Below are 56,251 nucleotides of genomic sequence, written 5' to 3' on the forward strand. Positions count from 1 at the left end.
CTTGCGTTCGCATCGGGGGTAGCGGCAGCAATGGCCGCGCTGCAGGTACTCAGGCCGGGAGACCATATCGTTTCAAGCATGGATATCTACGGAGGAAGTTATCGGATCTTCAAAGAGGTGATGCAGCCATGGGGGGTTGAAACAACCTATGCGTCCGGCAAAACCACCGCCAGCTACGAGAGCTGCATACGCCCTGAAACGCGGATGATCTGGGTCGAAAGCCCCAGCAATCCGCTGATGCGCATTGCCGACCTGAGGGCGCTCGCTGCAATCTGCGGAGAACGGGGGATTCTCCTCGCCGTCGACAACACCTTCGCCAGCCCCTACTTCCAGCGCCCCCTCGACCTCGGAGCCGACATCGTGGTCCATAGCACCACCAAATACCTCGGCGGCCACAGCGATGTCATGGGCGGAGCCATCATTACCAACGACGGAAAGCTGCACACCGCCATCAGGAACTACCAGGCCACAGCCGGAGCCATTCCCGCACCATGGGAGTGCTGGCTTATCATGCGCGGTCTGAAAACCCTAAAAATCAGGATGAAGGAACACGAAGCCAACGCCCTCCACCTCGCACGGTTCCTCGAACAGCAACCTGCCGTCAGCCGGGTACTCTACCCCGGCCTCCCCTCACACCCGCAGCATGAGCTTGCCGCCAGCCAGATGGAGGGATTTGGAGGCATGATCACCATCGAACTGAAAGGAGGCATGCATGCCGTGGAGAAACTAATCAAAGGGTTGAAGCTGTTCATACTTGCAGACAGTCTCGGAGGGGTGGAATCCCTGATTGCCTCACCTTCCCGGATGACCCTCTGGGCCCTTTCCCCGGAAGAAAAAGCAGCCCGGGAATGCACTGAAGGGCTCGTCAGGCTCTCAATCGGCCTGGAAAACGCCCGAGACCTCGAAGATGACCTCAGTTCTGCTCTCGAAGGCTGCTAGAGCAGAATGATGGCGAGAAAAAGAGGACGAATGAAAATCATGAAGAAACCACCTAAATGCTTACTATTGAACTGAACGGAAAGCCCGAACCCGTAGTCGAAGGTTCAACGGTGGCCGACATGCTCGCCATCCTTGGTGCCGACGGCAGAAAGGTGGCGACGGTAGTCAACGAGCACATTGTCCGCCCTCCCGAACGAACGACCGCTGTCCTCCAGGATGGAGACAGGGTGGAAATTCTGGTATTTGCCGGAGGCGGATGAGGGTCAGCAAGAATGAAACAGCAGTAATGGACGTACTAGATGTAATGGACGCACTCCACATAGGATCCCACACCTTCAACTCCCGCCTGATCCTCGGAACAGGAAAATTCAGCAGCACCGATGTCATGCTCCGGGCCGTCCGGGCCTCGAAGGCGGAGCTGGTCACCGTAGCGCTCCGCCGCTTCAACCGCGAACAGCTCGAGGACGATCTCTTCGGCCCGCTCAGTCAGCTGGAGGGCATCACCCTCATGCCGAACACCTCCGGAGCCTCGACAGCCGCCGAAGCCGTCAAAGCCGCGCACATCAGCCGCGAGCTCTCCGGAAGCCCATTCATCAAGGTGGAGATCCATCCGAACCCGCAGCACCTGATGCCAGATCCGATAGAAACCTTTGAAGCCGCAAAGATCCTTGCTTCGGAAGGGTTCCTGGTCATGCCCTACATTTCGGCAGACCCGGTGCTGGCCAAGCGCCTTGAAGAGGTCGGTTGCGCGTCCGTCATGCCGCTCGGTGCCGCCATCGGCAGCGGCCGTGGACTCTCGACGGCAGGGATGCTCGAGATCATCATCCGGGAAAGCGCCATCCCCGTCATCGTCGACGCAGGTCTGCGCGCTCCATCCGAAGCAGCACGCGCCATGGAGATGGGCTGCAGCGCCGTTCTCGTCAACAGCGCAATCGCCGCTGCAGAAAACCCCGAGGAAATGGCCGCGGCCTTCCGCGACGGCACATCTGCCGGCCGCAGAGCCTACAGAGCCGGTCTCATGACTGAAAGCGGAGATGCCGTCCCGACAAGCCCCCTCACCTCATTCCTCGGGGAAAGACGATGAAGGAAGTCCCCGCATGGCTGGTGGATGAAGGGAGTACTGCGGAAATGCGCCGGATGCTCTCTTCCGATTCCCCGGTCGACATTGAAACCCTCGCCGCCCGTGCCCGCGCCATCACCCTGCGCCGATTCGGACGAACCATATCGCTCTATGCCCCGCTCTACCTGTCGAACCACTGCCCGAGCGGTTGCGCATACTGCGGGTTCGCATCCGACAGGACCACCCTGAGACGGCGGCTTGAAGAGGATGAGATCAGAAGGGAGATTGCCGCCATGAAAAAGCTTGGCATCCGGGACATCCTCCTCCTCACCGGCGAACGGACTGCGGTGGCCGGGTTCGACTACCTGCGCCGTGCCGTGGAGATCGCCGCAGAGGAAATGCCGCGCGTGTCGGTGGAAACCTTCCCGATGAGCGTAGAAGAATACAGGGAACTTGCCAGATGCGGCTGCACCGGCGTCACCATCTACCAGGAGACCTATGACCGGGGGCGTTACGAAGAGCTCCACCGATGGGGTCCCAAGAAAGATTTTCTCCACCGCCTCGAAACCCCTGAACGGGCGCTGGAAGGCGGCATCAAAACCGTCGGTATCGGAGCCCTGCTCGGGCTCTCCGAACCCGTCGAGGAAGCGCTCCGGCTCTACCGCCATGCGCGCCATCTTGCCAAAACCTGGTGGCGTGCAGGCATTTCGGCCTCATTCCCGCGCATGCGCCCTGAACAGGGCGGCTGGCAGCCCCCATTCAATGTAAGCGACCATCAGCTCGCCCGTATGATTCTGGCTTTCCGCATCGGTCTTCCAGACATGGATCTTGCGCTCTCGACCCGCGAACGGGCATCATTCCGCGACGGCATGGCCGGACTCGGCGTAACGCGCATGAGCATCGCCAGCAAAACAACTGTCGGCGGATACGATGAGGGGGAAACCGGCGAGCGGGGACAGTTTGACATTTCCGACGAGCGGAGCGCCGGGGAGTTCTGTCAGGCACTGCGAAATCGGGGAATTGAACCGGTCTTCAAGAACTGGGACGGGGCATACAACGGACCGGCAACACAAATCATCCCTACCGGAGGGCTTAAGGAAACCATCCCATGAACTTGAGCGCACAGGAACAGGAGCGATACAGCCGCCATCTCGCACTGCCGGAAATCGGCATGGAAGGTCAGCAACGACTGAGGGCGTCACGAGTGCTGATTGTCGGCGCAGGCGGCCTCGGATCCCCGGCAGCACTCTATCTTTCAGCGGCAGGAGTGGGAACAATCGGGCTCATTGACGGCGACACAGTGGACCTTACGAACCTCCAGCGCCAGATCCTTCATACAACGGCTTCGGTGGGGATAAAAAAGGTTGACTCCGCCAGAGAGTGCCTCATGGCTCTCAATCCCAACCAGAACCTCCACATCTACCCGTTCAGGCTGAGCAGCGAAAACGCCGGGGAAATAGTCAGGGGCTATGACTTCGTGGTGGATGCAACCGATTCGTTCGGCTCGAAATTCCTCATTTCGAGGGCCTGCCATGCAACCCGCAAACCTTATTCACATGCCGGCATCACCCGTTTTTTCGGTCAGGCAATGACAGTCATCCCGGGTAAAACAACCTGCTGCCACTGCATCTTCCATGAGGACGAAGCGCCGCCCGAAGCCGCCCCCGAGGGACCGCTCGGTGCCATGCCGGGAGTGATCGGCTCCATTCAGGCAATTGAAACCATAAAAGTGCTGCTCGCAATCGGCACGCCACTCTACGACACGCTCCTCACCTGCAACACCCTTACCATGGAATTCCGCAGGGTGACTGTCCGGCGCGATCCTCGCTGTCCGCTCTGCGGTACCCTGTAAGCCCTGCACCGGAAAACCGATCAGGGCTTCATGATACCCTGCAGATGTTGCAGGAACGCTGGAGCATCCATCACCCCTACAATCCGCCGATCCGGCAGTTCATGACCAAAGCGGTCAAAAAAAATGATTCCGGGAGGACCGAACAGGCTGAAGCGCTTCATGAGAGCCCGGTCTTCTAGTGTATTTGCAGTCACATTGACCTGCAGCAACGTAAAGTCCTGCAGACGGTTCATCACCGCCGGATCGTGGAAGGTGAAGCGGTCCATCTCCTTGCATGCAACACACCAGTCCGCATAAAAATCGAGCATGAGCGGCTGGTCGGCTGAGCGCAGCACCTCGTCGAGTTCGGCAACCGAGGTGATGCGCCTGAAAAGAGGTTTTGACTCCCGAATCCCCACGGAGGCCCTGGCCGGACGAATCTCCGAGAGAGGCTCGAGCGGGCGCTCTCCACCGGAAGCAGCGCCAAAGAGTTCCATCACCCCGATGACGATCAGCACCACACCCAGCGCTTTGGAAAAACGGCGGCCGATCGAGGGTTTTTCCGGCATGGCGCCGAACACGCCGAGGAACACCGCACAAAGGATGGCAAAGGCGCCCCAGACCACCATAATGACAGTTGGAGGCAGGACTGGTGTAACCATCCAGATGGCGACGGCAATCAACATGAGGCCGAACAGGTACTTGACGCTGATCATCCATGCACCGGCTTTCGGCAGAAGCGCCCCGGCGGAAAGTCCCACAAGAAGGAGCGGCAAGCTCATCCCCATAGCCATCGCAAAGAGCGCAAGCCCCCCCAGCACAACATTGCCGGTCTGACTGATATAGACCAGCGTCCCAGCAAGCGGAGCAGCAACACAGGGGCCGACAATCAAGGCGGAGAGGGAACCCATGACGAATACCCCGGCGAACCGCCCTCCCTTAAGGCAGTCCGACGCCCTGCCAAGCTTCGTCTGGAGCGACTGCGGCATCTGTAGTTGGTAGACGTCGAACATTGACAGGGACAACAGCACAAGAAGCGCTGCAAACGTGACAAGCACCCATGGTTTCTGGAGCGCGCCGGCAAGGCCTTCGCCAGCCAGTCCGGCGGCAACCCCAAGGGAAGTGTAGACGAAGGCCATGCCCAGGCAGTATGCGACCGCCATCAGGAAACCATGGCGACGGCTGACCGTTCCCTCTCCGACAATGATTGAAGACAGAATAGGAACCATCGGCAGCACACACGGAGTGAACGAGAGCAGAAGACCGAACACAAGGAACGCAAGGCCGATCTTCCAGAGACTTCCACCCTCAAGCGTCGCTTTGGCAAGGGACATGTCATCACTTCCGGAAGAAGCACCGCCAGCAATGGCAGGAGCCTGCTCCGAGGATGCAGCAGATTCCGATGGGTCCCCCGTTCCTCCATCGTCAACCGATTCAGCCAGTAGACCCGGCCGGCCTTGTTCAACAAGGTACATGCGGGTCAGGGGAGGATAGCAGAGCCCCGCATCGGCACACCCCTGATATGCAACATCAAGCCGGAACGGGGCGTCGGCAGATACAATCGGGACAACCACCTTAAGATGGTCATGGTAGATCTCGAGCGCTTCACCGGTCACCTCATCGGTAATCGTCGCCCCTTTCGGCAGAACGGGTTCCTGCAGCGTTGCCGATCCGCTCCCGACATTGACAGTTATCCTGTCACGGTAGAGCTTGCACCCGTTCGCGATATCCCAGTCCAGCACGACCATGTTTGAGTCCGTCAACGTGGCTTTGAGCTTGAAGGCCTGGTCCGGATCCAGGAAATCCGAGGCAAAAACCCGCTGTGGAAGCATGCTGGACAGCACGAGCAGGGCCATCGTGAGCCACCGGACATGGCGATGCTCGTTCTTGATTATTCTTTCTCTCTGCATGGTGCGACCTCCAGTTCGCAGTTCCTCTGATGAATGGTACCCGTTCTGTCGACGGCAAAGTATGCCATCCCTGACTCCTCAAGAAAAGCCAGCCCATCCTTCTCCTTCAGCATGGCGATGGTCGAGAGGCTTCCCGCAGCCGTCGCTGTCGGAGCCACAACAGAAACCGAACGCCAGTAGGTGACCGGGTACCCGGTCAGCGGACTGAGCACATGGCAGTAACGATGGCCATCAGCCTCGAAGTAACGCTCGTAATCACCGCTTGTGGCAAGCGCACCTGAAAAAAGCGGCACCGATGCGATGCTCCTTTCCCGCTGCCGTGGGTCGCGGATCCCAATCGACCATGCACTCCCGTCTGGTTTCGGACCCACTACCCGGATATCACCTGCGAGGTTGACATACCCATGGCGGATGCCGTCCTGATGCAGACACGCTGCAGCACGGTCGGAAGCGTACTCCTTGCCGAACCCGCCGAAGTCAATCTGCATCCCCTCGGGAAGGACGATGCTCCGCTCCTGCAGCTCGACCTTCGCCCAGCCGACCCGTCCCAGAGCAGCGGCGAGCTCATCAGTCCCGGGAACCGTCCCCTTCTTGAAATCCCAGACAGTCCGAAGGATACCTGATGTTATGTCAAAGAGACCCTCACTGCTTCCATACAGGACATCAGCGTAACGCAGGAGCGAGCCCGTCTCCCGATCACACGGCAGCGGGCCCTTTCCCGCCGCACCGTTGATGGCAGCAAGAACACCATCGGGCCTGTACCGGGAATACCGGCACTCAATGCGGGATACCTCTTCAATGGCCCGCGCTGAAACCCGCTGTGCCTCACGCCGGCTCTCTGCAGCTATAACCATTTCCCCGTCGCCCGCCATGGCAGTAAAACCGAACCTGAAAATATCCATGACTCACTATCTGATGATGTCAGGGGGTGCAGCTCATAACAGCCGTGACACCCCGATCTGAATGGTACGGGCGCTGAACGGATACAGTCCGGAATCCGGGTTGCCGCTGATCGACCAGCCGGAGTCCTGATGGTAATATTCATACTTTGCGTCAACCGTCCAGTCCTTGTCGATCTGCTTGCTCACCTTCAGCCCTGCCGTTATAGCGCCGAAAGCTGAGAGGCGTTGGTCATGGGTATAATAGATTCCGCTCGGCTGGGGCGGCTGATACGCAGGATTATCGGCCGGGTTGAGGCTTGCGATTTCTTCAGCCGTTGTCTTCACATAAAAATCAGCCTCAGTCTGTGAATAGAGCCTGAGGAGCGGTGTGACGGTCCAGCCGTCTCCGAGCGGCTGGACGTATTCGGCACCGAGCATATGCGCCCTGATGCCGAAGGTGTCTGAATAATAGCGGTACGAAAAATGTCCGCTCCCGTCTGTTTCGTCGAAATGGTGATTCCAACGAGCCATGAACGTTGTCATATTACGCTTTCGCGGCCTGTTGTCATTTATTTTGTATGGATCGGAATAGTACCCCGTCCCTCCGGAATACCCCAGATTGAGCTGAACAATGTCGTTCTTCGACACCACCTGCGTCACACCGATAAGCCCTCCGTCAATATTCTTCTTCTCGTGGAGGTTCGGCTGGTTATTGGGATTGATACTGTCCCGCGTCATGCTGGCCCCCATGGTGAGGGTGGTGTTATTGTCCTCTGTCGAGAGGCTCGCCTGCAGGGAATAATTCCGTGAGATATAATCCGACTCAGAGGAATAGCTGGTGCCCGCAGTTACCGATCCACGAGAGAAATAGCGGGTGAGCTGCAGGTCGGCGGCCTTGCGGGTATCCTCCATGGCTGAAAGACCGAAGGAATGGAATGAAGGCGAGGCACCCGACACCGCATCATAGGTCAAGGTGCCACCGACCGACCACTTGCCGGCAATCGGCGTCATGGCGTAGACGGAGTACGCGTTGATGTTGATACGGTCATCGTCCCCTCCGCTTCCCGCCGACCCTGACGCGCCGGAAAGTGCATCGTAGCTGACAACGTCATCTACTGCCTCGCCGGAAGACGTGGACGGCCCTGTCTGGCTGTCTTTATAATTGAGGTATTTGAAGCTCACGATGCCCCGCTCCGGCGCTGACTCGGCATGAGCGAACTGGACGGATGGCAGCGACGCAATGGCAGCGCCAACCAGAGCCGCACCGAGCACGTTCGGCTTGTTGTTCTGTATTGAAGTCTTGGTCATGATGATCGTTGATAGTTGGTTAATTGCATCCGCATCCGCCGCCGGCTACTCCTGCGCCACCCGATGCACCTTCCTTGCTGCTGTAGATATGCTCGATATACATATTGTCTAACCGGTCACCCTCGAACGTCATTTCGGGGCGCGCCAGCGTACCCTTTTGCCAGGGCTTCACGGAAGAACAGCCCGAAAGTACCGCAATGGTCAGCAGCACTGCATACTGCATGATCTTTTTCTTGTTGATGTTCATCATTTTCCTCCCTCCAGTGCTGCCTGTATCTGTTTTTCAAGCTGTTGGCGATCAGAAGCCTTGAAGCCTGTATGCCGTAGGACGATTTTGCCGTCCCGGCCAACAAGGAAACTGGTCGGCATCCCCTTGACGCCATAAATATCCGGGGTTTTCCCCGTCCCATCGAATGCGACAGTGAATGCGGCAGGATGTTCAGCAAGGAATTTCCAGGCGTCTGCACGGCGCGCATCAAGGTTGATTGCGATGACCCGGAGTCCTTTTGAACGGTATTTCTGCTGCATGCTGTTCATCCAGGAGAAGGACTCCCGGCATGGACCGCACCACGAAGCCCAGAAATCGACATATACAACCGAACCCGCTCTATCAGCAAGGCTGACCGGGCCTTGTGTCCCGGGAAGGGAAAAATCGACAGCCCGCTGCCCAGCATCAAGTGCAAGGGCATTGCCAGTAAAACTCATTGTCATTAGTGCGGCAAAAGCAAATCGCCGCAGGCGTTTACATTGACGGTTCATCATCGGAATGCAGTTTTTTTTTTGGAAAACAGCGTACAGGTACGCCTCCAGTAATTTCTCCATGTGTCTCATCTGAACCCGTAATAATAATTAACAATTGTTAATGCGCAAAACGAAAAGGATCAAGCAGCATCATTCATCTTATATTCAAGTGAAATCAAGGTGAGTGGGAACCATAAAGACCGGGAAAACGCTTTTCAAACGCAGCGAATCGGTTATATGACAATGAACATAGTGCCCTCGGGGATGTTAACAATTATTAATACGAATGTTTGGACATCGAGACCCGGGAACATAAATTAACCCTTCACCGACCAAAGCACGGCCCCGTCAGTCCCTTATAATCAGTGATAGACAAGTTGTGCATCATCAGCATGGGGCTCTTTTCTGACTTAAAAAATGACACTGCTTCATACTATGGCCCCTCACCCGCGAAAATGGTTTCATGCCCCCTGGGAATTCAGGGAGGCGGCACTTGCAGCGACACTGACCCTAGCGCTCGGATTCGCCGTTCAGTATAGCCTCGGAGGGGCGGGCATAACCATGCCGGCCTGGCCACTCAACGGCATCATTCTCGCCCTCATTGCGCTTGCCACCCTCACACTCGGCCTATCGTTCCGGAACCACCCCATGGTGCAGTGGCTCGGCGGCATCCCCCTCGGGCTCTCCCTCATTTTATCCCTCGCCATCCTCTCATTCATCGGCGGCATGGTACCGCAAGGTGCGGCGGGCAATCCGGCAGCGATGCAGCTCGGCCTTTACAGCATATTTTCAAGCTGGCCCTTTGCCCTGACCGTAGCCATTTTCTTCGTGAACCTCGGCCTCTCGCTCGTATGGAAAACCATTCCATTCAGCCCCAAAAACCTGCAGTTCATTTTGTTCCATGCAGGCTTCTGGATTGCACTCGCATGCGGTATTTTCGGCAGTTCGGATCTCCAGCGGCTGGTCGTTCCAGTCTATGAAGGCCGGAGCACCAGCCGGGGCCTGGTGTCGGGTGAAGGAAGAGATGTTGTCGAGCTACCGTTCTCGATCAAGCTCCATGACTTCTCGATAGAGGAATACCCGCCCCAGCTCATGTTCTATGATCCGGAGTCGGACCGCTTCATCATGGCCGGTTCCCAGGCGGTCACCGAGGTCCATAAAGGCACCAGAGTCTCATGGAAAGGCACCGACGTGGAGGTAACGGAGTTCATGACTTCTGCCATGCCGGGCCCTAGCGGCAATCCCGTTGCAGCACCTCCATCAGCAGGCATCCCATACGCGAAAGTCCGCATCACCGGCAGCGGAGCGCAGCCCGACACCTGGCTCAGCACCGGAGGGCCCGGCATGAGGCCCTATGTCGCGGGTATCGACTCCCAGATTCTCATCATGGTTCCGGGATCACCGAAGTCATACCGCTCGGCGGTCACCTTACAGGCCGAAGGGGGCCGAAGCCTCGAAGCAGAGCTAGAGGTGAACAAGCCGGTGAACTTCGAAGGCTGGAAAATCTACCAGATGGGGTACGACGAAGAATCAGGACGATTCTCGACGCTCAGCCTTCTTGAAGCAATACGCGATCCATGGCTCCCGGGGGTCTATCTCGGGTTTTTCATGATACTCGGAGGCAATGCGCTCTTTTTCTGGAACGGCATCAAACGATCGGGGGTTCAGGCATGATCATTGATTTCACAGCTGCGGCATACCTTTCAATCGCCTTCTGGGCATCCGGCAGCCTGTTAGGGCTTGCCGCAAGGGGCAGCGCCGTCATGAAAAGAGCGGCAACAGGGCTCAACCTCGGCGGCTCGCTCGTCATGATCGCCTTCATCGCCATGTACTGGTCGGCGCTCGAACGCCCACCCCTCCGTACCCTCGGTGAAACCCGCCTCTGGTATGCGGCGCTTATTCCGCTGGTTGGGCTCCTTGTCGAGCAGCGCTGGAACATCTCCTGGCTGAAATACTACTGTATGGCGCTCGCGGCATTCTTCCTCTCCATCAACCTCATGCACCCGGAGGTCTTCGACAAGGCCCTGATGCCTGCTCTGCAGAGCCCGTGGTTCATCCCTCACGTCGTCGTCTACCTGGTCGGCTATGTGCTGCTTGCAGCATCATCGGTGGCGGGATGGCACAACATCTTTCTCACCTGGAGAAAAAAGAACACCCTGCAGAATGACGCGATCGGCCACTATCTGGCACTGCTCGGGTTCGTCTTCCTTACCTTCGGGCTGGTGTTCGGTGCACTCTGGGCCAAAGACGCCTGGGGAAACTACTGGTCATGGGATCCGAAGGAGACCTGGGCATTCATCGCCTGGCTGATCTACCTCGGCTACCTGCATGCCTCAAGCTGGAAAGTCAGGCGACTGAACCTCCAGTGGTACCTGGCGCTGGCCTTTCTGGTGCTGCTTGTCAGCTGGTTCGGCGTCAACTACCTGCCGACGGCGGCCAACAGCGTACACACATACCAGCAGAGCTAGCAAAAGGTAAGGGGCTCAGTGAAGGCTTTTGTGCCACACATTCATGCTCTCGATTCCTCCGGAGATATTGGTGTTGTTGACCAGAGTGCCGCCGAACCGGTAGCCGGCACGGGCAAAGGTGATATTCATCCCAACCGATGCCGCACGGGCGATGGTAAAGGCCGTGAGCATCCCCTTCTTCCGCATCCCGTCCTCCATCGTCCGCAGCAGATGCAGTGCCAGACCGCGACCACGCCAGTCCGGAAGGGTCGCGAAGTCGGTCATCTCCACACTCTTTCCAACAAGATCCATTTCAGATGAAGCAAGCGCCACAAGGCGCCCTCCACGCTCTACCCCATAGTAGTCTACATGGGTGTTCATGGTCTCCAGCAACCACTTAGGATCATCGATCGGAAACGGATAGGAGGGGAAAACCTCCCGGTAAATGGCGCTCATGGCGGAAATGTCGTCGGGTGTGCATTGCCGGATCTGAAATTCTTCAGCAACAGCATCCACCGGCGAGTGAGGAAGCGCGTGGGCCATGACTGCGATCTTCCCGATGTCGTCTCCATCCTTTGCGACAGCCCGGTTTGAATCAAGAAACAGCGCAAGAAACAGCATCATGTCCCTGCCTCCATAAAAACCCGGAATTCGAGCCTCCTCCCGGTAACCACACTCCAGAAACGGATCGGAGAAGCCGATCGGCACTTTCGCAATAATCTTGCTGTACCCGTTCCGGCAGGCAAGCCCGACGAGTTCATCAGGTAACGTGAAAGGATCTGCATCAGCCAGGTCCATCAGATAGATCCGCCGGCTTAAGGAACCGTGGTGGATGAGTGCGCCCTTATATTGTTCAATGGTATCTGTCATGAAGCCTTTTCGGTATCGGGAACAATGAATGAAAACGGGAGTAACGAGCCTTGCGGGGAGGAACGCCAGAGGCCGGCAAAACCGGTTAAGATCCACCGGCATACTGATGGCTCCATCATGCATCCCCTTCAGTACATGCTGCGCTTCCCGTTACAGAAATCCTCAGCATCGCCGTTCCGCCAGAAATGGTGTCAACCGACACCAAGCGCCAGATCCTCGAACCAGCCCATCAGCCATTACTCCTCTTCTCCCCTTCGTCGTGAAAGGCGCTCGTTCGAGGACGGGATGAGCGAAATGGTGGCATCATGGTCCGAGAGCAGCTGCTGGATGCCGATGGCCTCCATGGCGTCGGCATCATCAAGATTGAGCTGCAGGTCGCAGCGATCGCAATTTCGGTCGCAGAAGGTAGGCAGATAGGAATCCGGCTCTTTATACGTGGTGATCACTCCTTCGTAGTTGCGCAGCACAACCTTGTTCGTCGACCATGAAATCAGGTAGTTCGGCATGACAGGGATCTTTCCTCCGCCGCCCGGCGCATCGATCACATAGGTCGGAACGGAAAAGCCGCTCGTATGGCCGATCAGGCTCTCAAGAATCTCGATCCCCTTGCCAACCGGTGTGCGGAAATGCGAAAGCCCTTCGGACAGGTCGCACTGGTAGAGGTAGTAGGGGCGTACGCGGTTGCGCACGAGTTTGTGTACGAGCGCTTTCATGATGCGCGGGCAATCGTTGATGCCGGAGAGCAGCACGGTCTGATTGCCGAGCGGCAGTCCGCCATCGGCAAGGAGAGCCAGAGCGTTTCTGGACGACTGGGTGATCTCGCGCGGGTGGTTGAAATGCGTGTTCACCCACACCGGCTGGTGCTTTTTCAGAACGGCAACCAGCGCCGGCGTGATGCGCTGCGGCAGCACCACGGGAGTCCGGGTGCCGATACGGATGACCTCGACGTGCTCTATGGCCTGAAGCTCCCCGAGTATCCAGTCGAGATAGTCGTCTGAGAGCAGGAACGGGTCGCCGCCGCTCAGCAGCACATCTCGAACCTGCGGAGTCCGGCGGATGTAGTCGATGCCCTCACTGATTGCCGAACGGCCGGGAATGGTATCCCGGTCACCCACCTTCCTCTTGCGGGTGCAGTGACGGCAGTACATCGGACAGGTGTTGCTCACCAGAAGCAAAACCCTGTCGGGGTAACGGTGGGTCACACAGGGAGCCGGGCTGTCTGCATCCTCGTGCAACGGATCAGCCATGTCGCCCGTCATGATCTCGAGTTCACGCGGGGAGGGCACGCTCTGCAGGAAAACAGGATCGTTCGCCATGTCCCGGGTGTTGATGAGCGAGAGGTAGTAGGGGGTGATGGACATCGGGAACTTCGCGACCGTCTGGCCGAAGGCCTTGCGCTGTTCATCCGAAAGGGTGATGCCGAGAAGGGATTCAAAAGCTGAAAGGGTGCGGACGCTGTGGCGCATCTGCCATTTCCAGTCTTGCCAGTCCGAAAGAGTGGCGTTATGGTCGATCCTCTGGATAATCTGTTGCTGGGCCAGTGATAAGGTCATGGTATGCAGGTGTGATTTCCGGGTCAAAATGCCTGGCAAGCTTTACAAGCAGCTCCGAAAGGAGCATCTGCTCATCTGCAGGCATTCGACCAAACGCACGCAGATAGGAATCGCGCATCAGTTCGGGCACCGAGTCGATAAGAGCCTGCCCGGCAGGAGTGATGCCGAGCAATACCTTCCGCTGATCCTCCAGCGAGCGTGAACGCGACACAAGCCCGCGAGCCTCAAGACGATCAAGAATGCCGTTCACCGTGCTGAGGCTGAGTTGCAGTTCGGCGGCAAGCAGCGAAAGGGTGTGCACACTCTCCTTTTGCAGGGTATGCAGGCAGAGCAGCTGTGGAGAGGTGATCTTCCACTCCCGGTGAAGCTTTCTGGAATGCACATCAAGAGCCCGTGTAATACGGCGCAGGGCATGGTACCCCCTTCCGTCGGACCCTTCCTCCGGCAACACGGCATGCTGCATCGTTCGGGGAAATCTGGTTATAAAAAACTTTCGCATACGATATTTTCGTACACGAAACAATTAGACACAACCTACACAATTCTGTCCAATAAAGCAATCCGGACCGGTTCATACTGCTGAAAGGGCTTTCAGGGCTTGACCCACTGGCGGAGGCGGTGGGAAGTGGCGGCGGCGGCCAGAACCTTCTGGACGACGAGGCCGTCGGCGAACCCTGCAGCATCGGGGATGCGCACGTCCCCATTGCGGATGGCCTTGACGGCCCGGTGGGCGAGGAAAGCGAAGCCGACGGCGAAAATGCCGTGGACGGCCAGAGACGAGTGACGGATCTTCTCCTGCAGCACGAGTTCGTCCCAGGGCAGGATGGGCTCTACCAGTTTCCAGCGGGGGGCGTCAATGAGGCTGCGCCCGCTCTTTGCGCCACCAGTCTCTATCTCCCATAGACGGCCTGCACCATCAAGGCGGATGGACTTCAGGCTGCCGGATACTTCGAACGAGAACCAGGTGTATGAGCCGACTGTTGTGACCTGCATGAGTGAGGGGCAGTTGAGGGCAATGGAAGATGGGCCGAAGCGCATCATCATCGAAAAACTGTCGTCGGAGGTCACCTGACGCATTTTCCCATCGCGATCCGGCCGCTGGGGGATGCTGGTCGTGAGGTTGCAGGAAACTTCAGAAAGCTCCCCGATCAGAAAGCGGTTAAGGTCGACAAGATGCGAACCGATGGCACCGAGGGCTCCCCCGCCCCGTTCACGGTCGCTCCACCAGGTCCAGGGCTGGTCAGGCCGGTTGCGGCTTGAAAGGTTGACAATGGCGCGCACGTCGAAAACCTTTCCGATCTCACCGCTCTCGATCATCTGTTTCATGGTTCGGACCGCGGGGTGGAACCGGAGCTGGTGGTCAAGGAGAGCAAGGCCCGGTGCCGAAAGCGAAGCGTTGAACATCGATTCCGCCTCTGCGACATTGAGGGCGAAGGGCTTTTCACAGATGACGCTCGATCCGGCTTCCAGAAGCTCCGTCACCATATCGCGGTGAAGGAACGGAGGGGTAGTCACGCAGACCAGGTCGAGATGCCGGTCGAGCATCCCGCGCCAGTCCTCGAATCCTTCCGTGATGGCGAACGACTCCATGAACTTTGTACGGTGTTTTTCTGTGGGACTCGCCACAGCGGCAAGCACGACGTCATCCATCAGGGAAAACGCCGGTGCCTGGGCGATGCGCGCCCATCCACTTCCAAGAAAACCGATCCGTATCTCTTTTTTCATCTTCAGGACATAAAAAAAGGGTGACCTCGATCACCCTTCCGATATTGAGGCAGCCGCCCTCAGACGGCCTTCTGTTTCTGTTCCTTGGCAAGTCTGGCTTTTTCAATATAACCCTTCTGGATGTCGCGCGACACATTGTAGGCCTTTGACAGGCTGTCGGAACGCCAGAGCAGGGCATCGAACGCCATGCAGATGTTGCGGAGATAGGGAATGCCGGCGTCCGTCACCTTCACGCTGTTCTCTCCGAGGACGACCATGCCGTCATTCTCCATATCCTCGAGACGATAGCGGGCGACGTCGAGCTCTTCGGTGTAGAGTGCCGGATCAGCCCATGAGGTCTCCTGCTTGCACATGAGGTTGAGAATGTGGCGGCGGAGCACCAGATCCTCGGGGGTGAGCATATGGCCGCGGTGCAGCGGAAAGCGGCCTTCGTTGACCGCCTTGATGTAGGCGCCGTCAGTCCGCTCGTTCTGTGCGAATGCGTACCAGGTGTCGCTGATGGATGATGAGCCGAGCGCCAGCATCATCTGGGTGGTGTTTTCCGTGTAGCCCATGAAGTTCCGGTGCAGGGTGCCGTTCCTGGACGCCACATAGAGCGCATCGGTCTCGATGGCGAAATGATCCATGCCGATTTCGTGGTAGCCGATCGACTCGAGCATGGCACGGCCCTTGTCGTAGAGTTCCTGCTTTGCGTCGCCGACGGGGAGGTCCTCCTCCTTGAAGTTGCGCTGCCCTTCGTACATGTGCGGGTTGTGGCCGTAGGCATAGAAGGCCAGACGGTCTGGACGGAGCTGCATAACCTTCTGGATGGTGTCGGTGATGGTGCCGAGGTTCTGCTTGGGAAGGCCGTAGACCAGATCGAAATTGACGGAAGTGAAGCCGATCTGGCGGGCAAGATCGACCTTTTCCTTTACCAGTTCAAACGACTGGGGACGGTTGATCTCCTTCTGCACGATCGGGTCGAAGTCCTGGATACCGAAGCTCAGGCGGCGGAAGCCGACATTGTAGAGCGCAAGAAGATGCTCTTTCGTCGTTGAACGGGGGTTGGTCTCGAAGCTGAAGATGTAACCGTCCATGCGGTTCACATGCTTGTAGAGACCATCGATGAGCCTGGTGAGGTTTTCGGGGCTGAAGAAGGTCGGTGTACCGCCGCCGATATGCATTTCCTTGACGTTGAGGGTGCCGGGGAACACGTCGAGGTACATCTGCCACTCTTTCAGAAGGGCATCAAGGTACGGACCCTCGAAAGAGTGGTCCTGAGTGCGGTGGGCGTTGCATCCGCAGAAATAACAATAGTTCTCGCAGTACGGAATGTGGATGTACATGCTGATGCCGGTGGTTTCATTGCTGTCGTTGAAACCCTTGACCATAGCCTCTTTCCACTGCTCCTGGGAGACGCCGTCGGTGCTCCATGAGGGAATGGTCGGATAGCTGGTGTAGCGTGGGCCGGGATTGCTGTACTTCTCTGCAAGATTGGTTGCCATTGCTGTCTTCCTCAACAAGTATTATTTTTATAAATTCAACATTCGCCAAAATACATAAAACTCGGCAATTTCATAAATCCATCAGGCTCCAGGCTGCCCTCAGCCGGGCTGCCCCAAGCAGTCCCGCCTGCCATATTTATTCCATTATGAACATACAGGACAACGCTGGAACGATACCACAGGTCGGCATCATCATGGGCTCCGATTCGGATTTCGACATCATGAAGGAGGCGGTGAAGGTGCTTGAAGAGTTCGGGGTGCCTTCTGAAATCTCCGTCATTTCAGCCCACCGCACTCCGCGCGACCTTGAGGCGTACGCCTCGGGAGCACGGGCACGCGGACTCAAGGTCATAATCGCCGGTGCCGGCGGCGCGGCCCATCTGCCGGGTGTGACCGCCGCTTTGACCGAACTGCCTGTCGTCGGCGTACCCATATTCAATCAAAAGCTCAGCGGACAGGATGCGCTCTACGCTATCGTACAGATGCCTGCCGGCATTCCGGTGGCGACCGTCGGCATAGACAACGCCCGAAACGCAGCACTCCTTGCCGTGCAGATCCTTGCGATTTCCGACACCGAACTGATGCAGGCTCTCACGGCCTTCCGCCTGAAACTTGCGGATGCATCGCGCCAGAAAACCGGAAAAATCCGCCAGCGGCTGCATGAAAACAACTGAATTCTGGATCCGGCACCTCGGGCTCGAGCGCCATCCCGAAGGAGGCTGGTACAGGGAGACCTGGCGAACCACCCGATCCGTTCCTTTCACCGGGGAAAGCCCGTTCGGCGGCGACCGGTCCTTTGCGACCGCCATCCATTACCTGCTCGAGGGTACGGAGCGTTCACGGCTCCACAGGATCCACTCCGACGAACTCTGGCTGTGGCACGCAGGCTCGGCCCTCAGGGTGGATGCATTCGGCAGTGGCCACACAGCCTTCGTCCTCGGACCGGAACCCGAAAACGGAGAGTGCCTGCAGGGGGTGGTGCCGGCCGGGTGCTGGTTCGGAGCCTCGCTTGAGGATTGTGCGCCTCAGAACTATGCGTTGGTCAGCTGCGTGGTGGCACCGGGATTCGACTTCAGGGACTTTACATTCGCCCGGAAAGAGGATCTCCTCGTGCAGTACCCCCAGCATCGCGGCATCATTGAAAAGCTCACTTGAATATTCTTATATTCACTCGGGATTTTCCATCTTTTTTTTACCTTACGGCACGTTACGGCATTATTGCCACCAGGCGCCCCATAGAGCATGGTGAAGAGAGGGTTTCCATGAAAAGACAAACAGAACCATGAAAAAGAGAGTTGTTATCGTTGGCGGAGGATTCACGGGCATGAATGCCGCGCGAGTCCTCGGCAATAGAGCAGATGTCGAAGTTACCTTGATCGACAGGCGGAACTACCATCTTTTCCAGCCGCTCCTCTATCAGGTCGCCATGTCGGCGCTTGATGAGGGGGACATCGCCGCCCCGCTGCGCAACATGCTCTCCATATACAATAACATCACCGTTTACAAGGGCATCGTAGAGCGCGTCGATACTGAAAACCACACCATCCACACCGACTTCGGACCGGTGGAGTATGACTATCTGATCCTCGCCTGCGGAGTACGCCACCACTATTTCGGCAACAACCAGTGGGAGGAGAACGCGCCCGGCCTGAAAACACTCTCCCAGGCAAAGGAAATCCGCCGCCGCGTGCTGGAGGCCTACGAGGCTGCCGAGCGCAGCAACGACCCTGTCGAGCGCAAGAAGCTGCTCACATTCGTCATCGTCGGCGGCGGGCCAACCGGCGTGGAACTTGCCGGCTCGATCGGCGAGATGAGCCGCTACACCCTCTCGAAACTCTACCACCAGATCGACCCGAAACTAACCCGTATCTTCATCGTCGAAGCCGCGCCGAGGATCCTCGGATCGTTCTCCCCGGAACTGGCCAGCAAGGCAACCCGCTCCCTAGAGCAGCTCGGCGTGCAGGTCTGGACCAGCAGCATGGTGAACGATGTCGATGAAAACGGCGTGCAGATCGGCAACGAGCGGATCGAGGCGGCAACCGTACTCTGGGCTGCCGGCGTCACAGCCATCCGCATCGGCGACAACTTCGGCGCCGAAACCGACCGGATCGGCAGAATCGTGGTCGAAGGCGACCTTTCGGTCCCCGGTCATCCGGAAATCTTCGTCGGCGGCGACCAGGCCTGCCTCTTCAACAGCGAAGGCAAACCCCTTCCCGGTATGGCTCCGGTCGCACTGCAGGAAGGCAATTTCATCGGCAAAACCATCATACGCGACCTTAAAGGAAAGGTAAGGAAGCCCTTCCAGTACAAGGACAAGGGACAGATGGCCACCATCGGCAGGAACAGGGCGATTGTCGAGATCGGCAACATCAAGTTCGACGGTACCCCTGCATGGTTCACATGGCTTCTGGTCCACATCTACTACCTCACCAGCTTCAAGCACCGGGTATTCGTGCTGATGCAGTGGGGTTGGTCCTACTTCACCTTCGGCTTCGGCGCCCGCCTCATCGTAAACCGCGAATGGCGGTTTTACCCTGAAGCCGGCCCCAGCAGGAAAGAACCCGCTCCGTGAAGCGGAAACACTCCGCAGCAGCCATTGCCGGATTTCTGACCGGCACGGCATTTCTCGGGCTCGCCATATGGTTAAGTTTTGCCATGGCGGGAGTTGCCGGCAATCATGAGGAGGATCTCCGCCTCTACTCCCTCCTCACAGGATCATACGGGGCATGGCGGATCTTTCGTTCCTGGATGCTGTGGAACGGGGCCCAAGAAAATGCTTGAAAGCATCACGATTCATCACTATACTTCCAGCCGAACCCTCACCATCCCATTGCAGCCAACGAACCAGCATGAACACACTGCCAGTCAACCGCGAAACCGAAGAGCAGCTTTTTTTTCACAACTACTCCCGCCTCCCCATTGCCGTCACGCATGGTGAAGGCGCCTGGCTGGTGGCGGATGACGGCACCCGCTACCTCGACATGATTGCCGGCATCGGCGTCAACGCGCTCGGCTACGGTGACCAGCGCCTGGAACAGGCCATCACCATGCAGGCCTCGAAGCTCATCCACGCCTCGAACCTCTTCATGATGCGCCCCCAGTTCGAACTGGCCGCAAAACTCCTGCAGCTCTCAGGCCTCTCAAAGATCTTTTTCGCCAACAGCGGTACGGAAGCCGTTGAGGCGGCGATCAAAATGGCACGCAAATGGGCCGCCGACAACGGGAACGGAGAGAAGAACGAGGTGCTCTCGTTGAGCAACTGCTTCCATGGCAGGACCTACGGGGCGATGTCGCTGACGGCCAAGCCCCAGTATGTTGAAGGGTTCCACCCCCTGCTTCCTGCCCTTGGCATGATCGAGTTCAACGATATGGAAGACCTCGAGCTGAGGGTGTCCGGGAAAACTGCCGCGGTCTTCATCGAAGCCGTTCAGGGAGAAGGCGGCATCCACAGGGTATCGAAAGCCTTCAGCGACCGTTTGATGGCGCTGCGCGAACAGTACGGGTTCCTTATCGTGGCCGATGAAATCCAGGCCGGGTGCGGACGTACCGGAACATTCTTCAGCTATGAGCAGCTGGGCCTCGAGCCTGACCTCGTCTGCCTTGCAAAACCGCTCGGCGGCGGGCTTCCGCTTTCAGCCGTCATCGGCAGCGAGAAAGTTGCCGGCGTGCTGACCTACGGAAGCCACGGAACAACATTCGGCGGCAACCCGGTCGCCTGCGCGGCAGGGCTTGCCATGATAGAGGCGATCGAGAGCGATAAACTGATGGAGCGCGCCACCCAAACCGGGGCGTTCTTCCAGGAAGAACTCTCGAAGCTTGCCCTTCGCCATTCCGCCATCACCGACATCCGCCAGTACGGCCTGATGATCGGCATCACCGTCGAGCGGGAGGCGAAGTACTATGTGGAACGTGCCCTCCAGCGGAAGGTCATCATGAACGCAACCAGCCGGAATGTCATCCGCCTGCTTCCGCCACTCGTCATCGGACGGGAGGAAGCCCAATACTGCATCAATGTGCTCGATGAAATCCTCACCGAAGAAAAAGCAGGCGCCTGAACCCGGAGTGCGCCCGACCCCGAAAGGGGCATCGTCGATGCCCCTCGGCAGGACAAACTACCTGACGATAGCTACGGGTGCGGCAGTCATTGCCGCAAGCTTCTGGGGCATGGCGATTGAACGCCAGGTCGACGGATTCTTCGCTCTCAACATAGCCCCGTTCCTCCTCATCGGCGCTTACGCCACCGTAGCCGTCGGCATCCTCATCCGACCACGGAAACACTGAATCCGTTTCCAGCTTCCTTCTGCCTGAACACTCAAGGACTGCCCCCCCTGAACCGCCAAAAAGCGCCCTCAAGGGGGCGCCCATACTGTTGTATTACAAGCAGCGGAATACGACCGGGAACCCTCAGTTGATCTGGAACCGGATCGGTACGGTGAACCATACCTTGATGGCACGCCCGTTCTGTATTCCGGGAAAGTATTTCGACTCCATGACGGATCTCACGGCGACATCGTCGAAGACGGTGCAGTCAGCCGGAATGCGCTTCATCACCACCGCACGCATCGGCCTTCCGTCCTCACCGATGAGGACGCTGACGAACACCTTCCCCTCGATACCGGCGATACGGGCCATCTCAGGATAGTGCGGTTTTCTCTGGTCGAGGAACCCGGGCATTTTCTCGCAGGGGATAAATACCGGACCACCCTCTCCGCTGCCGTCGACACGCTCGGTCTGGATAGCCTGGCGAAGCTCCTTCTGGGTCGCGATGGTCTGTTCGGCCGGCACCTCGTTCTCCTTGACCTTTTTGATCTTTCCGACATTCGGCGCAACCGCAGCGGGAACAGAGGGAACGGCCGGAGCCGGAGGCGGAGCGGCAAGAGGGGGAGGCGGCGGAAGCTGTGTGACGCTGGTGACCACTTCATAGCACTGGAGCATCCGGCCTGAGTCAGCAGAACCGCCGAAAAGAGACATAATTCTTCCCCAGTTGGCTGCGGCTACCCAGAAAAGGAAAAGGAGCATGACTGCGGCAATCACCCCGTGACTGAGGAAGATATGCGCCTGACGCCGGAGTGAAAGGTTGCCGTACCAGATTCCGCGAAGACGGTCGGTATCGAGGAACTCTTCGCTGAAAGACCAGCGCGATGCCTTCGTTTCGGCATCGATTTCACTGTGTATTTTCTTGAGATTTGACTGCACGGGACAAGCGTTCGGTTCAGTAATGCTCCGCCTATACGGATTTCTTTATCTCCAGATCGTCCTGGGGGGTGTAATCGTCAAGACTGAACCGGTCAATTTTCATCATGTTCAGTTCGTCGATTATGTCGACAAGCTGCTTGTATTTGGCTTTCTGGCCGATCTTGACAACGATCACCAGCTTGCTGTTCGAAAGGGACTGCTGGCGAAGCAGACTGCGCATATCTCCGCTGAGTGCCTTTCTGCCTTTATCTCCGGGCTCATAGAGCGGAATGCGCCGGGGGGCAAGGTCCCCGAGGGAACAGTAGGCCATGCCGTCTCCCGGTATGCGGAGCGTCAGTATGTTGGATCCGGCTACTTTCACCTCGCCCTGTTCAGGCGGGATGTTGATCTCCATGGTGTTGGATTTCGAAAACGTGGTCGTCAGCATGAAGAAGGTGAGGAGCAGGAACGCCACATCCACCATCGGGGTCATGTCGAGACGAAACCCGATACGCTTCCGCTGATGACCCTTCGCCTTCGTGCCGCGGCGTTCGCCCGGAGTGTCTACCATGCCCATACTAACGGCTCTCCTTTTCAAGAACGGTGACGAGATTGAAGGTGAGGAGGTTCGCCTTCTTGTACACCTTGATGACATGGTCGACCGCCTCGAACCCGGCGCCGCCGTCGGCCCTGACAACAGGGCGGAGCCGCTGGTCGGCAAAACGCGCCATCACGACGAACCGGTCGAGCTCAGAGCGTTCCACAGGAAATGTTTCAGCAAGGCGGAAGCTTTTCAGCGAATCCGCGACAGCTGCCGGCGACATGCCTGTGGCCTCGAGCTTAGGAAGGATGACTGCATTGAAAAGACGTTCACGTGTCGACTGGGAGGAAACGCCCATGAAAAAGTCATCGTCTCCGCTGACCGTAACCGTGAGGACTTCCGACTCAGGGAGCTTCTTCTCGGAATGCGATGAGGGAAGATCTATCACCACAGGCTCCGGCGGACGGAACTTGGTGGTGAGCATGAAAAAAGTCAACAGCAGGAATGCGACATCCACCATGGGGGTCATGTCAAGCCGGAAGCCTACCCGTTTTGCCTTTATTCTCGACATCTGGCGTTACCGGCTGGATCCGGTTCCAAGGGTCTGGATGATGTAGAAAGCCGCTTCATCGATCATGTAGCTGAAGCGGTCAACCCTGGTGGTGAAGATGTTGTATGCCACGATTCCTAGGATCCCGCCGACGATGCCGAGCGCCGTATTGAAGAGCGCCTCGGAAATACCGAGCGAAAGCTGCACCGCATCAGGCGCACCGCTCGTCGCCATGGCCTGGAATGCCCGGATCATACCCATTGTGGTGCCGAGCAGTCCGACCATGGTGGAAATGGAGGCGATGGTCGAAATGGCGACAAGGTTCTTCTCAAGAAGCGGCATCTCCATCGTGGAGGCTTCTTCGACGGCCTTCTCCATCTCGCTGATCTTTTTGTCACGGTCGGTCACATTGAAGGCCGCCAGCTGGGTGTAACGATCAAGAACCGAACGCAGCACTGCGCCAAGCGAACTCTGATGGTCATCGCACCGGGCGATGGCGCCCTGGATGTCACCACTGTTGATGTCCTGCTTGATCCCCTGGACAAACTCCGGGATGTTTCCCTTGCCGGCAGCCTTGTTGAGGGCGATGATGCGTTCAACCGTATAGGCGATGACCATGAGGATCAGGGCCATCAGGACCGACACCACCGGGCCGCCCTTCCAGACAGCGTGGAACATGGAATCGGGAGGGGTCGTTCCCATCCAGAGATAAAAAAGGAGAGAAACGACGTAGGCGGCCGCAATGAGCAGGCCGGTGAAGAGTCCCTGTTTCATGGATAGTTGCTTTCCGTTAATTTGCTATACTGCAGGAGGAGCATTATGCGGCCGGGGAAAAACGCTCCATTATGATTTGTAAGAATTTAGTAAATATGTTGCGGATTTTTCAATATATGCCACCATACATAAAGCAATCAGGGCAAAAAATATAACGGATGATTCCCCATGAGACCATCGACGAGGTCCGCCAGGCGGCCGACATCGTCGACATCATCTCCGACTACCTCACCCTGCGACAAGCCGGACGCAGCTTCAAGGCCCTGTCGCCGTTCACGCAGGAAAAAACACCCTCGTTCGTCGTTTCGCCCGAGAAACAGATCTATAAATGTTTCTCCACGGGCAAGGGAGGCAATGTATTCTCCTTTGTGATGGAGATGGAAAAAGTCTCCTTCCCCGAAGCTGTCGAACTGGTCGCAAAACGTGCGGGCATAGATATCAGCCGGTTCACCTCGAAAAACGCCGGAGAGGATGCGAAGGAGGACACCCGCACCAACACGCTTCGCTGGGCGGCCCGCCACTTCCACTCCACGCTCGAGAGAGACCACGGAAGCCCCGGCTACGCCTATCTTGCCGCCGAGAGGGGGCTCTCTGCAACCACCATCAAAAGCTTCGGGCTCGGCTACGCCCCCCCGGGGTGGGATCACCTGCTCCATGCCGCAAAAAATGCGGGCATCGAACGCAAGCACCTGGAAAGCCTCGGGCTCATCACTGAAAACCGCCAGAAAAAGTCCTGGTACGACACATTCCGAAACCGTGTCATCTTTCCCATTTTCTCCATCGGAGGCCAGGTCGTGGGCTTTGGCGGCAGAACCCTCGAAAAAAGTCCCGACACGCCGAAGTACCTGAACTCGCAGGAAAGCTCCATCTTTGAAAAGTCGAAACTCCTTTACGGGCTCAACACGGCAAAAAACGAGATCCGCTCGAGCGCTCAGGCCATCCTCGTTGAGGGTTACATGGACGTGCTGGCGCTCCATCAGGCTGGCATCACCTCAGCCGTAGCATCCTGCGGCACATCACTCACCCGCTACCAGGCCAAAATCATCGGGCGCTACGCCAAAAGCGTCCTCTTCGTCTACGATGCGGACCCAGCAGGAAAGAAGTCCATGATGGCAGGCATCGACATCCTGCTTTCGGAAAACATCACCCCCATCATCCTCATGCTGCCGCCGGGAGACGACCCGGACAGCTTCGTCAAACGGGAGGGCAGGGAGAAGTTTCTGGCGTTAAGCAGAAAAGAGAGCCTCAGCTTCCTGGATTTCCAGATCCGATTCCACCGGGAAGCAGGCGCCTTCGAGACCCCGGAACTGAAAGCCGACGCCATCGGCAGCATGGTCCGGACCATTGGGCTTGCCGCAGACCCGGTCCGCCGGGAGCTCTACCTGCAGGAACTTTCCGAAAAAATCGGGATCAGCCTGCAGGCACTCAACGAAGTGCTCCCCGCCGGAAATCCCGGAAAAAGACAGAGCGCTCCCCCGCCGCCGCCGCCCGGGCGAGCGAAGCAGGTGAAACCGATCGTTGCAGGCCCTATCTCGGTGCTTGAGAAGACCTTTGTGAAAGCCCTTCTTGAAAGCACGGCCTACGGCAATGTCGTCCTTGAGTTCGCCGCCTCGCACGAGGCGATGCTGATGCTCCGGAACCCTGCCGCCCAGCATATCTTCCTGCACATGATCCGCCGCTACCACGAAATCTCCGCCGACCCGGATGCCCGCATCGACGTGGCAACCGAAATCGGCCTCTTCGGCCGGCCGGACGCCGAAGACCTCGCCACGGGACTCCTCATGGACCAGCCGGTCAGCAACAAGTGGCTTGAAAAAACCGACCTGCACGGCGACAGCGCAAGACGTTGCCTCGGGATGTTTCTCGATGCCTTCAAAAACCTGATACTCGAACCGCTGCTCGACGAAAAGGACCGGCTGATGGAGGCGATACGGACCGAGGCGGAAACCGAAAAGGAAATCGCCCTGTCCAGGGAAAAAATCACCCTCGACAAAAAGATCCGCACCACCGCTCTCGAACTGAGCGAGATGATCGCCGCGATCCTCGAGCGCCGCCAGTAAGCCCCCTTCAACATAAAAAAAGCCGCTCCAGGGGAACCCCGGGGCGGCTGTAAGACTGCTGAAGGAAATGGTGGCTCAGGGAGTCACGCCGTAACCTTCGAGCGGGTTTTGGAGGCAGAGCGAACGGATCTCCGCCTTTACATCTTTACAGGTCGCAGCGATAGTGCTCTCGGCTGCTCCGGTGATCACCCGGTCAATGAGTTCGGCAATAAGGGTGGCATCGGCTTCTTTCATGCCCCTTGTCGTCATGGCGGCGGTTCCGATGCGGATGCCACTGGTCACGAAGGGTGACTTGTCGTCGAAGGGAACCATATTCTTGTTGACCGTGATGCCTGCATCGTGCAGGAGGTTCTCGGCAACCTTGCCGTTGACATCCTTGTTGCGCAGGTCAAGCAGCATGAGATGGTTCTTTGTACCACCGCTGACGATATTGTATCCGAGGGAAGTGAAGCGTTCCGCCATTGAAGCGGCGTTTTTGCGCACCTGCACGGCATACTCGCGGAACTCGGGACGGAGCGCCTCACCGAATGCGACCGCCTTGCCGGCAATGATGTGCATAAGCGGGCCACCCTGGATGCCGGGCATGACCTCGGCGTCCATCACCTCCGACATCATCTTCACCCTCGGGCCGTTCTTCGTCTTGATGGTGATGCCCATCGGGTTCTCGAAGTCCTTGCCCATCATGATCATGCCGCCGCGGGGACCGCGGAGGGTCTTATGGGTGGTGGTGGTCACAAAGTGGCAGTGCGGCATCGGGTCCGTCAGCAGTCCTGCTGCGATGAGCCCTGCCGGGTGTGCGATATCGGCCATGAGGAACGCGCCGACCTTGTCGGCGATCTCGCGGAAGGCCTTGAAGTCGAAGCCCTGAGAGTAGGCGCTGGCTCCGCAGATAATCAGGCGGGGCTTGAAGTCAAGAGCCATTTCCTCGACCTTGTTCATATCGATGATGCCGGTCTCGCGATCCACTCCGTATGAGCGGGCGTCGAACATCTGGCCGGAAAAGTTCACGGAGCTGCCGTGGGTCAGGTGACCTCCATGGGAAAGGTCGAGGCCCATGATACGGTCGCCGGGTTTCAGGACGGAAAAGAGCACGGCCATGTTGGCACTCGAACCCGAATGGGGCTGGACGTTGACATATTCGCACCCGAACAGTTTCCTGGCACGCTCACGGGCCAGATCCTCGGCGATGTCGACGAACTCGCAACCGCCGTAGTATCGCTTGCCGGGATAGCCCTCGGCATACTTGTTGGTCATCACCGAACCACATGCCTGCATGACCGCACGGCTGGTGAAGTTCTCCGAGGCGATCAGCTCGAGGGTTTCCATCTGGCGTACCGTTTCACCGGCAATCGCGTCAAAAACCTCACGGTCCTGCATCTTCAGGATATCGGTGTCCATCGTGTATCGTTCCTTTTTCCTTTACGGAAGTTTATTGTTGAATTGAAGTTTCAGTGGCCTTTATGGCATGAGCAGCTGATCATGTGGCCCATCTTGTCACGCTTGGTCTCCAGATAAAACTGGTTCACTTCGTTCGGCGCGATTTCAAGCGGTAAGCGCTCGACGATCTCAAGCCCGTAACCCTCAAGGCCGATGACCTTCTTGGGGTTGTTGGTAAGAAGGCGCATCTTGCGCACACCGAGGTCCTGGAGAATCTGGGCGCCTATGCCGTAATCGCGAAGATCGGCCTTGAAACCGAGCTGTTCGTTGGCCTCGACGGTATCGAAGCCTTCGTCCTGCAGGTTATAGGCCTTGAGCTTGTTGATGAGGCCGATTCCGCGTCCTTCCTGCATCAGGTAGACCAGCACCCCGCGGCCCTCCTTTTCGATCATGCGGAGCGCGGAGGCCAGCTGGTTGCCGCAGTCGCAGCGGAGCGAGGCGAAGGTGTCGCCGGTCGCGCACTGCGAATGCACCCGTACAAGAACCGGCTCGCCGCTGGAGACGTCTCCCTTCACGAAAGCCATGTGGTTGTGGTGGTCGATGAACGACTCATAGGCGATAAGGCCGAACTCCCCGTAGGCGGTCGGAAGCTTCGACTCGACGGCGCGCTCGACGAGTTTGTTGCGCTGCATCCGGTAGGCCACCAGATCCTTGATGGTAATGAGCTTCAAACCGAACTTCTCCTTGAACTTCAACAGCTCGGGAAGGCGGGCCATGCTGCCGTCGTCGTGGAGGATCTCGCAGAGCAGTCCGACAGGGCTGCAGCCGGCAAGCCGGGCGAGGTCTACAGCCGCTTCGGTATGGCCGACCCGGCGCAGCACCCCGCCGTCCATGGCGCGGAGCGGGAAAATGTGTCCGGGACGTGAAAAACTGTCGGCATGGGAGGCCGGGTCGCCGAGCATCTTGATGGTCGTCGCCCGGTCGTATACGGAGATCCCGGTGGTCACCCCTTCGGCAATGGCATCGACGGATACGGTGAAGTTGGTTTCATGCTGCGAAGTGTTGCGCTGCACCATCGGATCAAGCTGGAGCTCCCGGGCCCTCTCCATCGTGACGGCGACGCAGAGCAGTCCGCGGGCCTCGCGGGTGATGAAATTGATCATCTCCGTTGTCACATGGTCGGCCGCCGCGATGAAATCGCCCTCGTTCTCCCGGTCCTCGTCATCGATGACAATCACCAGTTTACCCTGCCTGATATCCTCTACCGCCGATTCTATCGTATCGAATTTGATGGTGTCCATGTGGGGTTGTACGCTGTTGGTTCTGGCCTTCCGCCTGTAAAAGTCCCTGTAATGTAAAAAAAATCCCCGTCCATTTTCAGCCTGCAACCCTCCACTTTTGTTATCGAACCGCATTTTCGTATACTCTTCGGGCTTTATAATAAAGCACTGAATCATTACCTTTACCGTCAGCCCCGTCTAAGAGCCATTAAACCATTCGAGACTGCATGAGCACACACGCTTCCGCCCTCAGCGCCGAGGTTGCCGCACTGGCGGCGAAACTCCCTCAGGACCGTCTCCGCAAAGCCAAGGAACACGGTTTTTCTGATACCCAGATCGCCAACATATTCAGCACTGAGGAAGCCGTCGTGCGGCAGCTCCGCAAGCAGTACGGCCTCGACTCGGTCTTTAAAACCGTCGACACCTGTGCTGCGGAATTCGACGCAAAAACCCCCTACCACTACTCCACCTACGACGAAGAAAACGAATCGGTCCGTTCCGAGAATAAAAAAGTGATCATCCTCGGCGGCGGACCGAACCGCATCGGCCAGGGAATCGAGTTCGACTACTGCTGCGTGCAGGCGGTCTTCGCCCTCAGGGAAGCCGGCTACGAGACCATCATGGTCAACTGCAACCCCGAAACCGTCTCGACCGACTACGACATCGCCGACAAGCTTTACTTCGAACCGCTGACCTTCGAAGACACCATCCGCATCATCGAGCATGAGCAGCCGCTCGGCGTCATCGTCAGCTTCGGCGGACAGACCCCCCTGAAGCTCTCCGGCAGACTGCACGAAGCAGGCGTAACCATCCTCGGCACCTCTCCGGAAGGCATTGACCTTGCCGAAGACCGGAAGAAGTTCGGCGCCCTGCTTGACCGCCTCAACATCCCGCACCCCGAATACGGCACGGCTGTCTGCCTCGAGGAGGCCCAGGCCATCACCCGCCGGATCGGCTATCCGGTCCTCGTCCGTCCAAGTTACGTGCTCGGCGGCCGGGCCATGAAAATCATCTACAGCGACGACTCCCTGAAGGAGTACGTCGATCAGGCACTCTTCATCACTGAAAAGTACCCGCTCCTCGTCGACCGCTTCCTGGAAACCGCCGTCGAGTTCGACATCGACGCCATTGCCGACGAGAGCGACTGCGTCATCAGCGGCATCATGCAGCATGTCGAGGCTGCAGGCATCCACAGCGGCGACTCCACCTCCATCCTCCCCTACCACAACATCAGCCCGGAGGTCATCGCAAAGATGAAGGAGTACACCCGCATCATGGCCCGTAACATCAAGGTGGTCGGACTCATGAATGTGCAGTACGCAGTGCAGAACAACAGCGTCTATGTGATTGAAGTCAACCCTCGGGCCAGCCGCACGGTGCCGTTCGTCGGCAAGGCGACGGCCATCCCCGTCGTGAAGATCGCCACCCGCGTCATGCTCGGCGAAAAGCTCTCGGACCTGCGCCGCGAATTCGATCTGAAAGACTGCGACGAACTCGGCATGAAACACATGGCCATCAAGGAACCGGTCTTCCCCTTCTCGAAATTCGTCAAGTCCGGCGTCTACCTCGGCCCCGAAATGCGCTCCACCGGAGAGGCCATGAGCCTTGCTGAAGAGTTCCCCGAAGCGTTTGCCAAAGCCTACCAGGCGGCAAACATGCACCTGCCGCTCTCCGGCTCGGTGTTCATAAGCGTCAACGACCAGGACAAGAACCACCGCATCCTCGACATCGCCCGTTCGCTGTACAGAATGGACTTCGACCTTGTCGCAACTGAAGGCACTTACCGGTTCCTGAAGGACAACGGCATTGAATGCAAAATGGTGTTCAAGGTAGGTGAAGAGGGACGGCCGAACATTTTCGACATCATCAAGCACGGCAAGATCAACTTCGTCATCAACACACCGAGGGGCGAGCAGGCACTCCACGACGAAGAGGCCATCGGTGCCGCCTCGGTGCTCAGCAACGTGCCGTTCGTCACCACCATCGAAGCCGCTGAAGCCTCCGTACAGGCGATTGACTGCATCCGCCACCAGGAGTTTGGAGTGAAAAGTCTCCAGGAATACGCATCCTATCGCAACGCCAGATAAACCATCAGGGGCCATGAAGGAAACCTACCACCGCCATCTGGACGAATCGATCCAGCTTGAGCTCAACCTGGCAAAGCTCTACACCCTCTACCACGACGCATCGGAAGAGGATGAGGACTTCTGGTGGCAGCTTGCCATGGAAGAGCGCGGCCACGCCTCACTCCTCCAGCAGGAAAAAAAACAGCCGCAGCCTGAGACGTTCTTTCCCGGAAACCTCCTCGCAAAAGACCTGGAGGTTCTCCAGAAAGCCAACAACCGGATAAAATCCCTCATCGAGACGTTCCAAAAGCAGCCCGTCCCGAGAGCTGAACGGTTTATGGCGGCCCTTGAGCTTGAGCTTTCAGCAGGTGAATCACACTATCAGGAATTTCTCGACAGCCCTACTGAATCAGCTGCGGCAAGCATATTCAAGCAGCTGAATCAGGAAGACCGCGACCATGCCCTGAGAATCAGGGAGTACATGGAAGAAAACGGGCTTGGATCCTGATTTCTCCGTTTTTTCACGACATCACCATAAACCGCTGGGTGAACGCGCCCGAAGCCTCAATCTCGAGCAGACTGTAGCGATTGGGACTGTAGCGGAAACTCCCCCCGTTGATGAACCGGATCCCACCGAGAGTGTAGGACTGGAACCGGTGAAAATGTCCGTGCAGCACAACCTGCGCACCTATCTCGCGCATAACACCGAGAAACTCCTGACGGTTCTTCAGCTCCATCGTCCAGTCGAACGCCTGGTCAAGCAGCGAGTCGGTGCCATATACTTTCAATGCATGATGGCAGAGGCCGAGGATAAAACACCCATCAAGCGCCTTCATGACAGCAGGAGAGCTTACCGCCCGCAGCTCTGAAGGCTCTATGTACCCTCTTGAACCGAGCGGATTGTCCGTCGCCGACCATGCGTTGACGGAATTGAAGGCGGCAATGGCCAGTTTGAGGGTGGGGAATCGCAGGACCTTGATGAACGGAAACGCAGCGTCACCAAGCTCGTCTCCCGTCACCAGCTCCTGGAAAAAACGGCAGAACCGTGCGGCCTTTGCAGTGCAGGCACGATCCCGCATGCCGGGAAGAGGATTCAGGGCATTGTAGAACCGCATCTCCTCCTCGAGATTGATGATGTCGTGGTTACCGGGAATCACAGTCGTGCGTGCCCAGTGATACCAGCCGTGCCGAAGAAGAAGCTCCCTCACGATCTCCCAGTCCGCCTCTTTGGCCCGGTCGGATAGATCGCCGGAAATGACCAGATGATCAATCCCCGAACGGCTGAAATGGCCAAGCATCCGGTCGAGATCCTGCAGCTGGCGACGGTCCCCCCGCCCGGCGATGTGCAGGTCGGAGATGTGTACTATTTTTACTTCTTCACCCATCAATTGCAGAAGATTGCGGTTTTCAATTCTAAAAGAGTAAATTGTGCCATTGAAATTATGAGGCACATAAAAATGCCGTAATAACCCTCACTGCAGGAAGATACTTCCTTTCATCCAATCCGCGGCAGCAATGCCTGCAAAATACCCCTCACAACCATGCAAAAAAAGATAATTGCACTGAAAGAGCTCACCGGAAACCTCTGGTGGTCATGGGATACTGAAGCCAAACAGATCTTCGAAGACCTCTCCCCCCTGCTCTGGGAGCGGAACAACCACAATCCGGTTGAACTCCTCCGCCACATCTCCAATGACGAACTTGCAGCCCGCTGCCAGTGTCAGCTCGGCGAACGCATCGAGGGCGTGCACGCCCGCTTCTGCGAGTACATGGAGAAAAAAGACACCTGGGCCGCACTGAACGCACCGGAACTGACAAAGAACCCCGTCGCTTACTTCAGCGCCGAGTTCGGCATCCATGAAAGTGTCCGCATCTACTCGGGCGGACTCGGCGTCCTTTCCGGCGACCACATCAAGTCGGCAAGCGACCTCGGCATCAACTTCGTCGGCGTCACCCTCTTCTATAAAGAAGGCTATTTCCGTCAGTACCTCAACCACGACGGCTGGCAGATGGAGGACTACCCTCTCCAGTACCCTGAAAGCCTTCCGATCGAAAAAGTCACCGGCCCCGACGGCAAGGACCTCATCATCTCGGTCAACATCGCCCAGAGCGAAGTGTTCGCCCAGGCGTGGAAACTGAAAGTAGGCCGCGCCGTACTCTATCTGCTCGACACCAACATCCCGGCAAACGAATCGCACTACCGCGACATCTGCTGCAGGGTATACGGCGGCGACCAGAACATGCGCATCAACCAGGAGATCGTGCTTGGAATCGGCGGCGCAAAACTTCTCGGCGCACTCGGCCTGACCCCTTCGGTCTACCATATGAACGAAGGCCACTCGGCATTCCTTACGCTTGAACTCCTTGCCTCTGAACTTGCAGCCGGAAAGAACAAAGAGGCTGCCATGGAGGCCGTCCGCTCCCGTTGCGTCTTCACCACCCATACCCCCGTCCCTGCCGGCCACGACCGGTTCTCCAGAGACATGATGCATTACACCTTCGACAAGTACCTCGCCCTCACCGGCATGGACTTCGAAGACCTGATGCTGCTTGGTTCCGAAGACCCGAAAAACACCCAGGGGCTCTTCACCATGACGGTGCTTGCCCTCCAGCTCTCGCGCGCTGCCAACGGCGTTTCGAAACTGCACGGACAGGTGTCGCGTGAAATGTGGCAGCACCTCTATGCCGGCAAAAAAGTCGAAGAGGTGCCGATCGGCCACATCACCAACGGCGTGCATGCTCCCAGCTGGGCATGCGGCTACACCGAAACCTTCTGGAACCGCGTATCCACGGGCATTGAAGACATGACCCTCTCGCGCGAAGCCGCCGAGGCTGCGCTCGCAAAGGTCACCGACGAAGAGCTCTGGTCGCTCCGCTACACCCTGAAGCGCAACCTGATCGACTTCATCTACCGCTATCTGGCCAACCAGCTCTTCCACCAGCACAGCATGTCGGGCTACAACCAGTACGATGCGATGCGCTCGGACAAGAACACGCTCTCTCCCGACATCCTCACCATCGGATTCGCACGCCGCTTTGCAACCTACAAGCGTGCCCCGATGATCTTCAGCGACCTTGACCGCCTGAACAGGATCATCAACAACCCGAAAATGCCTCTGCAGATCGTATTTGCAGGTAAAGCGCATCCGCACGACGACGCCGGCAAGGACTTCATCCGCCAGATCGTCGAGCACTCCCGCCGTCCGCAGTTCACCGGCAAGGTCATCTTCCTGGAAAACTACAACCTCGGCGTGGCAAAGCGCATGGTCTCGGGCGTCGACATCTGGCTGAACAACCCGGTGCGGCCGATGGAAGCCAGCGGCACCTCGGGTGAAAAAACCGTCCTGCACGGCGGACTGAACTTCAGCGTACTTGACGGTTGGTGGCCCGAAGCATACAACGGCGAAAACGGCTGGTCGATCGGACACGGCGAAACCTTCGAGAACTACGAAGAGCAGGACCGTTTCGACGCAGAGCAGATGTACCAGGTACTGGAAAACCAGATCCTGCCGACATTCTACGAACGGAATGCCAACAACATCCCGACCCGCTGGATCAAGAAAATCCGCAACGCCATCGCCACCATCGCACCGGAATACAACACCCACCGCATGGTCCGCGACTACGCAAACCAGTACTACCTGACGAAAGAAGGGAAATGAGCTGTGCCTCACGGGGCAGCTGAACGGAACAGGAAACAGGGGGGCTGCCGGCACATGAACCGGCAGCCCCTTTTGTGTTCTGCGCAGGTAACCGGCATCAACCAGAAACAGCACGACATGGCGAACAAACATGCAACAGCGGCCGCCATCGACCTCGGTCGGGGCCTCTCCCTAAAATCCCCCGTCATGCTCGCATCGGGCACGGTATCATACGGCGAGGAGCTCTGCCGGCTCACCGATCTGTCCAAAATCGGCGGCATTGTCACCAAAGCCATCTCGCTTGAAGCGCGTGCAGGCAATCCGCCGCAGCGCATCGCCGAAACCCCTTCGGGCATGATCAACGCAATCGGGCTGGCAAACGTCGGCATCGACCGGTTCATCTCTGAAAAAGTCCCATTCCTCCAAACACTCGGCACCGCGATCGTCGTCAACATCGCCGGGCGCTCGATCGACGAGTACGCCGAAGTCGTATCGCGCCTCGACGCCGTCCCCGGCCTTGACGGGTATGAGATCAACCTCTCCTGCCCGAACGTGAAGGGAGAGTGCATGATCATGGGGGTCAGCCCCGATGCCACCCGCGAAATCGTCACCGAACTCAGGAGCATCACAGGTCGCCACCTCATGATCAAGCTCACGCCGAATGTGACATCAATCAGCGCCATCGCCATTGCGGCCGAAAAAGCCGGAGCAGACTCCGTATCGCTGATCAATACGCTGGTGGGAATGGCCATCGACTGGAAAAAGCGCAGACCGCTCCTTAAAAACGTGACAGGTGGCCTCTCGGGACCGGCAATCAAGCCGGTTGCCCTCGCAAAGGTATGGGAGGTCAACAATGCCGTATCCATCCCTATTGTCGGCATGGGCGGCATCGCCTCGTTCGACGATGCCATGGAGTTCCTTGTGGCTGGTGCCGGCGCAGTGCAGATCGGCACCATGAACTTCGTTCAGCCCGATATCGGCGAAAAGATCGCCACGGCGATGGAGGCGTTCTTCTGTGCGCCCGGCGCACCATCCATGGAAGCCTTCCGCGGCAGCCTCGTCACCGGTTGAAAGGGCTCCAACAGAGCTCCCTACAGACGCATGCCCTGGCGGGTGGAGAGAAACCGGCTCCGCCGCCTGCCGCCGGTTTTGGACCCCATGATCCGGTACTGGCGGATGATGCGGTTCTTGGAAAGAAACGCGGTGTTGGTGAGCTGGGCGATGATTCGTGACTCCGTTTCACTGACGTCGACATCCGAGGGGCCGGCATCGCTGAGCAGCTTCACGATCAAAGGGGCGCACTCAAGCGCGATGAAGAGCATGGTGATGAACGCTATGGCATTGGCAGATGAGCGGCTGGCGTCGTCCCCCGAGTGGGCCAGCTCCCCAAGGGCCCAGTTGCGGTCTGCAAATCCGGCGGTTGAGGCTTTCCTGGCAAACTCTCCTTCAGAAAGCATCATCTGGCTGTTGAGCCCTTCGGCCTGTTTCCGGCTGTCGAGATACTCCTCGAGGCGGATGACCTGCACCGCAAGGAATGCCAGGCGCTGCTGCTTTGCCTGCACTACATCTTCCTTGTTCTTTGCGTAGGTGCCGTAGCCCGGAACACCGGATGTCGTGCTGCTGCTTCTGCCGAACACCTCCAGTTTCAGTTCCTCCCGCAACCGGTCCACGTCCCTGGAAAGTGCATCGTACTCCCCCTGGAACCGCTGCAGCTGTCCGGCCTCCATGCCGTATTTCGCCATAAAGGCATCCTGCACCCCCGCAATCTGCGCCCGCTCGGCCGCCAGGTACTTTTCCTCAAGGCGGGCACGTATCTCCTTGTCGAAAATCTTCAACTCAAGCGGACGGGCGATGACGATGGCGATAAGCACGGCAAACACAAGCCGCGGAGAGGCCTGATAGAACTGCCTCAGCCCTTTCGAGGTCTTCTTGATGCTTGAAACGATGTAGCGGTCGAGATTGAAAATGGCAAGTCCCCACACCACCCCGAACAGCAACGCCCAGAGGGAGCCAAGAGGGTTGCCGGAAAAGACAAAAAAGAGTGCGTAGCCGCCGGAAAGGGCGGCAAAAAGGGCCGTAAAGAAAATCGTTGCGCCGATGCCCGTGTACTTGCTGTGCTCGGTGGGATATTTTTCTATGATCTCGATCGGCGTGCCGGATGCGATCCAGAAAAAACGCTGAAGTCGGGACAAGCGGGACATGCTCATGGGACCCTTCATCGGAGGGATAGGTTTCAGAAAAGCCCGTGTTATTAAATGTACGTCACCGGCGGGAAAAACCAATCCCCGGCAAGGGTTCTGATATTCACCGATTTATCCTATCTTAAAGGTCAGCTGCAACACCAACAAAACCCCGAAGCGTCATGCGTATTGGAATCGGTATCGATGTACACCCCTTTGCTGAAGGCCGCAAACTCATCGTCGGCGGCGTCGACATTCCCTCCCCGAAAGGACTTGAAGGGCACAGTGATGCCGACGTGCTCCTCCACGCCGTCAGCGACGCGCTTCTAGGAGCAGCTGCACTCGGAGATATCGGCCTGCACTTCCCCAATACCAGCGCAGAGTACAAGGACATCGACAGCATGATTCTCCTGAAGCATGTCGGCAGGCTTCTGACGAAAAACGGGTACAGGACGGTCAATGTCGATGCCATGCTGCTGCTCGAAGCCCCGAAAATCGCCCCCTACGTCGCCGACATGCGCCGCAACATCGCCCGTTGCCTTGATATTGACACTTCCCTTGTGTCCGTGAAGGCGACCACCAACGAAAAACTCGGCTATATCGGCCGTGAAGAGGGCGCTGCCGCCCACGCCGTCTGCATCATCGAAACCCTCTGAGGCACTGCCCGGCAAAGGTTGCCGGCTCAGCTTCAGACTTCTCCGCGAAGGACCTGCACCGGCATGTACCGGGTAGCCTTGCGTGCAGGGCTTATTGAAGAAAGGACCGCGATGAAGATGCCGAAGGCAATCACCAGAAGATGCGCATCGGGGGTTTCCAGAATATTGATCCGATCCGCCTTCAGCACCCCGGCCGTTGTCGCCGCAAAGCGGATGGAAGAAACGAAATGGCAGATCACATGACCGAGCGGGCTTCCGACCAGGACACCGAGAATGCCGATCATGAGCCCCTCGAGCATGAAGATTCCGGTGACAGAGCCCGCCTGCACTCCCATTGAACGCATGATGGCGATGTCTTTCACCTTCTGCAGCACCACAGTGGTCATCACCGACGACACCCCGAGACCGGCAACGATGAAGACGAACCCCACGAGGACGAGGGTGATGGCCGCGTTGCGGTTGTAGAAATCAATCACGTTGCGGTTGGTCTCATCCCAGCTTTCGCTCCGGTAGCCTGTTGCAGCCTGGACGGCAGCCGCCGTTACCGACGCCCGCTCCACATCCTCCACCGAAAGGCCGATGCCTGTCACGGCGTTCGGCGCAACATCCTCCATCCGCCGGGCGAGCGGCAGGTTCACAAACGCCTCCCGCTCATCTTTTGCATTGAACCCGCTGCTGAAGCGCCCTACAACCGTAGCCGAAAACTCGCGGCCATCGCGGTTCACAAGCACGATCCGGTCGCCATGGGATGCGTGAAGTTTTGCAGCAAGAAGATCTCCGAGAATGATGCCATCAGAAGTATAGGCAAGTTCGCCGAGGGCATTCGGCTCCAGAAGATTCTTTTCAAGGCCGGCAATGCCCGCCTCAAGCGAAGGAACCACGCCCTTCACCACGCAGGGAGTGAACCGGCTCCGGTTTCGGGCGATGACCCTGCTTTCAACAAATGGTGAGATCTCCTTCAGGCCTTTCTCCCGGGAAATGCCCTGAACCACGCCCAGATAGTCCTTGATGACCAGAGGGCGGTCGGGTGTCACATTCTTCACCACCATCGACACCCGGCCCGGCCTCGGAGAAATGACGTTGTCGGGAACAGCAACCCTCACCCGCTCGGCACGGACAACCACGTTCGGCACCGTGTCGATCACTTTCGAGATCACATTGGCCGAGGATCCCTTCGCAACGGAAATGGTCGTCACAAGCATGGCCGAACCCACTGCCACACCAAGAGCGGTCAGGAACGTCTGGCGCTTCCGCTCCCTGAGATGCACCCAGGCAATCCTGAAGAGATCGGTCCAGTCCATGGGAGAATTAGCGTTGAAAAATCACACAAAAAATCTATTTTGACTGCAGTACAGCAACACCGGCCAATGGAAATACGGCATTGGCAGATCACATCACAGTATACATAAATCAGGGCATCATAATCCACCCCTAAAGAGACACAAGGAGATCGATACGGTGAAAAAAATTGGCATTCTAACGAGCGGCGGCGACTGCGGTGGACTCAACGCGGTCCTGAAAGGCGCTGCCCTCATGGCAGAAGCGAAAGGCCTTGAACTCTTCGTCATTCCCAACGGCTACGCAGGCCTTTACAACCTCATAGACCAGGAGAGCCTTGTCCGGCTCGATCAGCAGCGCCTCGACAAGTTCGATGCAACCTTCGCCGGTTCAGAAGCCGGCCACTCCCGGGTGAAGATCAAGGCGATCAGCAACCCCGAGAAGTACAACCGCATCAAGGCCGGCATGAAGAAATTCGACCTCGACGGCCTCGTCATCAGCGGCGGAGACGACTCCGGCAGCGTCATGGTTGACCTCAACCAGAACGGCGTCCAGTGCATCCATGCACCAAAAACAATGGATCTCGACCTCCAGACCTACTCGGTCGGCGGCGACTCCACCATCAACAGAATCACCGAGTTCGTCCACGACCTGAAAACCACGGGCAAGACCCACAACCGGGTACTGGTCACCGAGGTCTTCGGACGCTATGCGGGCCACACGGCATTCCGCAGCGGCGTTGCCGCTGAAGCGGACTGCATCCTCATCCCTGAAATTCCCGCTGACTGGGACGTGGTCTACCAGCACCTCGCTGAGCGCTTCACCCGCAGGATCCGCCAGAGCGATGTGCACAGCGGAACCTACACCATCGTCGTCGCCGAAGGCCTCAAGAATGCAGACGGAAGCGACATTGTCGACGAGTCTGCAGGCATCGATGCGTTCGGGCACAAGAAACTGGCCGGAGCTGGCAAGTTCACCTGCCAGGAGATCCAGAAGCGGATGAAAGCAGACCCGGCAATGCCGCTCTTCATGAAAGAGACCGGCATGTTCGTCGAAGGAATCTACGAGATCCCCGAGGTTCGCGAAATCCATCCCGGCCACCTTGTCCGCTGCGGAAGCTCCTCGGCCTACGACACCAACTTCGGGTTCGAAGCCGGAGCCGCCGCAGTCCTGCTCCTCCTCGATGGCAAAACCGGTGTGACCGTTTCAAAGGTAAAGGGCCGCAAGGTCGAGTACATTGAATCGGAAAAAGCCATCGTGCAGCGCCATGTCGACCTCGAACAGGTCGCCATGTACGAGGCACTCGGCATCTGCTTCGGCCGCAAGCCGGTTGAGTACGATCCGATCATGCGCGAAGTCGAGGGCGTCTACGAAAGGATCTACTGATCCATTCCGCATCCATTGCAGCCCCGCAGGCGACTGCGGGGCTTTTTTTTGGATTTGTAAAAACCCCGAAACAAAACCTATCTTTGAGCTGAATACTCAAGCAACGAACCAACATACCAACGACCGCATCATGAACAAGTCTCTTAAAATCTGGATGAACGGGGAACTGATCGACTGGAACGACGCGAAGATCCATATCCTCTCGCATGTCGTCCACTACGGGTCGTCCATCTTTGAAGGCATCCGGTGCTATGAAACCGCAAAAGGATCGGCCATCCTGTTTCTGGATGAGCACATCCGCCGCCTTCGGGACTCGTCGAAGATCTACCGCATTGAAATCCCCTATTCGGAAAAAGAGCTGAAGGATGCAGTCATCAGCACCATACACGCCAACAGCCATAAGTCCTGCTACGTCCGTCCGATCGTGTACCGCGGACAGGGCGCGCTCGGCGTCAACCCCCACCGCGCTTCGATTGAGGTCTCCATCGCCACCTGGGAATGGGGCACCTACCTCGGAGAGGACGTGCTTGAAACAGGCGTCGACGTCCGTGTCTCTTCATGGAACCGCGTTGCACCGAACACCCTCCCCTCATGGGCGAAAGCTGGCGGAAACTACCTGAACTCGCAGTTGATCAAGATGGAAGCCCTGATGGACGACTACGCGGAAGGACTCGCCCTTGATGTCAACGGCTATGTCTCCGAAGGCAGCGGCGAGAACATCTTCGTGGTCCGCGACGGCGTCATCCACACCCCCATGTCGGGTCAGTCGATCCTGCCGGGATTCACCCGCCAGGCGGTCATGCACATCGCCGGGGAGCTCGGCTATGAGGTGAAGGAAACCATGATCCCGCGTGAAGCCCTCTATATCGCCGACGAGGTGTTTCTGACCGGAACCGCCGCCGAAATCACACCCGTCAGAAGCATCGACAAGTACCCGATCGGCGATGAAAAACGCGGCCCCATCACCGAAGCGCTCCAGCATCACTACCTGAAAATCGTCCAGACCGGCGAAGACCCTTACAACTGGCTCACATTCATTTGAGAGGCTTGGCAGCATGAGCTGGAACAGGGTCATCGGACAGAAACAACAGGTCCGCGTCCTGTCGAACGCCCTTGAAAAAGGGCGTCTGGCCCACGCCTACCTTTTCAGCGGCCCCGAAGGCTCCGGAAAGGAGATGACGGCGCTGGAACTGGCGGCGGCGCTGAACTGCCGCTCTCCAGATGCAATGAGTAACGGCGCCTGCGGGACCTGCCCCGACTGCCTGCAGATCAGGGAGTTCATGCACCCGAACGTCGAATACCTCTTCCCTGTCGAAGCCGCCCTGCTCGAAGGGGGGGACTCGCAGAAAAAGGACAACAAAAAGTTCACTGAAGCAAGGGAGCGGTTCCTCGCCCTCATCGAAAAGAAAAAGGAGAACCCCTACTTCTCTCCGGCAATGGACCGATCGATGGGCATCCTCACAGAGCAGGTTGTCGCGCTTCAGCAGAAAGCCTCATTCATGCCGCGTGAAGGCACAAGAAAGGTCTTCATCATATCTCAGGCCGAAAAGCTTCACCCCTCGGCTGCAAACAAGCTCCTGAAACTGCTCGAGGAGCCGCCGGCGCATGTGCTGTTCGTTCTCGTGACTGCGCGCCCCGACTCCCTTCTGGCGACCATCCGTTCCCGGTGCCAGGAGATCCGTTTCCAGCGTGTCCCGGCCGCAGAACTCCGCACATGGCTCGAGGAGCACTCTCCGGAGATCGTGGACCCGGAGCTGGGCTTCATCGTAAATTTCTCAAGGGGCAACCTCAAGCTTGCATGGGAGCTCATCGCCGGAAGGGATGAGGCCTCCTCGGAACCCGCCACCATCGCCATCCGCCAGATGGCGCTCGACTACCTCCGTAAGGTGCTTGCGCCGAAACGGTTCCACGAAGCCCTCACGGCCTCTGAAGAGCATGCCAAAAACCTTTCCCGCACCGAACTGGTCCTCTTCATCGGAGCCATCCTGCTCTTCCTGCAGGACACCTGTCACCGCAGGATCGTTCCGGGATTCAGGAACCTGAACAACCCCGACATCACGGACGCTGTTGACCGGTTCGCCAAAAACTTCCCGAACCCGGACTATCTCGGAGTCTCCACCCTCGCAGAGGAATCCATCCGCGCCATCGAGCGCAACGCCAGCCCACTCCTCGTCATGGCCGCATTCACCGCTGCCCTCAGGCCCCTCCTCTGGCGGGCCTGACACCCAATCTCCCCTCCTCTGGCGGGCCTGACCCGTTCGCACCGGCTCCTTACAGCTCGATCAGTTCCTTCGTGAACCGCTGCAGCGGTCTTGCCCCACCCGCCTCCATCACAACCGTGTCTTCGATGCGCACCCCGAACCGCCCCTCCAGATAGATGCCCGGCTCAATGGTGAATACCATACCCTCTTGCAGCACCGCCTCCCCCTTCAAGCTGATGCGCGGCTCCTCGTGCACCTCGAGGCCGATTCCGTGGCCGAGACCGTGGCCGAACGCCTCACCGTAGCCGTGACCGGCGATGAACGAGCGGACAACGGCATCAAGCTCTCTTGCCTTCATCCCGCACCGGGCCGAACGGATACCGAGTTGCTGTGCCTCGCGGACGATGTCGTAGACCCGGCGTGCCTCGTCCGGCACCCTTCCGAGAGCAACGGTCCGGGTCTGGTCGGAGGCGTACCCTCCCGCCATGCAGCCCATGTCGATGACCACAAGTGCCCCCTCCCGGAACTGCTCCCCGGTCGGACGTGCATGCGGCATGGCAGACCGCGCGCCGCCGGCGACAATGGGATCGAACGAATCTTTCTCGCCTCCAAACTTCCGGTGCAGACAGGAAATCTCCGTTGCGATATCACATTCGCTCACCCGCTCGGAGATCATCGGCACTACAGCGTCGAGCACCTTCCCGCTGATGTCGGCGGCATTCTGCATGAGGTTGAGTTCAACCGGATTTTTCACCATCCTGAATTCGTTGAAAAAACCAGCCAGAGGCTCCAGGCTGCACCGGTTAGCGAGCGCCTCCATGAAACGCTTCGCATCCTGCCACAAAACGGTATCGGACTGCAGTGCGACTGTTCCCTTGAGAGGATGGCGGCCCGAGGCGAGTTCTGCGGCAACCCCTTCCTGAACGACAACCGTCTCGGCAACGGCAACTTCCCGTTCGGCCTGCTCCCGATACCTGAAATCAGTGAACAGGCGGCAGACGGACGGAGTAACAAGCAACCTGGCGCTCGAACCCGAAAAGCCCGTCAGCCAGCGGATTGTAGAGAGGTCAGTTATGATGAACCCTCCAAGCCTCCGCTCCTCCATTGCGCTGCGTACGGCAGCGAGTGCCGCCTCCCGGAAATCCTCGATTCCTGACATACCCATGGAAACCTGAATATTTTTTAGTGAAAAAGACGTACCAGACCCCCCGATACGCTTGCATAGCCGGCAATTCTTGTTATTATTGAGGATTTACGAATATTTCCACCCATTTGCCAACGAATCAGTGTAATGCCGCATAAGGAATTACTTGAAAAGCTTCAAGCAGGACAGCAACTCACCTACGACGAAACGAAACGCTGCATGGACGGCATCATGGCAGGGCTGTTTTCCGAAGAGGCCATCATCGCCCTGCTCACCCTCATGCAGGACAACGGCATTACCGCCGACGCAGTCGCCGGAGCGAGGGAAAGCATCATGCAGCGCGCCACCCCGATCCAGCTGGACGAGCGCGCAGTAGACACATGCGGCACCGGCGGCGACAGCGCCGGCACCTTCAATATTTCCACTGCAGCGGCCATTATTGCCAACGCCGCAGGTGTCAGCATCGCCAAGCACGGGAACCGCGCCGTCACGAGCCGCTGCGGCAGCGCCGATGTGCTTGAGGAACTCGGGTTCTGCATCGAACTCCCACCCGAGGCGACCGAAGAGCTCTACGGCAGGACAGGGTTTGCCTACCTGCACGCACCGCTCTACCATCCGTCGATGAAAGCGGTTGCCGCCATCCGAAAAAAAATCGGCACACGGACCATCTTCAACATACTCGGTCCCCTGCTCAATCCAGCCGGTGTCAAACGGCAGATGGTCGGGGTGTTCAATATCGAACTCATGGATCTTTACGCAGAAGCACTCCGAAAGACCGGCTCTTTCCACGCCCTCATCGTCCACGGCGAAACCGACCAGGGACAACCGCTCGACGAACCGAGCATCAGCGGCATAACCCGGATCATTGAGCTCCACAATGGCGAAACCGCCACCCACGTCGTCCGTCCCGGAGAGTTCCACCTGCATGAATGGCCGCTCAAGGACATCGCCGGCGGAAGCCGGGAGGAAAATGCCGAAATCATCAGAAAGATCCTCAACGGAACAGCCCCGGACGCGCACCGTGAAGCGGCCATCTTCGCTTCCGCCATCGCCTGCTATGTCGGAGGCATCGCCAACTGCATCGACGAAGGGGTATGCATGGCCCGCGAAGCCATAAGCCATGGAACGGCAAAACGCAACGCAGAAGCCATCATCGATGCCAGCCGGGAACTGGAGGCCAGATACCGCAGGGAGAGCGACTGAAAAGCCATACATTTTTTTCAAAAAACTTGTATACTGTCAGTCATGGCCTTTTTTGATTGACGGCCGAATGCTCCAGGGGGGTCAGCCGTCCATCAGGGAGATAACCGGAGGCCTCCCATGAATGCTGAAGCGAGAAGAATTGCACCCCATGAACGGTTACACCATGCCGCAGACCGACATACAGCAGGCACTCAGTGAAAAGCTTCGCCGCTCCGGAATCAGCGATTCGCGCCGGGAGCTGATAGCCGAAGCGCTTGACAATGTCAACCGTCCGGGCTTCAGGATTGAACCGGGCGCCATCCTGCCCTTGATGAAACCCGTCACCTGGTTCCCCCCCATGTGGGCATTTGCCTGCGGGGTCGTCTCCACCGGTGAAAGCATCACGGACAACTGGTCAATTCTCCTTCGGGGAGTCATCCTCGCCGGCCCGCTCATGTGCGCCATGTCGCAGACCATGAACGACTACTTCGACCGCGAGGTCGATGCCATCAACGAACCCGAACGTCCCATCCCCTCGGGAAAGATATCGAAATCAGCCAGCTGGCTGATCACCTTCAGCCTCATCGTCACCGGTTTCCTCGTCGCCCTCTCCATCCATCCCTACGTGATGGCGATAGCCTTTGTCGGCGTATTGATGTCGCATGCGTATTCAGGGCCCCCGCTCCGGGCCAAGCGCAACGGCTGGTTCGGCAACCTCATTGTAGGGCTTGCCTATGAAGGGGTGGCGTGGCTGACCGGCAGCTTTGCCATCACTCAGGGCATCCCCTCGGCAGAAACAATTGCCCTGGCACTCATCTTCTCCCTCGGTGCGCACGGCATCATGACGCTCAATGACTTCAAGTCGATCGTCGGCGACAACATCCGCAAGGTAGCTTCCATTCCGGTGCAGCTCGGGGAACGCAGGGCGGCCATCCTTGCAGCAGCCGTCATGGATCTGGCGCAGGTCGCGGCCATGGGCATCCTCCTCTACAAAGGATCCACCACCATGCTTGCCATTGCCGGAGTCCTCCTCATAGCACAGCTTCCGATGCAGCGGATCCTCATCGCCAACCCACGGGAAAAAGCGGTCTGGTACAACGCCTTCGGAACCCTGCTCTACGTGCTCTCAATGATGGTCGCCGCCGTAGGCATCAGACCTTAGGAACATTGCATTTCCTTTTTCTGAAAGAATTCGTATATTCCGATTCGTTTTTTCAACTCCATTAGAGATCGCACTCATGTCCAAAGTCTGTGTACTGACCGGTAAAAGGCCCAAGTACGGCAATACAGTCTCCCATGCCAACAACCACCGCCGCACCCGTTTCGAGCCGAACCTCCACACCAAGAGGATCTGGATTGATGAGGAAAAGCGCTGGGCGAAAGTGAAGCTTTCAGCCAAGGCAATGAAAATCATCGCAAAGACGGGAACAGCCGAACTCGCAAAACTGCTGAAATAACACCCTCCGCACATAGCAGAGGGGATCTGTCAAACAGTTCCAGAAAGGCTCAACAGGAAATGGTTGAGCCTTTTTTGTCGATGCAGAAAAAAATCACGATCTATACCGACGGGGCTTGCAGCGGCAACCCCGGCAAAGGCGGATGGGGAGCCATGCTGATGTACGGCGACGCCGTCCGTGAACTTTCCGGCTATTCCCCCGCAACCACCAACAACCGGATGGAGCTGACTGCTGCCATCGAAGCTCTCCGGGCGCTGAAGGAGCCCTGCAGCGTGGCGCTCTACAGCGACTCAAGTTACGTGGTCAACGCATTCAGGGAAGGGTGGCTGGATCGATGGACGCGCAACAACTGGAAAACCGCAGCAAAAAAGAATGTCGAAAACACCGACCTCTGGAAACAGATCCTCGAGTTGACGGCACGACACACGGTAACCTTCCACAAGGTCAAGGGCCACAGCGACAACCCCTACAACAACCGCTGTGACGAACTGGCCCGCCAGGCCATCCAAAAGAAACCATAACCAGCCGACAGATGAAAAGCAATCCCGAAGGCACGGGTGCACCGCTGAAGCGATCACTGAAGAAAGGATCCGGGCTCCTCATGGTGATGAGCCTCCTTGGTTTTCTCGGCTTCCTTTCTGTTCTCTTCTGGATCAACTGGCCGAAACCGCGGCCCGTGCCCGAGCCGCTCCCGCCAGCCGTCAAATCCCTCATAGAGCGTATCCCCGGCCGTTCTGACGCCATCATCTATCTTGGCATGAAAGATGTCCGCCAGAGCCGGTTCTGGCAGGAGGTGCTTCCCGACTCACTGCGGGACCTGCCGCTCTTCGAAGCCCCTGAAACCCTTCAGAAACTGATGACAGCGGCAGCCATCATTCCAGCCCGTGATATCGACACACTCCTCGTCACTTTCCGCAAAAGCGGCTACCGCGAACAGCACTTCCTCTGCGTGGCGAAGGGTCCGTTCGCATCCAAACTCACCGATGAACTGCTGCAGCGCGCCAGCCGGCAAACCGCCAGTATTGCCGGGCAGCAATGCTACGGGATCGACAGCACCCTCTGGGTCTCCCGGACAGGGCCCAACGAAGCCGTACTGGCCGACAACAAAACGATGCTCAGTGGCTACCTCAATCCCGAAGGCAGTTTCCTGACCCGCGACTCGCTGGCAGTAGCCATGATTGAGAAGGCCACCTACAAGTCGCATCTCTGGTTCGCGCTCCCCTCGGCCGCATGGACCTCAAGCGCCCTGAAAAGCCTGACATCGAAAAACAGCGATGTTAATACCCTCGGCAACCTGAACCACATACAGCATCTGGCCCTCTCGATAAAAATGAATGACGGAATCAAAGCCGAAACCGAGTGGGTGTACAAAACGAAGCCGGCTGCCTGGTTCGCCTCGACCTTCCTCTGGGGCGCAGTGAAGCTCTCCGCCATGTCGACGGAAAGGACCACGCCTGAGACAAGAGCGCTGCTCGAAAAGATCCAGATTCAGCAGAACCTCGAATCAGTGATCATCAGGGCCGATCTTCCGCTTGAAACATTCACGCACGCGACCGGAAGCAGCGGCAGGAATAACTGAAGCCCCCCCATCGGTCACCATCAAGACAGCCGGCAAATGAAACAGAGCCGGCGGTCCTTCCAGAGCACCTCGATCCCTCTCGACAACTCGACCCTTCTTCCCGGCTGGAGCCCGAGAAGGCCTGTCAGCCGTCCGAGAACGGCACTGTCGACTGAAAGACCGAGTTGCGAAAGAGCCCGCTTGAACACCTCCTTCTGCTCAAAAGCCGTCAACTGCCGGAGAGCGTCCACGCCAAGCCACCCCTGCCCTGCAGAGAGCTCCGGGTTCCCGGCAAGCAGCCGCTCGAAATAGAGCTCAAGAAACGCCTCCAGTTCCCCCGACTGCTCTGAGAGACGCTGCATCGACGGAAGGAATCTGCCGTGGAAGCGCTCCTCGACGAGCGGGATCACCCGGTTCCTGATGAAGTTCCGGTCGTACCGGTCGTCGGCATTCGTGGCGTCTGTCCGGTATCCTGTCCCCTGTTGTTTGAGATACTCTTCAATCTCCGCCCGATGCATAAAGAGGAGCGGGCGGATGATGTGTCCGCGGCGGGACCGGATCCCCCGCAGCGAAGGAAGCGTCACGCCCCTGAACAGGTTGAAGAGCATGGTTTCGGCATTGTCTCCCACATGATGGCCGGTGGCAACCTTCGTATACCCCTCCCTCTCGATGATTTCCTGGAAATACCCGTAGCGGAGTACCCGGGCCTCCTCCTCAACCGAGCGCCTGGCTGCCACGGACGAGGCCAGTGTATCGAACTGCCGCACAAAACAGGGCAGACCCATCAATCGGGCGCACTCACGAACGAACGCTTCATCGGCATCACTCTCAGCGCCCCGGAGGCCGAAATTGCAGTGGACGACGGCGAGGGTGCAGCCGAGAGCAGCCTGCACCGCAATGAAAAGCGTGAGGAGCGCCATCGAATCCGCACCACCGGACACGGCAACAAGCACCCTGTCGCCCTGTCCGACAAGGCGATGAAGGGTGATCTGTTCCAGAAACCTTTTTTCCAGCGTGTTCAATCCATCCGTTTTTTTCATTGTCCTGCCGCTACGTCCTGCCAATATACGCAAGCGGTACTGAATGCGCGGGGCTGAAAATCCGCCACGATTTGCGGGGTAAACCGATAAATTCATTATCATACAACCAAACAGACACCCAGCCCCTCCTGTCATGCTCACACCCTACGGACGCTCCACCATCCTGAAAACCACCATCTTCGCTTCGGCCATCGCCGTAACGGGGCTCTTCTTTCCACCCGTTTCGCGAGCGGTCCTCATCCTCTCGGCCGCCGCCATCCTCGGCTTCGCGTTCTGGTTCTTCCGCGACCCTGAACGGACCCCGGCTGAAACCGGCCGCGTCATTCTGGCACCGGCCGACGGCAGGGTAATCCTTGTCGAAGAGCGCGACCACCCGTTCACCGGAAGCCGTTCGACCCTCATAAGCATCTTCATGTCCCCCCTGAATGTCCACGTCAACCGCATCCCTCAGAGCGGCAGGATCCGGCACCTCCAGTACCATCCCGGCTCGTTCAAGATGGCCTTCGACCATAAGAGCATGGAAGAAAACGAACGTATGGACATCGGCATCGAATCGGACAGCCTGAAGATATTCTTCAGCCAGGTCTCGGGGTTCATTGCACGCCGCATCGTCTGCCCCCTCCGGATGGACGAAGCGGTGGAGGCAGGAAAACGGTTCGGCATGATCAAATTCGGCTCGAGAGTAGATATCATCATCCCGCAGGGATCGACTCCCGCAGTAACGATCGGAGGTAAGACCCGTGCCGGTGAAACCGTGATCGCCCGCTGGTGAACCCCTGAGCCCCGGGGGCTCAGGAAAATGCTTGTATAAGGCAGCCCTATTGATTATATAGGTATCTAGGAATACAAGACTCACTATTTTAACCCCTTGCGGAGGACTGAAGATGTTTGGACTAGGCGGCCAGGAGCTCATACTCATACTCATGATCATTCTCCTGCTGTTCGGCGCAAAAAAACTCCCCGAGCTGGCAAAAGGGCTCGGTAAAGGCATGAAGGAGTTCAAGAAAGCCCAGAACGAGATGGAGGATGAGTTCAACAAGGCCATGGACGACGAGACCCCGAAGAAAAAGGACTTCGGTCCTGACAGGGAATAACGCCAGAAAAAGCCCGACACCGGGCTTTTTCCACCACTCCCATACCCACAAGCCATGCTTCACAGCCTGTACATCAGAAATTTTGCCCTGATAGAAGAGCTGTCCCTGGAGTTCCAGCAGGGCCTCACCGTCATCACCGGTGAAACCGGTGCAGGCAAGTCGATCCTGCTCGGTGCCCTGGGCCTTGTCCTCGGCGATCGGGCAAGCAGCGAGCTGGTGCGGAGCGAGGCCCCTAAGGCGGTCATCGAAGCCGTCTTCCGTCACGACATTCCGGCATCTATGGCGCCGCTTCTGGAGTCCGCCGGCATCGAAACAACGGAAGATCTCATCCTCCGCAGGGAGCTCTCCGCCACCGGACAGTCGCGGAGCTTCATCAACGATACACCCTGCAACGCCGGCACCCTCCGTCTTGCCGGAGACCTCCTCATCGACCTGCACGGACAGCATGAGCACCAGATGCTCCTCAACCCCGCCACACACATCGGCATGCTTGACGACTTCGCCGGCACTGTTGCTGATGCGGCTTCCTGCACGGCCATGCAGGAAGCGCTCCGCGAGCTGCGCCGCCAGTGCCGTGAAATCAGGGACAATGCCGCGGCAATGCAGGATAAACGGGATCTTCTCGAATTCCAGCAGCGCGAACTGGCCGACCTCGGACCCGGTGCGGGAGAGAGTGAAGAGATAGAGCAGGAAATCAACCTGCTTGAAAACGCCGAAGCCCTCGCAGAACATAGCGAAGCACTGAGCGTCATCCTCTATGAAGGAGAAGGCGCCATTTACCCGGAGCTCGGAAGGGTCCTGCACCTCATCGAAAAACTCGCGGCAGTAGACCCCCGCTTTGAACCGCTCTGCCTGGAGGCCCGGAACGCCTCCGGCATTGTCGACGAACTCTACCGCTTCAACCGGAGTTACAGGTCCGCCATCGACTTCAACCCGGCACGGCTGGAAAGCCTCAGGGAACGACAGCACAAAATCCAGCGGACGGCAAAAAAATTCGGGGTCACGCCTGATGAGCTCCCGGAGATGCTCCTGCGCATTGAAGCCATACTTTCGGAGGAAGGGGAAAGCGGAGAGCGACTGAAGGAAAAAGAGACCCGGGCAGAGGAACAGAAAGCGAAACTCTCTCTGGCAGCTGCTGCGCTTTCAACGCGGCGGCGGGAGGCGGCAGGGAGGCTTGAGGAAACCATCATGCAGCACCTCACGGAACTCGGCATTCCGAAGGCCGTCTTCATGACCCGCTTCACCCATGAAGAGGATCCCGAAGGGGAGGTTGAGGTTGAGGGAAAGACCTACAAGCTTTCGGGTGCCGGATACGACACGGTCGAGTTCATGCTCTCGGCCAACCCCGGCGAGCCGCCACGACCGCTTGCAAAAATCGCATCAGGCGGTGAAATATCGCGGATTATGCTCGCCATGAAAAGCGCGCTGGCGGGTACTGCCGAGCTGCCGATCCTCATTTTCGATGAAATCGATACCGGCATCAGCGGCCGCATCGCCCAGAGCGTCGCAAAAAAGCTGCAGAACCTTTCGCGGCTCTACCAGATCATCGCCATCACCCATCTGCCGCAGATCGCTGCGATGGGGGAAAGCCACCTTTCCGTCCATAAAACGGTTGAAAACGGCAGGACCACAACCCGGGTCACCCCGCTCCTTGGTGATATGCGGCGGGAGGCAATAGCCTCACTCATCAGCGGTGAGGAGGTCACTCCAATATCCCGAAACCTTGCCGAAGAGCTGCTTCAGGCTGCACACTCAACTCCGTCAAACGAGGATTGAGGGCCGGCTGTTTAGAAAATCGGGAAGATTGCCTTATACTTCGGCACATTGAACATTCACGACCGAAAACAAGAACACAGCATATGTCCACACGACAACTGAGAGGCTCCGCCGTTGCGCTGGTCACACCCTTCCATAAAGACCTTACGGTCGATGTCGAAGCACTCATACGCCTCGTTGAATTCCATCTGGAAGCCGGTACCGACATCATCATCCCCTGCGGCACCACAGGTGAATCGCCGACCCTCACCGAAGCCGAGCAGGCCTCCATCATCCGGACCGTCCGTGATGCATCGAAGGGAAGGATCATCGTCGGGGCAGGAGCCGGAACCAATGCAACCGTCGAGGCCGTCCGCCTGGCCAAAAACGCCGAAGCCGCCGGAGCTGAAGCCATTCTTTCCGTAGCACCCTATTACAACAAACCATCGCAGGAAGGCATCTACCAGCACTACCGCCACGTAGCCGAAGCCGTGTCGGTGCCCATCATCATCTACAACGTCCCGGGCAGGACCGGATGCAATGTCGATGCGGCCACCGTCCTCCGCCTTGCCCGTGACTTCGCCAACATCACGGCAGTCAAAGAGGCCACCGACAACATGCAGCAGATCGCCGAACTCCTCGACGGCCGGCCGGAGGGCTTCTCGGTCCTCACCGGCGAAGACCCGCTCATACTCCCCTTCATGGCCATGGGTGGCGACGGGGTCATTTCTGTAGCGGCCAACCAGATCCCGGGAGCAATCAAGCGCCTGGTCGACAGCGTCAGTGAAGGCAATCTCGAAGAGGCCCGGAAAATCAACCGGAAGTACCGCCGTCTCCTCCGGCTCAACTTCATCGAAAGCAATCCCGTGCCGGTGAAATACGCCCTTACGCGGATGGGCATGCTGGAGGAAACATACCGCCTCCCCCTCGTCCCCCTCTCAGCGGCATCAAAGGCCGAAATGGACCGTGAACTCGAAATCCTCGGACTGATCTGAACGCACAAAAAAGATTGCCCAATAAAGAAGGGCCGGTTTTACCGGCCCTTCTTTATTGGGTGCGTCCATATCGCCTGTAATCCCTGTCTCAGGCAAGTTCGCCGAGCGCATCGGCAAACATGTCGAGCTGCGCTTTCGTGCGTTTTTCCGTCACTGCGACAAGCAGACCCTCATCTCCGAACTCCCCGAGATCGCAGCCGGCAAACACTTTTTTCTCAAGCATCTTCCGGACCACTTCGGAGGGCGGAATGGGCGTATCGACGACGAACTCATTGAAGAACGGCGCATTATAGCGGATTGAGAATCCGGGGATGGCGGCGATCCTTCCGGCAAGGTAGTGCGCCCGGGAGAGCGACTGGCCGGCAACTTCACTCAGGCCCTGTTTTCCGAGAAGAGAGAGGTATACGGCTGCCTGCAGAGCGTTGAGCGCCTGGTTGGAACAGATGTTCGATGTGGCTTTCTCCCTGCGGATATGCTGTTCCCTGGTCTGGAGCGTCAGGATGAAACCGTCCTGACCGTTAGAATCCTTCGTCATGCCGACGAGCCTGCCGGGGAGCTTGCGCACGAGTTCCTGGCGGACAGAAAAGATGCCGAGGTACGGGCCGCCGAAGCTCTGTGAACTGCCGAGGGGCTGGCCCTCGCCAACCGAGATGTCGGCTCCGTAAGCGCCGGGAGCCTCAAGCACGCCAAGTGAGACCGGATTGGCGGAGACAATGAAAAGCGCGCCGTGCTCATGGGCGAGCCTTCCGATGGCTTCAACGTCCTCCAGGCATCCGTAGAAATTCGGCTGCTGCACGACAACGGCCGCGACCGTGTCGTCCATGAGCCCCTTGAGGACCTCAATACTTCCGACACCGTCTTCCACAACATTCTGCACGACGGCACTGTGGTCCGACGCCTCGAGATAGGTTTTGAGTACCGAGCTGTTCCAGGGATGCAGCTTTCCGGCCACGACCACTTTCTGGCGGCCGTTGACGCCGATGGCCATCAGCACCGCTTCGGCAAGAGCCGTGGCCCCGTCGTACATCGATGCATTGGTCACGTCCATCCCGTAGAGGCGGCAGATGAGACTCTGGTATTCGTAGATGGCCTGCAGCGTCCCCTGGGACACCTCGGCCTGATAGGGCGTGTAGGCCGTATAGAACTCACTGCGGGAGACGATCGCCTTGATGGCGGAAGGGAGGAAATGGTCGTAGGCGCCGCCGCCGAGGAAGCTGACATAGTCGGCCGTGCTGCGGTTCGCCGCGGCCATGCTTTCGAGTATGGAGCGGACCTCCATCTCATCGGCAGCGGGTGCGAGTTCAAGAGCTTTATTGAGGCGGACCTCACGGGGGATGTCGACAATCAGCTCGTCGAAGGAGGAGACCCCTGTGGCATGGAGCATCGACTCCCTGTCCGCATCGGTATTGACGATGAATGGCATGTTGATTATCCTCCGATCAGTTCGCGGTAGGCGGCGGCGTCGAGCAGATTAGCGACTGAGGCCGGATCGGCGAGCTTCATCTTTACCATCCAGCCGCTGCCGTATGGGTCCTGGTTCACTGTTTCGGCGCTGTCCAGTCCGGCGTTCACCTCCAGGATCTCACCGGCCACGGGAGCGAACAGGTCGGCAACCGTCTTGACCGCTTCAACCGTTCCGAAAATCTCATGCTCCTTCAGGGCAGTGCCTGCGGGCTTCAGTTCCACGAACACGATGTCGCCGAGCTCCGACTGGGCGAAATCCGTGATGCCGACAAGCGCAGTCGCGCCATCGTCGAGCAGCTGTATCCATTCATGGTCTTTGGTGTAGCGGAGAGCGGCTGGGACGTTCATGACAGAAAAGGTTAAGTGGTTGAAAACAGCTGATGCGCGTGGGTCAAGTTAATACTTTTTTTCAAACAAATGCGACGCTGACGCCCTCGGCATCTCCCTAGGAGAGGCGCTGGCGCATGGCCTCATATAACATCACGCCCGCCGAAACGGAGACGTTCAGCGACTCGACGCAACCCGCCATCGGAATGCGCACCACCCGGTCGCAGAACTCCATGGCTTCGGGAGCAAGGCCGGAGCCTTCCGCTCCGAGCACAATGGCAGTGGCCTTCCTGAAATCGGCATCGGTATAGTTCGTTTCGGCCTCCATGTCGGTGGCGAGCACCTGAATCCCTTCGCGGTGGAGGAGCTCAAGGCATCGCACCAGGCTTTTTACCTTGGCGACCCGCATGTGCGAAAGGGCACCGGCTGAAGCCTTGTGCACGACAGCGTTGACCGGAGCTCCCTTGCCCTCGACAAGGACAACCCCATCGGCAGCGACAGCCTCGGCGGTCCGGATGATGGCCCCGATGTTGTGGGGATCGTCGAGCCCCTGCAGCACGACGAGCAGCGGCGCACTGTTGCGCGGTGCGGCAAGCAGCTCCTCCACGGTGTAATAGCTGACCGTACTGATGAGGGCCGCCACCCCCTGATGCTTCGTGGTCCCTGCGATAAGCGAGAGCTTCTCGAGGCGGGCCTTTCCCGTCACGATCTTCTGGCGCCGCGCAGTAATGATGATCTCCTTCAGCTTCGGATGCGAAGTGTTGAACTGGAAATAGATTTTCTCGACGCTCTCCGGCTTTTCGCGGAGAAGTTCAAGGACAGCGTTGCGTCCGTAGACGAGGTTTTCGGGATGTTCCCCTTCCATCATGAGTCTGGAAAATGGCAGAATTATGCAAAAGAATCGGCCCGCAAAAACACGGCCCGCGGTGAGTCCCTGTAAGCGGGAGAGGGATACCTGAATGTAATTAAATTCAGCAATATCAGATTTTTTTTCTATCTTGCTATTCGCCTTGAATCGATTTTTTTCTCTGGCAGAAGCAACTAATTCCACTCCATCCGCAGTTGTTTCTGTCGTACAGTATTTGTACATGCGTTTCATCAATACAAATCCAGTGACAGCCAGTATGAGCCGGACATATAAAACCATGGAAGGAAATGAAGCGCTCGCTTATGTCTCCTACCGCACCAGCGAAGTAATCTGCATCTATCCAATCACACCGGCATCACCGATGGGCGAGTATTCGGATGCATGGGCAGCCGAAGGGAAAAAGAACATCTGGGGCACCGTTCCGAAAATCGACGAACTGCAGAGCGAAGCCGGTGCGGCGGCCGCAGTCCACGGCGCACTCCAGACCGGATCACTGACCACCACCTTTACCGCATCGCAGGGGCTCCTTCTGATGATCCCCAACATGTACAAAATTGCCGGCGAACTCACCCCCTGCGTCATCCATGTCTCGGCACGTTCACTGGCCGCTCAGGGCCTCTCCATCTTCGGCGATCACAGCGATGTCATGTCCGTCCGCGGCACGGGCTTCTCGCTTCTGGCTTCAAGCTCGGTCCAGGAGGCAATGGACATAGGTCTCATCTCCGCAGCAGCGACGCTTGAATCGCGCGTCCCTGTCATGCACTTCTTCGACGGTTTCCGTACCTCCCACGAAATCGCAAAAATCGAGGTCGTTTCAGACGATGTCATCAAGGCGATGGTCCCCGAGGATCTCGTCATCGCAAACCGCAGCCGCCGCATGACCCCCGACGCACCATTCATCCGCGGCACCTCGCAGAACCCCGACACCTATTTCCAGGGCAGGGAGACGGTGAACAGCTACTACACCGCAGCCTCCGACATCACCCAGCGGATGATGGACAGGTTCGGTGAGCTGACCGGCCGCAACTACAAAATCTACCAGTACTACGGAGCACCTGACGCCGAGCGCGTCGTCGTGCTCATGGGCTCCGGCGTCGAAACCGTCCGCGAGACCGTTGAATACCTAAACAAAAGCGGCGAAAAGGTCGGCGTCATCAATGTCCGCCTCTTCCGTCCGTTCGACATCGAGCGTTTTGTCGCCGCATTCCCCAAGAGCGTCAAGTCCGTTTCGATCCTCGACCGTGTCAAGGAGCCGGGCAGCGCAGGCGAACCCCTTTACCTCGATGGCGTCAACGCCCTCATGGAAGGTGTCTCCAAAGGACTCCTTACAGCCATGCCGAAAGTCACCGGAGGCCGCTACGGGCTCTCTTCGAAAGAGTTCACCCCCGCCATGGTCAAGGGCGTGTTCGACAACATGGCCGCGGCCTCGCCGAAGAACCACTTCACCGTCGGC

56 protein-coding genes (2 of these 56 cut by a window edge) are annotated in these 56,251 nt (G+C 58.0%); 32 read left to right on the plus strand and 24 right to left on the minus strand.

Translation table 11 applies throughout. The features are described from left to right. The 5 genes in view from PLUT_RS08090 to PLUT_RS08110 are tightly spaced (at most 56 nt apart) and all read left to right on the plus strand, a layout consistent with a single transcriptional unit that may run on beyond the window. Window positions 1-939 carry the 3' portion of a trans-sulfuration enzyme family protein gene (locus PLUT_RS08090; RefSeq protein ID WP_011358289.1) on the plus strand. It extends 204 nt beyond the left edge of the window, so the window shows 939 of its 1,143 coding nt (coding positions 205-1,143); the start codon falls outside the window, past its left edge; the stop codon is at window positions 937-939. A 56-nt stretch (window positions 940-995) separates the two neighbouring features. Then, complete coding sequence (gene thiS / locus PLUT_RS08095; protein ID WP_011358290.1) at window positions 996-1,199, plus strand: sulfur carrier protein ThiS; 204 nt, start codon at window positions 996-998, stop codon at window positions 1,197-1,199. Between the two features lie 44 nt (window positions 1,200-1,243). Beyond that, complete coding sequence (locus tag PLUT_RS08100) at window positions 1,244-2,023, plus strand: thiazole synthase (protein WP_041463881.1); 780 nt, start codon at window positions 1,244-1,246, stop codon at window positions 2,021-2,023. After that, window positions 2,020-3,111, plus strand: a complete 1,092-nt coding sequence (thiH, locus tag PLUT_RS08105) for a 2-iminoacetate synthase ThiH (protein ID WP_011358292.1) — start codon at window positions 2,020-2,022, stop codon at window positions 3,109-3,111. Before PLUT_RS08100 ends, thiH begins: the two co-directional genes overlap by 4 nt. Then, complete coding sequence (locus tag PLUT_RS08110) at window positions 3,108-3,851, plus strand: HesA/MoeB/ThiF family protein (protein WP_011358293.1); 744 nt, start codon at window positions 3,108-3,110, stop codon at window positions 3,849-3,851. Before thiH ends, PLUT_RS08110 begins: the two co-directional genes overlap by 4 nt. A gap of 20 nt (window positions 3,852-3,871) precedes the next feature. Here PLUT_RS08110 and dsbD read toward each other — a convergent pair whose 3' ends face one another. The 5 genes from dsbD to PLUT_RS08135 are packed head-to-tail and all read right to left on the minus strand — an operon-like array spanning window position 3,872 to window position 8,634. Continuing rightward, complete coding sequence (gene dsbD, locus PLUT_RS08115) at window positions 3,872-5,740, minus strand: protein-disulfide reductase DsbD (RefSeq protein WP_011358294.1); 1,869 nt, start codon at window positions 5,738-5,740, stop codon at window positions 3,872-3,874. Next, window positions 5,722-6,642 carry an FAD:protein FMN transferase gene (locus tag PLUT_RS08120; protein ID WP_011358295.1) on the minus strand — a complete coding sequence of 307 codons (921 nt, stop codon included), beginning with the start codon at window positions 6,640-6,642 and terminating at the stop codon, window positions 5,722-5,724. Before PLUT_RS08120 ends, dsbD begins: the two co-directional genes overlap by 19 nt. A gap of 33 nt (window positions 6,643-6,675) precedes the next feature. Next, a complete protein-coding gene (locus PLUT_RS08125) occupies window positions 6,676-7,929 on the minus strand; it encodes a DUF3570 domain-containing protein (RefSeq protein ID WP_011358296.1) in 1,254 nt (417 codons plus the stop codon). A 19-nt stretch (window positions 7,930-7,948) separates the two neighbouring features. Continuing rightward, window positions 7,949-8,179 (minus strand): DUF4266 domain-containing protein, encoded by a 231-nt coding sequence (locus PLUT_RS08130; RefSeq protein ID WP_011358297.1) that lies wholly within the window; start codon window positions 8,177-8,179, stop codon window positions 7,949-7,951. Further along, on the minus strand, window positions 8,176-8,634 hold the full coding sequence (locus PLUT_RS08135) for a TlpA family protein disulfide reductase (RefSeq protein WP_238974575.1): 459 nt from the start codon (window positions 8,632-8,634) through the stop codon (window positions 8,176-8,178). Before PLUT_RS08135 ends, PLUT_RS08130 begins: the two co-directional genes overlap by 4 nt. Before the next feature lie 471 nt (window positions 8,635-9,105). On the opposite strand from PLUT_RS08135, the gene PLUT_RS08140 reads away from it, so the two are divergent. Then, the gene (locus tag PLUT_RS08140; protein WP_041463882.1) at window positions 9,106-10,344 is read left to right on the plus strand and encodes a cytochrome c biogenesis protein ResB; all 1,239 of its coding nucleotides are present in this window, start codon (window positions 9,106-9,108) and stop codon (window positions 10,342-10,344) included. Beyond that, window positions 10,341-11,138 carry a cytochrome c biogenesis protein gene (locus PLUT_RS08145; protein ID WP_011358300.1) on the plus strand — a complete coding sequence of 266 codons (798 nt, stop codon included), beginning with the start codon at window positions 10,341-10,343 and terminating at the stop codon, window positions 11,136-11,138. The genes PLUT_RS08140 and PLUT_RS08145 overlap by 4 nt, the downstream gene beginning before the upstream one ends. A gap of 15 nt (window positions 11,139-11,153) precedes the next feature. Here PLUT_RS08145 and ablB read toward each other — a convergent pair whose 3' ends face one another. The 5 genes from ablB to hemN form a co-directional block, all read right to left on the minus strand. Next, window positions 11,154-11,987, minus strand: coding sequence for a putative beta-lysine N-acetyltransferase (gene ablB / locus PLUT_RS08150; RefSeq protein WP_041463883.1), 834 nt, complete (start codon window positions 11,985-11,987; stop codon window positions 11,154-11,156). Between the two features lie 236 nt (window positions 11,988-12,223). Next, the gene (ablA, locus tag PLUT_RS08155) at window positions 12,224-13,540 is read right to left on the minus strand and encodes a lysine 2,3-aminomutase (RefSeq protein WP_011358302.1); all 1,317 of its coding nucleotides are present in this window, start codon (window positions 13,538-13,540) and stop codon (window positions 12,224-12,226) included. Further along, complete coding sequence (locus tag PLUT_RS08160; RefSeq protein WP_011358303.1) at window positions 13,491-14,003, minus strand: MarR family winged helix-turn-helix transcriptional regulator; 513 nt, start codon at window positions 14,001-14,003, stop codon at window positions 13,491-13,493. The genes ablA and PLUT_RS08160 overlap by 50 nt, the downstream gene beginning before the upstream one ends. Before the next feature lie 128 nt (window positions 14,004-14,131). Beyond that, window positions 14,132-15,265 carry a Gfo/Idh/MocA family oxidoreductase gene (locus tag PLUT_RS08165; protein WP_011358304.1) on the minus strand — a complete coding sequence of 378 codons (1,134 nt, stop codon included), beginning with the start codon at window positions 15,263-15,265 and terminating at the stop codon, window positions 14,132-14,134. 59 nt (window positions 15,266-15,324) lie between these two features. Beyond that, window positions 15,325-16,749: an oxygen-independent coproporphyrinogen III oxidase gene (hemN, locus tag PLUT_RS08170; protein WP_011358305.1), complete on the minus strand. Its 1,425-nt coding sequence runs from the start codon at window positions 16,747-16,749 to the stop codon at window positions 15,325-15,327. 146 nt (window positions 16,750-16,895) lie between these two features. Here hemN and purE point away from each other — a divergent pair, with 146 nt between their 5' ends. The 6 genes from purE (at window position 16,896) to PLUT_RS08200 (ending at window position 21,030) form a co-directional block, all read left to right on the plus strand. After that, the gene (gene purE, locus PLUT_RS08175) at window positions 16,896-17,423 is read left to right on the plus strand and encodes a 5-(carboxyamino)imidazole ribonucleotide mutase (RefSeq protein WP_011358306.1); all 528 of its coding nucleotides are present in this window, start codon (window positions 16,896-16,898) and stop codon (window positions 17,421-17,423) included. After that, window positions 17,410-17,904, plus strand: a complete 495-nt coding sequence (locus PLUT_RS08180) for a cupin domain-containing protein (protein WP_011358307.1) — start codon at window positions 17,410-17,412, stop codon at window positions 17,902-17,904. The genes purE and PLUT_RS08180 overlap by 14 nt, the downstream gene beginning before the upstream one ends. Before the next feature lie 127 nt (window positions 17,905-18,031). Next, window positions 18,032-19,321: an NAD(P)/FAD-dependent oxidoreductase gene (locus PLUT_RS08185; protein WP_011358308.1), complete on the plus strand. Its 1,290-nt coding sequence runs from the start codon at window positions 18,032-18,034 to the stop codon at window positions 19,319-19,321. Continuing rightward, window positions 19,318-19,530, plus strand: a complete 213-nt coding sequence (locus PLUT_RS08190) for a hypothetical protein (protein WP_049752378.1) — start codon at window positions 19,318-19,320, stop codon at window positions 19,528-19,530. Before PLUT_RS08185 ends, PLUT_RS08190 begins: the two co-directional genes overlap by 4 nt. Before the next feature lie 68 nt (window positions 19,531-19,598). Beyond that, window positions 19,599-20,804, plus strand: a complete 1,206-nt coding sequence (locus tag PLUT_RS08195; protein ID WP_011358309.1) for an aspartate aminotransferase family protein — start codon at window positions 19,599-19,601, stop codon at window positions 20,802-20,804. Further along, the gene (locus tag PLUT_RS08200) at window positions 20,770-21,030 is read left to right on the plus strand and encodes a hypothetical protein (RefSeq protein ID WP_238974576.1); all 261 of its coding nucleotides are present in this window, start codon (window positions 20,770-20,772) and stop codon (window positions 21,028-21,030) included. The genes PLUT_RS08195 and PLUT_RS08200 overlap by 35 nt, the downstream gene beginning before the upstream one ends. Window positions 21,031-21,153: 123 nt before the next feature. Here the strand turns inward: PLUT_RS08200 and PLUT_RS08205 are convergent, their stop codons facing one another. The 4 genes from PLUT_RS08205 to PLUT_RS08220 are packed head-to-tail and all read right to left on the minus strand — an operon-like array spanning window position 21,154 to window position 23,789. After that, window positions 21,154-21,945, minus strand: coding sequence for an energy transducer TonB (locus PLUT_RS08205; RefSeq protein ID WP_011358311.1), 792 nt, complete (start codon window positions 21,943-21,945; stop codon window positions 21,154-21,156). Window positions 21,946-21,976: 31 nt separating this feature from the next. Further along, entirely contained in the window at window positions 21,977-22,501 is a 525-nt protein-coding gene (locus PLUT_RS08210; RefSeq protein ID WP_011358312.1) for an ExbD/TolR family protein, read from the minus strand. 1 nt (window position 22,502) lies between these two features. Beyond that, complete coding sequence (locus PLUT_RS08215; protein ID WP_011358313.1) at window positions 22,503-23,036, minus strand: ExbD/TolR family protein; 534 nt, start codon at window positions 23,034-23,036, stop codon at window positions 22,503-22,505. A gap of 6 nt (window positions 23,037-23,042) precedes the next feature. Next, on the minus strand, window positions 23,043-23,789 hold the full coding sequence (locus PLUT_RS08220) for a MotA/TolQ/ExbB proton channel family protein (RefSeq protein WP_011358314.1): 747 nt from the start codon (window positions 23,787-23,789) through the stop codon (window positions 23,043-23,045). Window positions 23,790-23,947: 158 nt separating this feature from the next. Here PLUT_RS08220 and dnaG point away from each other — a divergent pair, with 158 nt between their 5' ends. Continuing rightward, on the plus strand, window positions 23,948-25,849 hold the full coding sequence (gene dnaG / locus PLUT_RS08225; RefSeq protein WP_011358315.1) for a DNA primase: 1,902 nt from the start codon (window positions 23,948-23,950) through the stop codon (window positions 25,847-25,849). Window positions 25,850-25,924: 75 nt separating this feature from the next. Here dnaG and glyA read toward each other — a convergent pair whose 3' ends face one another. After that, window positions 25,925-27,247 (minus strand): serine hydroxymethyltransferase, encoded by a 1,323-nt coding sequence (gene glyA, locus PLUT_RS08230; RefSeq protein WP_011358316.1) that lies wholly within the window; start codon window positions 27,245-27,247, stop codon window positions 25,925-25,927. A 50-nt stretch (window positions 27,248-27,297) separates the two neighbouring features. Further along, on the minus strand, window positions 27,298-28,527 hold the full coding sequence (locus PLUT_RS08235) for a bifunctional 3,4-dihydroxy-2-butanone-4-phosphate synthase/GTP cyclohydrolase II (RefSeq protein WP_011358317.1): 1,230 nt from the start codon (window positions 28,525-28,527) through the stop codon (window positions 27,298-27,300). Window positions 28,528-28,733: 206 nt separating this feature from the next. Between PLUT_RS08235 and carB the strand changes: the two genes are divergently transcribed. Both carB and PLUT_RS08245 read left to right on the plus strand, forming a co-directional pair. Next, a complete protein-coding gene (gene carB / locus PLUT_RS08240) occupies window positions 28,734-30,593 on the plus strand; it encodes a carbamoyl-phosphate synthase large subunit (protein WP_011358318.1) in 1,860 nt (619 codons plus the stop codon). Between the two features lie 13 nt (window positions 30,594-30,606). Continuing rightward, a complete protein-coding gene (locus tag PLUT_RS08245; protein WP_011358319.1) occupies window positions 30,607-31,080 on the plus strand; it encodes a hypothetical protein in 474 nt (157 codons plus the stop codon). Window positions 31,081-31,093: 13 nt separating this feature from the next. On the opposite strand, the gene PLUT_RS08250 is transcribed toward PLUT_RS08245, so the two are convergent. Then, complete coding sequence (locus PLUT_RS08250; protein ID WP_011358320.1) at window positions 31,094-31,957, minus strand: metallophosphoesterase family protein; 864 nt, start codon at window positions 31,955-31,957, stop codon at window positions 31,094-31,096. A 156-nt stretch (window positions 31,958-32,113) separates the two neighbouring features. Here PLUT_RS08250 and glgP point away from each other — a divergent pair, with 156 nt between their 5' ends. Both glgP and PLUT_RS08260 read left to right on the plus strand, forming a co-directional pair. Further along, window positions 32,114-34,234, plus strand: coding sequence for an alpha-glucan family phosphorylase (gene glgP, locus PLUT_RS08255; protein ID WP_011358321.1), 2,121 nt, complete (start codon window positions 32,114-32,116; stop codon window positions 34,232-34,234). A 117-nt stretch (window positions 34,235-34,351) separates the two neighbouring features. Beyond that, window positions 34,352-35,284 carry a dihydroorotate dehydrogenase gene (locus tag PLUT_RS08260; protein WP_041464176.1) on the plus strand — a complete coding sequence of 311 codons (933 nt, stop codon included), beginning with the start codon at window positions 34,352-34,354 and terminating at the stop codon, window positions 35,282-35,284. A 20-nt stretch (window positions 35,285-35,304) separates the two neighbouring features. On the opposite strand, the gene PLUT_RS08265 is transcribed toward PLUT_RS08260, so the two are convergent. After that, the gene (locus tag PLUT_RS08265; RefSeq protein ID WP_238974577.1) at window positions 35,305-36,420 is read right to left on the minus strand and encodes a DUF4407 domain-containing protein; all 1,116 of its coding nucleotides are present in this window, start codon (window positions 36,418-36,420) and stop codon (window positions 35,305-35,307) included. A gap of 155 nt (window positions 36,421-36,575) precedes the next feature. On the opposite strand from PLUT_RS08265, the gene ispF reads away from it, so the two are divergent. Then, window positions 36,576-37,049, plus strand: a complete 474-nt coding sequence (ispF, locus tag PLUT_RS08270; protein WP_011358324.1) for a 2-C-methyl-D-erythritol 2,4-cyclodiphosphate synthase — start codon at window positions 36,576-36,578, stop codon at window positions 37,047-37,049. A gap of 32 nt (window positions 37,050-37,081) precedes the next feature. Here ispF and PLUT_RS08275 read toward each other — a convergent pair whose 3' ends face one another. Continuing rightward, window positions 37,082-38,350 (minus strand): ABC transporter permease, encoded by a 1,269-nt coding sequence (locus PLUT_RS08275; RefSeq protein WP_011358325.1) that lies wholly within the window; start codon window positions 38,348-38,350, stop codon window positions 37,082-37,084. A gap of 157 nt (window positions 38,351-38,507) precedes the next feature. On the opposite strand from PLUT_RS08275, the gene PLUT_RS08280 reads away from it, so the two are divergent. From PLUT_RS08280 to PLUT_RS08290, 3 genes are all read left to right on the plus strand, one after another. Further along, entirely contained in the window at window positions 38,508-39,713 is a 1,206-nt protein-coding gene (locus PLUT_RS08280; protein ID WP_011358326.1) for a 6-phosphofructokinase, read from the plus strand. 130 nt (window positions 39,714-39,843) lie between these two features. Further along, window positions 39,844-40,755, plus strand: coding sequence for a branched-chain amino acid transaminase (locus PLUT_RS08285; protein WP_011358327.1), 912 nt, complete (start codon window positions 39,844-39,846; stop codon window positions 40,753-40,755). A gap of 13 nt (window positions 40,756-40,768) precedes the next feature. Continuing rightward, entirely contained in the window at window positions 40,769-41,935 is a 1,167-nt protein-coding gene (locus tag PLUT_RS08290; RefSeq protein ID WP_011358328.1) for an ATP-binding protein, read from the plus strand. Between the two features lie 49 nt (window positions 41,936-41,984). Here the strand turns inward: PLUT_RS08290 and PLUT_RS08295 are convergent, their stop codons facing one another. Further along, window positions 41,985-43,079: a M24 family metallopeptidase gene (locus PLUT_RS08295; protein ID WP_011358329.1), complete on the minus strand. Its 1,095-nt coding sequence runs from the start codon at window positions 43,077-43,079 to the stop codon at window positions 41,985-41,987. Window positions 43,080-43,205: 126 nt separating this feature from the next. Between PLUT_RS08295 and trpD the strand changes: the two genes are divergently transcribed. The 5 genes from trpD (at window position 43,206) to PLUT_RS08320 (ending at window position 47,276) form a co-directional block, all read left to right on the plus strand. Further along, on the plus strand, window positions 43,206-44,261 hold the full coding sequence (gene trpD, locus PLUT_RS08300; RefSeq protein ID WP_011358330.1) for an anthranilate phosphoribosyltransferase: 1,056 nt from the start codon (window positions 43,206-43,208) through the stop codon (window positions 44,259-44,261). 148 nt (window positions 44,262-44,409) lie between these two features. Further along, complete coding sequence (gene chlG, locus PLUT_RS08305; RefSeq protein WP_041463884.1) at window positions 44,410-45,402, plus strand: chlorophyll synthase ChlG; 993 nt, start codon at window positions 44,410-44,412, stop codon at window positions 45,400-45,402. A 76-nt stretch (window positions 45,403-45,478) separates the two neighbouring features. Further along, entirely contained in the window at window positions 45,479-45,697 is a 219-nt protein-coding gene (rpmB, locus tag PLUT_RS08310) for a 50S ribosomal protein L28 (protein WP_011358332.1), read from the plus strand. A gap of 80 nt (window positions 45,698-45,777) precedes the next feature. Further along, complete coding sequence (gene rnhA / locus PLUT_RS08315; RefSeq protein ID WP_041463885.1) at window positions 45,778-46,218, plus strand: ribonuclease HI; 441 nt, start codon at window positions 45,778-45,780, stop codon at window positions 46,216-46,218. Window positions 46,219-46,229: 11 nt separating this feature from the next. Next, window positions 46,230-47,276: a hypothetical protein gene (locus PLUT_RS08320; RefSeq protein WP_011358334.1), complete on the plus strand. Its 1,047-nt coding sequence runs from the start codon at window positions 46,230-46,232 to the stop codon at window positions 47,274-47,276. Window positions 47,277-47,296: 20 nt separating this feature from the next. Here PLUT_RS08320 and tilS read toward each other — a convergent pair whose 3' ends face one another. After that, complete coding sequence (gene tilS, locus PLUT_RS08325) at window positions 47,297-48,295, minus strand: tRNA lysidine(34) synthetase TilS (RefSeq protein WP_011358335.1); 999 nt, start codon at window positions 48,293-48,295, stop codon at window positions 47,297-47,299. 133 nt (window positions 48,296-48,428) lie between these two features. Between tilS and PLUT_RS08330 the strand changes: the two genes are divergently transcribed. From PLUT_RS08330 to dapA, 4 genes are all read left to right on the plus strand, one after another. After that, on the plus strand, window positions 48,429-49,067 hold the full coding sequence (locus tag PLUT_RS08330; RefSeq protein ID WP_011358336.1) for a phosphatidylserine decarboxylase: 639 nt from the start codon (window positions 48,429-48,431) through the stop codon (window positions 49,065-49,067). Between the two features lie 112 nt (window positions 49,068-49,179). Continuing rightward, entirely contained in the window at window positions 49,180-49,389 is a 210-nt protein-coding gene (locus PLUT_RS08335) for a Sec-independent protein translocase subunit TatA/TatB (protein WP_011358337.1), read from the plus strand. A 54-nt stretch (window positions 49,390-49,443) separates the two neighbouring features. Continuing rightward, a complete protein-coding gene (recN, locus tag PLUT_RS08340; protein ID WP_011358338.1) occupies window positions 49,444-51,165 on the plus strand; it encodes a DNA repair protein RecN in 1,722 nt (573 codons plus the stop codon). 83 nt (window positions 51,166-51,248) lie between these two features. Next, window positions 51,249-52,139: a 4-hydroxy-tetrahydrodipicolinate synthase gene (gene dapA / locus PLUT_RS08345; RefSeq protein WP_011358339.1), complete on the plus strand. Its 891-nt coding sequence runs from the start codon at window positions 51,249-51,251 to the stop codon at window positions 52,137-52,139. A gap of 88 nt (window positions 52,140-52,227) precedes the next feature. Here dapA and gcvPA read toward each other — a convergent pair whose 3' ends face one another. The 3 genes from gcvPA to rlmB form a co-directional block, all read right to left on the minus strand. Then, window positions 52,228-53,562 (minus strand): aminomethyl-transferring glycine dehydrogenase subunit GcvPA, encoded by a 1,335-nt coding sequence (gene gcvPA, locus PLUT_RS08350; RefSeq protein ID WP_011358340.1) that lies wholly within the window; start codon window positions 53,560-53,562, stop codon window positions 52,228-52,230. A 5-nt stretch (window positions 53,563-53,567) separates the two neighbouring features. Continuing rightward, window positions 53,568-53,951 carry a glycine cleavage system protein GcvH gene (gcvH, locus tag PLUT_RS08355; protein ID WP_011358341.1) on the minus strand — a complete coding sequence of 128 codons (384 nt, stop codon included), beginning with the start codon at window positions 53,949-53,951 and terminating at the stop codon, window positions 53,568-53,570. A 97-nt stretch (window positions 53,952-54,048) separates the two neighbouring features. Next, on the minus strand, window positions 54,049-54,795 hold the full coding sequence (gene rlmB / locus PLUT_RS08360; RefSeq protein WP_011358342.1) for a 23S rRNA (guanosine(2251)-2'-O)-methyltransferase RlmB: 747 nt from the start codon (window positions 54,793-54,795) through the stop codon (window positions 54,049-54,051). A 259-nt stretch (window positions 54,796-55,054) separates the two neighbouring features. Between rlmB and nifJ the strand changes: the two genes are divergently transcribed. Next, window positions 55,055-56,251 carry the beginning of a pyruvate:ferredoxin (flavodoxin) oxidoreductase gene (gene nifJ / locus PLUT_RS08365; protein WP_011358343.1) on the plus strand. It continues 2,358 nt past the right edge of the window, so the window shows 1,197 of its 3,555 coding nt (coding positions 1-1,197); it begins with the start codon at window positions 55,055-55,057; its stop codon lies beyond the right edge, outside the window.

Origin of the sequence: Pelodictyon luteolum DSM 273 (assembly GCF_000012485.1) — a bacterium.
Classification (GTDB): Bacteria; Bacteroidota; Chlorobiia; order Chlorobiales; family Chlorobiaceae; genus Chlorobium; species Chlorobium luteolum.

Bases quoted from the DNA above. Each gene is read 5' to 3' on its own strand.
- thiS (WP_011358290.1), top strand. From the start codon at position 996: ATGCTTACTATTGAACTGAACGGAAAGCCCGAACCCGTAGTCGAAGGT.
- PLUT_RS08100 (WP_041463881.1), top strand. From the start codon at position 1,244: ATGGACGCACTCCACATAGGATCCCACACCTTCAACTCCCGCCTGATC.
- thiH (WP_011358292.1), top strand. From the start codon at position 2,020: ATGAAGGAAGTCCCCGCATGGCTGGTGGATGAAGGGAGTACTGCGGAA.
- PLUT_RS08110 (WP_011358293.1), top strand. From the start codon at position 3,108: ATGAACTTGAGCGCACAGGAACAGGAGCGATACAGCCGCCATCTCGCA.
- dsbD (WP_011358294.1), bottom strand. From the start codon at position 5,740: ATGCAGAGAGAAAGAATAATCAAGAACGAGCATCGCCATGTCCGGTGG.
- PLUT_RS08120 (WP_011358295.1), bottom strand. From the start codon at position 6,642: ATGGATATTTTCAGGTTCGGTTTTACTGCCATGGCGGGCGACGGGGAA.
- PLUT_RS08125 (WP_011358296.1), bottom strand. From the start codon at position 7,929: ATGACCAAGACTTCAATACAGAACAACAAGCCGAACGTGCTCGGTGCG.
- PLUT_RS08130 (WP_011358297.1), bottom strand. From the start codon at position 8,179: ATGATGAACATCAACAAGAAAAAGATCATGCAGTATGCAGTGCTGCTG.
- PLUT_RS08135 (WP_238974575.1), bottom strand. From the start codon at position 8,634: ATGAGTTTTACTGGCAATGCCCTTGCACTTGATGCTGGGCAGCGGGCT.
- PLUT_RS08140 (WP_041463882.1), top strand. From the start codon at position 9,106: ATGGCCCCTCACCCGCGAAAATGGTTTCATGCCCCCTGGGAATTCAGG.
- PLUT_RS08145 (WP_011358300.1), top strand. From the start codon at position 10,341: ATGATCATTGATTTCACAGCTGCGGCATACCTTTCAATCGCCTTCTGG.
- ablB (WP_041463883.1), bottom strand. From the start codon at position 11,987: ATGACAGATACCATTGAACAATATAAGGGCGCACTCATCCACCACGGT.
- ablA (WP_011358302.1), bottom strand. From the start codon at position 13,540: ATGACCTTATCACTGGCCCAGCAACAGATTATCCAGAGGATCGACCAT.
- PLUT_RS08160 (WP_011358303.1), bottom strand. From the start codon at position 14,003: ATGCAGCATGCCGTGTTGCCGGAGGAAGGGTCCGACGGAAGGGGGTAC.
- PLUT_RS08165 (WP_011358304.1), bottom strand. From the start codon at position 15,265: ATGAAAAAAGAGATACGGATCGGTTTTCTTGGAAGTGGATGGGCGCGC.
- hemN (WP_011358305.1), bottom strand. From the start codon at position 16,749: ATGGCAACCAATCTTGCAGAGAAGTACAGCAATCCCGGCCCACGCTAC.
- purE (WP_011358306.1), top strand. From the start codon at position 16,896: ATGAACATACAGGACAACGCTGGAACGATACCACAGGTCGGCATCATC.
- PLUT_RS08180 (WP_011358307.1), top strand. From the start codon at position 17,410: ATGAAAACAACTGAATTCTGGATCCGGCACCTCGGGCTCGAGCGCCAT.
- PLUT_RS08185 (WP_011358308.1), top strand. From the start codon at position 18,032: ATGAAAAAGAGAGTTGTTATCGTTGGCGGAGGATTCACGGGCATGAAT.
- PLUT_RS08195 (WP_011358309.1), top strand. From the start codon at position 19,599: ATGAACACACTGCCAGTCAACCGCGAAACCGAAGAGCAGCTTTTTTTT.
- PLUT_RS08200 (WP_238974576.1), top strand. From the start codon at position 20,770: ATGAAATCCTCACCGAAGAAAAAGCAGGCGCCTGAACCCGGAGTGCGC.
- PLUT_RS08210 (WP_011358312.1), bottom strand. From the start codon at position 22,501: ATGGGCATGGTAGACACTCCGGGCGAACGCCGCGGCACGAAGGCGAAG.
- PLUT_RS08215 (WP_011358313.1), bottom strand. From the start codon at position 23,036: ATGTCGAGAATAAAGGCAAAACGGGTAGGCTTCCGGCTTGACATGACC.
- PLUT_RS08220 (WP_011358314.1), bottom strand. From the start codon at position 23,789: ATGAAACAGGGACTCTTCACCGGCCTGCTCATTGCGGCCGCCTACGTC.
- dnaG (WP_011358315.1), top strand. From the start codon at position 23,948: ATGATTCCCCATGAGACCATCGACGAGGTCCGCCAGGCGGCCGACATC.
- glyA (WP_011358316.1), bottom strand. From the start codon at position 27,247: ATGGACACCGATATCCTGAAGATGCAGGACCGTGAGGTTTTTGACGCG.
- PLUT_RS08235 (WP_011358317.1), bottom strand. From the start codon at position 28,527: ATGGACACCATCAAATTCGATACGATAGAATCGGCGGTAGAGGATATC.
- carB (WP_011358318.1), top strand. From the start codon at position 28,734: ATGAGCACACACGCTTCCGCCCTCAGCGCCGAGGTTGCCGCACTGGCG.
- PLUT_RS08245 (WP_011358319.1), top strand. From the start codon at position 30,607: ATGAAGGAAACCTACCACCGCCATCTGGACGAATCGATCCAGCTTGAG.
- PLUT_RS08250 (WP_011358320.1), bottom strand. From the start codon at position 31,957: ATGGGTGAAGAAGTAAAAATAGTACACATCTCCGACCTGCACATCGCC.
- glgP (WP_011358321.1), top strand. From the start codon at position 32,114: ATGCAAAAAAAGATAATTGCACTGAAAGAGCTCACCGGAAACCTCTGG.
- PLUT_RS08260 (WP_041464176.1), top strand. From the start codon at position 34,352: ATGGCGAACAAACATGCAACAGCGGCCGCCATCGACCTCGGTCGGGGC.
- PLUT_RS08265 (WP_238974577.1), bottom strand. From the start codon at position 36,420: ATGAGCATGTCCCGCTTGTCCCGACTTCAGCGTTTTTTCTGGATCGCA.
- ispF (WP_011358324.1), top strand. From the start codon at position 36,576: ATGCGTATTGGAATCGGTATCGATGTACACCCCTTTGCTGAAGGCCGC.
- PLUT_RS08275 (WP_011358325.1), bottom strand. From the start codon at position 38,350: ATGGACTGGACCGATCTCTTCAGGATTGCCTGGGTGCATCTCAGGGAG.
- PLUT_RS08285 (WP_011358327.1), top strand. From the start codon at position 39,844: ATGAACAAGTCTCTTAAAATCTGGATGAACGGGGAACTGATCGACTGG.
- PLUT_RS08290 (WP_011358328.1), top strand. From the start codon at position 40,769: ATGAGCTGGAACAGGGTCATCGGACAGAAACAACAGGTCCGCGTCCTG.
- PLUT_RS08295 (WP_011358329.1), bottom strand. From the start codon at position 43,079: ATGGGTATGTCAGGAATCGAGGATTTCCGGGAGGCGGCACTCGCTGCC.
- trpD (WP_011358330.1), top strand. From the start codon at position 43,206: ATGCCGCATAAGGAATTACTTGAAAAGCTTCAAGCAGGACAGCAACTC.
- chlG (WP_041463884.1), top strand. From the start codon at position 44,410: ATGAACGGTTACACCATGCCGCAGACCGACATACAGCAGGCACTCAGT.
- rpmB (WP_011358332.1), top strand. From the start codon at position 45,479: ATGTCCAAAGTCTGTGTACTGACCGGTAAAAGGCCCAAGTACGGCAAT.
- rnhA (WP_041463885.1), top strand. From the start codon at position 45,778: ATGCAGAAAAAAATCACGATCTATACCGACGGGGCTTGCAGCGGCAAC.
- PLUT_RS08320 (WP_011358334.1), top strand. From the start codon at position 46,230: ATGAAAAGCAATCCCGAAGGCACGGGTGCACCGCTGAAGCGATCACTG.
- tilS (WP_011358335.1), bottom strand. From the start codon at position 48,295: ATGAAAAAAACGGATGGATTGAACACGCTGGAAAAAAGGTTTCTGGAA.
- PLUT_RS08330 (WP_011358336.1), top strand. From the start codon at position 48,429: ATGCTCACACCCTACGGACGCTCCACCATCCTGAAAACCACCATCTTC.
- PLUT_RS08335 (WP_011358337.1), top strand. From the start codon at position 49,180: ATGTTTGGACTAGGCGGCCAGGAGCTCATACTCATACTCATGATCATT.
- recN (WP_011358338.1), top strand. From the start codon at position 49,444: ATGCTTCACAGCCTGTACATCAGAAATTTTGCCCTGATAGAAGAGCTG.
- dapA (WP_011358339.1), top strand. From the start codon at position 51,249: ATGTCCACACGACAACTGAGAGGCTCCGCCGTTGCGCTGGTCACACCC.
- gcvPA (WP_011358340.1), bottom strand. From the start codon at position 53,562: ATGCCATTCATCGTCAATACCGATGCGGACAGGGAGTCGATGCTCCAT.
- gcvH (WP_011358341.1), bottom strand. From the start codon at position 53,951: ATGAACGTCCCAGCCGCTCTCCGCTACACCAAAGACCATGAATGGATA.
- rlmB (WP_011358342.1), bottom strand. From the start codon at position 54,795: ATGGAAGGGGAACATCCCGAAAACCTCGTCTACGGACGCAACGCTGTC.